Origin of the sequence: Kibdelosporangium persicum, from assembly GCF_013280595.1 — a bacterium.
GTDB lineage: Bacteria > Actinomycetota > Actinomycetes > Mycobacteriales > Pseudonocardiaceae > Kibdelosporangium > Kibdelosporangium persicum.
On sequence record NZ_JAAATY010000020.1, the window covers coordinates 114,254 to 171,924 of the forward strand.

The 57,671-nt window shown below is 69.0% G+C and carries 49 protein-coding genes (2 of these 49 running past the window's edge); 26 read left to right on the forward strand and 23 right to left on the reverse strand.

Annotation, left to right across the window (positions count from 1 at the left end; all coding sequences use genetic code 11):
- Window positions 1-1,395 carry the 3' portion of an alpha/beta fold hydrolase gene (locus tag GC106_RS30380; RefSeq protein WP_173137712.1) on the forward strand. It extends 159 nt beyond the left edge of the window, so only the last 1,395 of its 1,554 coding nucleotides appear in the window; its start codon lies beyond the left edge, outside the window; the stop codon is at window positions 1,393-1,395.
- Between the two features lie 8 nt (window positions 1,396-1,403).
- On the opposite strand, the gene GC106_RS30385 is transcribed toward GC106_RS30380, so the two are convergent.
- Genes GC106_RS30385 through GC106_RS30395 form a run of 3 tightly spaced genes read right to left on the reverse strand, consistent with a single transcriptional unit; the run spans window position 1,404 to window position 4,243 of the window.
- Window positions 1,404-2,384: an LLM class flavin-dependent oxidoreductase gene (locus tag GC106_RS30385; RefSeq protein WP_173137714.1), complete on the reverse strand. Its 981-nt coding sequence runs from the start codon at window positions 2,382-2,384 to the stop codon at window positions 1,404-1,406.
- Window positions 2,385-2,413: 29 nt separating this feature from the next.
- Window positions 2,414-3,466, reverse strand: a complete 1,053-nt coding sequence (locus tag GC106_RS30390) for an ATP-dependent DNA ligase (RefSeq protein ID WP_173137839.1) — start codon at window positions 3,464-3,466, stop codon at window positions 2,414-2,416.
- A 24-nt stretch (window positions 3,467-3,490) separates the two neighbouring features.
- Window positions 3,491-4,243, reverse strand: coding sequence for a pyrimidine reductase family protein (locus GC106_RS30395; protein ID WP_173137716.1), 753 nt, complete (start codon window positions 4,241-4,243; stop codon window positions 3,491-3,493).
- 24 nt (window positions 4,244-4,267) lie between these two features.
- Between GC106_RS30395 and zapE the strand changes: the two genes are divergently transcribed.
- Together zapE and GC106_RS30405 are read left to right on the forward strand one after the other, a co-directional pair.
- Window positions 4,268-5,308, forward strand: a complete 1,041-nt coding sequence (gene zapE / locus GC106_RS30400; protein WP_173137726.1) for a cell division protein ZapE — start codon at window positions 4,268-4,270, stop codon at window positions 5,306-5,308.
- 374 nt (window positions 5,309-5,682) lie between these two features.
- A complete protein-coding gene (locus GC106_RS30405; RefSeq protein WP_173137728.1) occupies window positions 5,683-6,672 on the forward strand; it encodes an ABC transporter substrate-binding protein in 990 nt (329 codons plus the stop codon).
- 14 nt (window positions 6,673-6,686) lie between these two features.
- On the opposite strand, the gene GC106_RS30410 is transcribed toward GC106_RS30405, so the two are convergent.
- A complete protein-coding gene (locus GC106_RS30410; protein WP_173137729.1) occupies window positions 6,687-6,887 on the reverse strand; it encodes a hypothetical protein in 201 nt (66 codons plus the stop codon).
- A gap of 59 nt (window positions 6,888-6,946) precedes the next feature.
- Entirely contained in the window at window positions 6,947-7,639 is a 693-nt protein-coding gene (locus GC106_RS49475) for a phosphatase PAP2 family protein (protein ID WP_173137731.1), read from the reverse strand.
- A gap of 102 nt (window positions 7,640-7,741) precedes the next feature.
- On the opposite strand from GC106_RS49475, the gene GC106_RS30420 reads away from it, so the two are divergent.
- The 3 genes from GC106_RS30420 to GC106_RS30430 are packed head-to-tail and all read left to right on the forward strand — an operon-like array spanning window position 7,742 to window position 11,570.
- On the forward strand, window positions 7,742-9,370 hold the full coding sequence (locus GC106_RS30420; RefSeq protein ID WP_217281191.1) for an ATP-binding cassette domain-containing protein: 1,629 nt from the start codon (window positions 7,742-7,744) through the stop codon (window positions 9,368-9,370).
- Complete coding sequence (locus GC106_RS30425; protein WP_173137735.1) at window positions 9,367-10,848, forward strand: phytoene desaturase family protein; 1,482 nt, start codon at window positions 9,367-9,369, stop codon at window positions 10,846-10,848. The genes GC106_RS30420 and GC106_RS30425 overlap by 4 nt, the downstream gene beginning before the upstream one ends.
- A 29-nt stretch (window positions 10,849-10,877) precedes the next feature.
- The gene (locus tag GC106_RS30430) at window positions 10,878-11,570 is read left to right on the forward strand and encodes a ceramidase domain-containing protein (RefSeq protein WP_173137737.1); all 693 of its coding nucleotides are present in this window, start codon (window positions 10,878-10,880) and stop codon (window positions 11,568-11,570) included.
- Here the strand turns inward: GC106_RS30430 and rocD are convergent.
- Complete coding sequence (gene rocD / locus GC106_RS30435) at window positions 11,542-12,747, reverse strand: ornithine--oxo-acid transaminase (protein ID WP_173137739.1); 1,206 nt, start codon at window positions 12,745-12,747, stop codon at window positions 11,542-11,544. The genes GC106_RS30430 and rocD overlap by 29 nt on opposite strands.
- Window positions 12,748-12,876: 129 nt before the next feature.
- Between rocD and GC106_RS30440 the strand changes: the two genes are divergently transcribed.
- Window positions 12,877-13,701, forward strand: coding sequence for a polyphosphate kinase 2 family protein (locus GC106_RS30440; protein ID WP_173137741.1), 825 nt, complete (start codon window positions 12,877-12,879; stop codon window positions 13,699-13,701).
- 32 nt (window positions 13,702-13,733) lie between these two features.
- Here GC106_RS30440 and GC106_RS30445 read toward each other — a convergent pair whose 3' ends face one another.
- The 4 genes from GC106_RS30445 to GC106_RS30460 are packed head-to-tail and all read right to left on the reverse strand — an operon-like array spanning window position 13,734 to window position 18,478.
- Window positions 13,734-14,726 (reverse strand): TIGR03842 family LLM class F420-dependent oxidoreductase, encoded by a 993-nt coding sequence (locus GC106_RS30445; RefSeq protein ID WP_173137743.1) that lies wholly within the window; start codon window positions 14,724-14,726, stop codon window positions 13,734-13,736.
- An 11-nt stretch (window positions 14,727-14,737) separates the two neighbouring features.
- Entirely contained in the window at window positions 14,738-16,123 is a 1,386-nt protein-coding gene (hydA, locus tag GC106_RS30450) for a dihydropyrimidinase (protein WP_173137745.1), read from the reverse strand.
- Window positions 16,123-16,965 carry a nitrilase-related carbon-nitrogen hydrolase gene (locus GC106_RS30455; protein WP_173137747.1) on the reverse strand — a complete coding sequence of 281 codons (843 nt, stop codon included), beginning with the start codon at window positions 16,963-16,965 and terminating at the stop codon, window positions 16,123-16,125. The genes hydA and GC106_RS30455 overlap by 1 nt, the downstream gene beginning before the upstream one ends.
- The gene (locus GC106_RS30460) at window positions 16,916-18,478 is read right to left on the reverse strand and encodes an NCS1 family nucleobase:cation symporter-1 (protein WP_173137749.1); all 1,563 of its coding nucleotides are present in this window, start codon (window positions 18,476-18,478) and stop codon (window positions 16,916-16,918) included. Before GC106_RS30460 ends, GC106_RS30455 begins: the two co-directional genes overlap by 50 nt.
- A gap of 273 nt (window positions 18,479-18,751) precedes the next feature.
- Here GC106_RS30460 and GC106_RS30465 point away from each other — a divergent pair, with 273 nt between their 5' ends.
- Window positions 18,752-20,224, forward strand: coding sequence for a S1 family peptidase (locus GC106_RS30465; protein ID WP_173137751.1), 1,473 nt, complete (start codon window positions 18,752-18,754; stop codon window positions 20,222-20,224).
- 71 nt (window positions 20,225-20,295) lie between these two features.
- On the opposite strand, the gene GC106_RS30470 is transcribed toward GC106_RS30465, so the two are convergent.
- Window positions 20,296-20,706, reverse strand: a complete 411-nt coding sequence (locus GC106_RS30470) for an SSI family serine proteinase inhibitor (RefSeq protein WP_173137753.1) — start codon at window positions 20,704-20,706, stop codon at window positions 20,296-20,298.
- A gap of 26 nt (window positions 20,707-20,732) precedes the next feature.
- Window positions 20,733-22,358 carry a PucR family transcriptional regulator gene (locus GC106_RS30475; RefSeq protein ID WP_173137755.1) on the reverse strand — a complete coding sequence of 542 codons (1,626 nt, stop codon included), beginning with the start codon at window positions 22,356-22,358 and terminating at the stop codon, window positions 20,733-20,735.
- A 111-nt stretch (window positions 22,359-22,469) separates the two neighbouring features.
- On the opposite strand from GC106_RS30475, the gene GC106_RS30480 reads away from it, so the two are divergent.
- Together GC106_RS30480 and GC106_RS30485 are read left to right on the forward strand one after the other, a co-directional pair.
- Complete coding sequence (locus tag GC106_RS30480) at window positions 22,470-23,780, forward strand: aspartate aminotransferase family protein (RefSeq protein WP_173137757.1); 1,311 nt, start codon at window positions 22,470-22,472, stop codon at window positions 23,778-23,780.
- A complete protein-coding gene (locus GC106_RS30485) occupies window positions 23,777-25,273 on the forward strand; it encodes a CoA-acylating methylmalonate-semialdehyde dehydrogenase (RefSeq protein WP_173137759.1) in 1,497 nt (498 codons plus the stop codon). The genes GC106_RS30480 and GC106_RS30485 overlap by 4 nt, the downstream gene beginning before the upstream one ends.
- Window positions 25,274-25,348: 75 nt before the next feature.
- On the opposite strand, the gene GC106_RS30490 is transcribed toward GC106_RS30485, so the two are convergent.
- Window positions 25,349-26,320, reverse strand: coding sequence for a S1C family serine protease (locus tag GC106_RS30490; RefSeq protein WP_173137761.1), 972 nt, complete (start codon window positions 26,318-26,320; stop codon window positions 25,349-25,351).
- 79 nt (window positions 26,321-26,399) lie between these two features.
- Between GC106_RS30490 and GC106_RS30495 the strand changes: the two genes are divergently transcribed.
- The 6 genes from GC106_RS30495 (at window position 26,400) to GC106_RS30515 (ending at window position 32,754) form a co-directional block, all read left to right on the forward strand.
- On the forward strand, window positions 26,400-28,490 hold the full coding sequence (locus GC106_RS30495) for a S9 family peptidase (RefSeq protein WP_312872978.1): 2,091 nt from the start codon (window positions 26,400-26,402) through the stop codon (window positions 28,488-28,490).
- A 21-nt stretch (window positions 28,491-28,511) separates the two neighbouring features.
- The gene (locus GC106_RS30500; protein ID WP_173137763.1) at window positions 28,512-29,462 is read left to right on the forward strand and encodes an LLM class F420-dependent oxidoreductase; all 951 of its coding nucleotides are present in this window, start codon (window positions 28,512-28,514) and stop codon (window positions 29,460-29,462) included.
- The gene (locus tag GC106_RS30505) at window positions 29,459-30,337 is read left to right on the forward strand and encodes a pyridoxal-dependent decarboxylase (RefSeq protein ID WP_173137765.1); all 879 of its coding nucleotides are present in this window, start codon (window positions 29,459-29,461) and stop codon (window positions 30,335-30,337) included. Before GC106_RS30500 ends, GC106_RS30505 begins: the two co-directional genes overlap by 4 nt.
- An 80-nt stretch (window positions 30,338-30,417) precedes the next feature.
- Window positions 30,418-30,543 carry a hypothetical protein gene (locus tag GC106_RS48960; RefSeq protein ID WP_255356715.1) on the forward strand — a complete coding sequence of 42 codons (126 nt, stop codon included), beginning with the start codon at window positions 30,418-30,420 and terminating at the stop codon, window positions 30,541-30,543.
- Between the two features lie 30 nt (window positions 30,544-30,573).
- Window positions 30,574-31,734 (forward strand): cupin domain-containing protein, encoded by a 1,161-nt coding sequence (locus GC106_RS30510; protein ID WP_312872980.1) that lies wholly within the window; start codon window positions 30,574-30,576, stop codon window positions 31,732-31,734.
- A 57-nt stretch (window positions 31,735-31,791) separates the two neighbouring features.
- On the forward strand, window positions 31,792-32,754 hold the full coding sequence (locus tag GC106_RS30515) for a ferredoxin family protein (protein ID WP_173137769.1): 963 nt from the start codon (window positions 31,792-31,794) through the stop codon (window positions 32,752-32,754).
- A gap of 32 nt (window positions 32,755-32,786) precedes the next feature.
- On the opposite strand, the gene GC106_RS30520 is transcribed toward GC106_RS30515, so the two are convergent.
- Window positions 32,787-36,980: a cation-translocating P-type ATPase gene (locus GC106_RS30520; protein ID WP_312872981.1), complete on the reverse strand. Its 4,194-nt coding sequence runs from the start codon at window positions 36,978-36,980 to the stop codon at window positions 32,787-32,789.
- A 105-nt stretch (window positions 36,981-37,085) separates the two neighbouring features.
- Here GC106_RS30520 and GC106_RS30525 point away from each other — a divergent pair, with 105 nt between their 5' ends.
- From GC106_RS30525 to GC106_RS30535, 3 genes are read left to right on the forward strand one after another with little or no spacing between them, the layout of a single operon-like run.
- A complete protein-coding gene (locus tag GC106_RS30525; RefSeq protein WP_173137773.1) occupies window positions 37,086-38,237 on the forward strand; it encodes an acyl-CoA dehydrogenase family protein in 1,152 nt (383 codons plus the stop codon).
- Window positions 38,234-39,391: an acyl-CoA dehydrogenase family protein gene (locus GC106_RS30530; RefSeq protein ID WP_173137775.1), complete on the forward strand. Its 1,158-nt coding sequence runs from the start codon at window positions 38,234-38,236 to the stop codon at window positions 39,389-39,391. Before GC106_RS30525 ends, GC106_RS30530 begins: the two co-directional genes overlap by 4 nt.
- A gap of 12 nt (window positions 39,392-39,403) precedes the next feature.
- On the forward strand, window positions 39,404-40,000 hold the full coding sequence (locus GC106_RS30535; protein ID WP_173137777.1) for a TetR/AcrR family transcriptional regulator: 597 nt from the start codon (window positions 39,404-39,406) through the stop codon (window positions 39,998-40,000).
- A 41-nt stretch (window positions 40,001-40,041) separates the two neighbouring features.
- Here the strand turns inward: GC106_RS30535 and GC106_RS30540 are convergent, their stop codons facing one another.
- The 3 genes from GC106_RS30540 to GC106_RS30550 form a co-directional block, all read right to left on the reverse strand.
- Window positions 40,042-40,260 carry a S1 RNA-binding domain-containing protein gene (locus GC106_RS30540; RefSeq protein ID WP_173137779.1) on the reverse strand — a complete coding sequence of 73 codons (219 nt, stop codon included), beginning with the start codon at window positions 40,258-40,260 and terminating at the stop codon, window positions 40,042-40,044.
- Window positions 40,261-40,476: 216 nt separating this feature from the next.
- Window positions 40,477-41,856, reverse strand: a complete 1,380-nt coding sequence (locus GC106_RS30545; protein WP_173137843.1) for a cytochrome P450 — start codon at window positions 41,854-41,856, stop codon at window positions 40,477-40,479.
- Window positions 41,750-43,054 carry a TetR/AcrR family transcriptional regulator gene (locus tag GC106_RS30550; protein WP_312872984.1) on the reverse strand — a complete coding sequence of 435 codons (1,305 nt, stop codon included), beginning with the start codon at window positions 43,052-43,054 and terminating at the stop codon, window positions 41,750-41,752. The genes GC106_RS30545 and GC106_RS30550 overlap by 107 nt, the downstream gene beginning before the upstream one ends.
- Window positions 43,055-43,186: 132 nt before the next feature.
- On the opposite strand from GC106_RS30550, the gene GC106_RS30555 reads away from it, so the two are divergent.
- Both GC106_RS30555 and GC106_RS30560 read left to right on the forward strand, forming a co-directional pair.
- Window positions 43,187-44,401, forward strand: coding sequence for an acetyl-CoA C-acetyltransferase (locus tag GC106_RS30555; protein ID WP_173137781.1), 1,215 nt, complete (start codon window positions 43,187-43,189; stop codon window positions 44,399-44,401).
- 8 nt (window positions 44,402-44,409) lie between these two features.
- Window positions 44,410-46,572 (forward strand): 3-hydroxyacyl-CoA dehydrogenase NAD-binding domain-containing protein, encoded by a 2,163-nt coding sequence (locus tag GC106_RS30560; protein ID WP_173137783.1) that lies wholly within the window; start codon window positions 44,410-44,412, stop codon window positions 46,570-46,572.
- A gap of 18 nt (window positions 46,573-46,590) precedes the next feature.
- On the opposite strand, the gene GC106_RS30565 is transcribed toward GC106_RS30560, so the two are convergent.
- From GC106_RS30565 to GC106_RS30575, 3 genes are read right to left on the reverse strand one after another with little or no spacing between them, the layout of a single operon-like run.
- Complete coding sequence (locus GC106_RS30565; RefSeq protein WP_173137785.1) at window positions 46,591-47,943, reverse strand: carboxyl transferase domain-containing protein; 1,353 nt, start codon at window positions 47,941-47,943, stop codon at window positions 46,591-46,593.
- A complete protein-coding gene (locus GC106_RS30570; RefSeq protein ID WP_173137787.1) occupies window positions 47,936-49,357 on the reverse strand; it encodes an acyl-CoA synthetase in 1,422 nt (473 codons plus the stop codon). The genes GC106_RS30565 and GC106_RS30570 overlap by 8 nt, the downstream gene beginning before the upstream one ends.
- An 18-nt stretch (window positions 49,358-49,375) precedes the next feature.
- Complete coding sequence (locus tag GC106_RS30575; RefSeq protein WP_173137789.1) at window positions 49,376-50,653, reverse strand: SLC13 family permease; 1,278 nt, start codon at window positions 50,651-50,653, stop codon at window positions 49,376-49,378.
- A 133-nt stretch (window positions 50,654-50,786) separates the two neighbouring features.
- Between GC106_RS30575 and GC106_RS30580 the strand changes: the two genes are divergently transcribed.
- On the forward strand, window positions 50,787-51,497 hold the full coding sequence (locus tag GC106_RS30580; RefSeq protein WP_312872986.1) for a FadR/GntR family transcriptional regulator: 711 nt from the start codon (window positions 50,787-50,789) through the stop codon (window positions 51,495-51,497).
- A gap of 328 nt (window positions 51,498-51,825) precedes the next feature.
- On the opposite strand, the gene GC106_RS30585 is transcribed toward GC106_RS30580, so the two are convergent.
- Window positions 51,826-53,073, reverse strand: coding sequence for a GDSL-type esterase/lipase family protein (locus GC106_RS30585; RefSeq protein WP_173137791.1), 1,248 nt, complete (start codon window positions 53,071-53,073; stop codon window positions 51,826-51,828).
- Window positions 53,074-53,333: 260 nt separating this feature from the next.
- On the opposite strand from GC106_RS30585, the gene GC106_RS30590 reads away from it, so the two are divergent.
- Window positions 53,334-53,636, forward strand: coding sequence for a WhiB family transcriptional regulator (locus tag GC106_RS30590; protein WP_173137793.1), 303 nt, complete (start codon window positions 53,334-53,336; stop codon window positions 53,634-53,636).
- A 425-nt stretch (window positions 53,637-54,061) separates the two neighbouring features.
- Here the strand turns inward: GC106_RS30590 and GC106_RS30595 are convergent, their stop codons facing one another.
- Together GC106_RS30595 and GC106_RS30600 are read right to left on the reverse strand one after the other, a co-directional pair.
- On the reverse strand, window positions 54,062-54,841 hold the full coding sequence (locus GC106_RS30595) for a SigB/SigF/SigG family RNA polymerase sigma factor (protein ID WP_173137794.1): 780 nt from the start codon (window positions 54,839-54,841) through the stop codon (window positions 54,062-54,064).
- Complete coding sequence (locus GC106_RS30600; RefSeq protein ID WP_173137849.1) at window positions 54,838-55,284, reverse strand: ATP-binding protein; 447 nt, start codon at window positions 55,282-55,284, stop codon at window positions 54,838-54,840. Before GC106_RS30600 ends, GC106_RS30595 begins: the two co-directional genes overlap by 4 nt.
- A 192-nt stretch (window positions 55,285-55,476) precedes the next feature.
- On the opposite strand from GC106_RS30600, the gene GC106_RS30605 reads away from it, so the two are divergent.
- The 3 genes in view from GC106_RS30605 to ligD (GC106_RS30615) are tightly spaced (at most 16 nt apart) and all read left to right on the forward strand, a layout consistent with a single transcriptional unit that may run on beyond the window.
- On the forward strand, window positions 55,477-55,977 hold the full coding sequence (locus GC106_RS30605; protein WP_173137796.1) for a hypothetical protein: 501 nt from the start codon (window positions 55,477-55,479) through the stop codon (window positions 55,975-55,977).
- Window positions 55,978-55,993: 16 nt separating this feature from the next.
- A complete protein-coding gene (ligD, locus tag GC106_RS30610; protein WP_312872987.1) occupies window positions 55,994-57,442 on the forward strand; it encodes a non-homologous end-joining DNA ligase in 1,449 nt (482 codons plus the stop codon).
- Window positions 57,435-57,671: the start of a non-homologous end-joining DNA ligase gene (ligD, locus tag GC106_RS30615; RefSeq protein WP_173137800.1), read on the forward strand. 627 nt of this gene lie beyond the right edge of the window; the window shows 237 of its 864 coding nt (coding positions 1-237); it begins with the start codon at window positions 57,435-57,437; its stop codon lies beyond the right edge, outside the window. Before ligD (GC106_RS30610) ends, ligD (GC106_RS30615) begins: the two co-directional genes overlap by 8 nt.

A 57,671-nucleotide genomic window follows, 5' to 3' on the forward strand; every position in this document is an offset into this window, starting at 1 on the left:
GTGCCGCCGTTGGAGGAACCGACACGCGCCAACGTCACCTGGACCGACTGCGACGAGGTCGTCAAGACCAGGATGACGATCTACAACGTGCCCGCACAGCCCGTGCAGTGCGCACGGGTGCAGACCATTCTGGACTCGCCCAGCCTGCCGGGCCGCAGCCCGCTGCGGCTGGCGATGCTCAAGGCAGGCACGGGCAAGGCACCCATCGTGGTGGTCAGCGACATCCAGGGCGAACCGGGCACGATCAAGGCCGCCCGGCTGGCCGCGACCCTGCCGCCGGAGTTCCTCACCAAGTTCTCGCTGATCGGCGTGGACCGCCGCGGCTCCGGCAGTTCCGAGCCGGTCCGCTGCATCCAGGACGACATCCGGCTGGACATCGTGAACTCCGACCCGGCCGCCGAGGACCTCGAGGATCTGCTCGACGTCGTCCGCCAGGCCGGTCAGCAGTGCATCATCGCGCTGGAGAACCGGCTGTACGCGATGGACACCTGGCGCACGGCCGCCGACCTGGAGAAGGTCCGTGAGGCTCTGGGCCTGCAACGGCTCAGCGCGATCGGGATCGGCGAGGGTTCACGGGTGCTGGGTGTGTACGGCGACCGGTTCCCCGACCGGGTCGGCCGGATGGTGTTCGACGGCCTGCCGGACCCGAGCGGCGATTCGCTCGTCACGATGGAAGGGGTGGCCACCGGCGCCGAAGCCGCCTTCGCGGAGTTCGCCAAGGACTGTGTCGCCCGCGGCTGCGCACTCGGCCCGGATCCCAGGCAGACGTTCCTCGATGTGATCCGCAAGCTGCGCGCCAGCCCGATCCCGTCGCCGGACGCCGGGCTCACGGCGGGCAGCGCGACCCGGGCGGTGCTGATCGGCCTGGCCAACCGGGCGGGCTGGCCCGCGTTGTCCGACGCGATCGCCAAAGCCAGGGACAACGACGGCACCGACCTGGTCAGGTACGTCAAGCCGCTCATCGACGACAGCCGCGAACAGCCGACCGCGCTCGACGTCGGGCTGGTGACCGGATGCAACGACACCAAGACGCGGCTCGCGCTCGAGCGGCTGAACTCGACCGGCCGGGAGTGGCAGGCCCGGTATCCCTTGTTCGGCGGCGTGATGGCGCAGAACCTGGTGCTGTGCAGCGCTTGGTCGGTCGCCGCGCAGCCGCCGCTCGCGCTCAACGGCCGCGGTCTGCCGCCGATCGTGGTGATCAGCACGGCAGGCGATCCGGTGACGCCGCAGGCCGGAACCGAGCGTGCGGCGCAGCAGTTGCCGAGCGCGGTGATGATCTCGTGGCAAGGCGCCGGGCATGGTGCCGTCGGACCGTCGTCTTGTGCCACGGACGCGGTGCGAGCGTTCCTCGGCGACGGCAAGGTTCCCGCCGCCGGGACAGCCTGCCCGCCGTAGGACCTGACTCAGCGCAGGTTCGCGACGAGCTCGTACGAGCGCAACCGGTCCGCGGGGGAGTGCACCATCGTGGTGATCATCAGCTCGTCGGCCTCGGTTTCGGCGAGCAGCTTCTCGATGCCGCGCTCGACCGTGGCCGGGCCGCCGATGATCTGGGTGGACAGGCGTTCCTCCATGAACAGGCGCTCCACGTCCGTGTACGGGTACGCGGCCGCTTCCTCGGGCGTGGCGATCAGCCCGGGTCGTCCGGACCGCAGCTTGAGGAACGACAGGGCGCCGGGACCGGCCAGGTACTGGGCCTGTTCGTCGGTTTCGGCGCAGATCACCGACGCGGCGACCATCGCGTACGGCTTGTCCAGGAACGCCGAAGGCCGGAAGTTCTGACGGTACAAGGCAAGCGCGGGCAACGTGTTCTGGGCGCTGAAGTGGTGGGCGAACGCGAACGGCATCCCCAGCATGCCGGAAAGCTGTGCGCTGTAACCACTCGAGCCCAGCAGCCAGACCGGCGGGCGGTTGCCCGCGGCCGGCACCGCGGTGATCCCCTCGGCCTCACCGGAGAAGTACGAGATCAGCTCGCCCAGTTGCTCGGGGAAGTCGTCGGCGGACAGCGGCGCGGGGGAGCGGCGCAGGGCATGGGCGGTCCGGGGATCGGTGCCGGGCGCGCGGCCGAGCCCGAGGTCGATCCGGCCGGGATGCAGGGCTTCGAGCATGCCGAACTGTTCGGCCACCACGAGCGGCGCGTGGTTGGGCAGCATCACGCCGCCGGAGCCGACCCGCATCCGGGACGTGGCCGAGGCCACGTGGGCGATCAGCACCGGCGGCGCCGAGCTGGCGACGCCGGGCATGTTGTGGTGCTCGGCCACCCAGAACCGGTGGTAACCCAGTTCTTCGGTCCGGCGGGCGAGCTCGATCGACGCCTGCAGGGCTTGGGCGGACGTGTATCCCTCGCCGACCGTGGCGAGGTCCAGAACCGAGTAAGGGATGGCCATGCCGGGATTAACCGGCGGCAGGCTCCGCTTTATTCCCGGCTGCGGACCTCGCCACGCAACACCGCGTCGAGGTCGTAGCGGGCGGGTTCCTCCAGCTGGGTGTAGTCGCACGACGAGGGCTCGCGGTCCGGCCGCCACCGCTTGAACTGCGCGGTGTGCCGGAACCGGCCGGGATAGCCGCCCTCGGTGTGCTCGTAACCGACCTCGACCACGCGCTCCAGCCGCAACGGGACCCACTCCGCCTGTGCGCTGCGCCACCGGTTGATCTCGCCAGGAACCCTGGTGCCCTCGGCGATCTCGCCGAGCCACGGGTGTCCTTCGGCACCGCCGGGGATGAGGTACGCCAGCTCCGCGGCCAGTTCACGGCGGCGTTCGGCCGGGAACGACCCGACCACGCCGACGCTGTGCAGCGTGCCCTTGTCGTCGTAGAGGCCCAGCAGCAGCGATCCGACGGACGTGCCGGGCTCCGTGTCCTTGTACCAGCGCAGACCGGCCACGACGCAGTCCGCCGTGCGGGAGTGCTTGAACTTCAGCATGGTCCGCTTGTCCGGTGTGTACGGACCCTGCGCCGGTTTGCCGATCACGCCGTCCAGCCCGGCGCCTTCGAACAGCGTGAACCACTCCCTGGCCAGGTCCGCGTCCTGGGTCGCCGGGGTGAGGCTGACCGCGTCGGTGCCCGACACGAGGTCGGTGAGGATGTCGCGGCGCTTGACGCCCGGCTCCTCGATCACCTCGCCCGTCGGCACCTGCAGCACGTCGAACGCCACGAACGTCGCCGGTGTGGTCTCGGCCAGCATGGTCACCCGGCTGGCCGCGGGATGGATGCGTTCGGACAGCGCGTCGAAGTCCAGCCGCCCGTCGCGGCCGACGACCAGTTCGCCGTCCAGCACGACACCGGACGGCAGCCCCGCCGTCAACCGGGCGACCATCTCGGGGAAGTACCTGTTCAGCGGCTTTGTGGACCGGGACTGCAGCACGACGTCGTCGCCGTCGCGGAACACCAGGCAACGAAACCCGTCCCACTTCGGTTCGAAGATCAGGCCGGCGTTGTCCGGGATGCTGCCCGCGGCCTTCGCGAGCATGGGTTTGACCGGTGGAGTCAGCACTCAGCGACGATAGGCCAGCATCAGGAAGTCGTCATCCCGCAACGCCGCCGCGAGCTTCATGCCGGTGGGTTCGGTGAGCACCGGCCCGCTGGCGATCCGGCCGGAGTCGCCCGCGGCCAGCAGCGGGGACAGGGTCAGGTTCAGCTGGTCGACCAGGCCTGCGGCGATCATGCCGCCGAACAGCCGCGGCCCGCCCTCGCAGTTGACCCGGTACATCCCGCGACGGCCGAGTTCGGCGAGCGCGAGAGTGAGGTCGACGTGTTCGTCGCCGACCACGACGACGTCGGCGCCCGCGTCGACGAGCGCGTTCCGGCCTGGTGCGGACTCGGTGGTCAGCACGATCGGCGGCACACGGGTGTCGGTGATCAACAGCGATTCGGGCGTGATCGAGCACTTCCCGGTGACGACCGCGATCGGCGGCAGCGGCGCGAGTCCGAGCCGGTCCCGGCGTTCCGCGCGCACCTCGTTGGCCTTCAGGCCGCGGTAGCCCTCGACCAGCGCGGTCGTCGCGCCGACCAGGATCACGTCGGCGAGGTCACGCTGCAGGTGGAAGACCTTCTGGTCGCCCGGCCCGGACAGCCCGGCCGACCGGCCCGCCACGGTGACCGCCCCGTCCAGACTGGACACGAAGTTCACCTGGACGAACGGCCGGTCCAGTCCTGACGGATAGTCGTAGAGCTCCTCGAGGGCCGTGTCGTCCAGTTGCGGGTGGCCCGGCTCACCGGTGCCGGGGTCCGGCCAGAGGGTCTGCACGGGTGCAATGAGACCATGCCGGGCATGCCCGCTCCACGCCTGGTAGACCGCAATCCGGAGATCGCGGCGGAGGAGTTGGTCGCCGCACTGGTCCCGCCGCCCCGGTTCGCCGGAGTCCGGTTCGGCACCTACATCCCGAACCCCGCGGAGCCGACGCAGGCGGCAGCGGTGACGTCCGCCGAGCAGTTCGCGCGGAGTGTCGGTGTCGTGCGCAGGCAGGGCCTGTTCAACCGGGTCTTCAGCAGACGGGTGCCCGAACCCGCGCCCGGCCTGTACCTGGACGGCGGTTTCGGCGTCGGCAAGACGCACCTGCTCGCGTCCATCTGGCATGCCGTGCCGTCCGAGGCGAAGTCGTACGGCACGTTTGTGGAGATCACGCACCTGGTCGGCGCGCTGGGCTTCGCGGAGGCGGTCCGCAGGCTGTCCACGCACCGGCTGCTGGCGATCGACGAGTTCGAACTGGACGATCCAGGCGACACCACACTGGTCACCCGGCTGCTGACCGAGCTGACCGACGCGGGCGTGCACGTGGCCGCCACCTCGAACACCCTGCCGGACAAGCTGGGCGAGGGCCGGTTCGCCGCCGACGACTTCGTCAGGGAGATCCGCGCGCTGTCCGCCCGGTTCACCGTGGTGCGTGTGGACGGTCCGGACTACCGGCACCGTGGCCTGCCGGACGCGCCGGATCCGTTGACCGACGAGCAGATCGACGCGCGGGCCGAAGCGATCCCGGGGTCCACTGTGGACGACTTCGGCGCGCTGTGCGCGCACTTGGCGAAGCTGCACCCGTCGCGGTACGGGAAGCTCGTCGCGGACGTGCCCGCCGTGCACATCAAGGGACTGCACGCGGTGCCGGACCAGGACGTGGCGCTGCGGATGGTCGCGTTGGCCGACCGGTTGTACGACCGGGCCATCCCGGTCGCGGTGTCCGGAGAGTCACTGTCCGCGTTGTACACCGACGAGATGCTGCGCGGCGGCTACCGCAAGAAGTATCTGCGTTCGATCAGCAGGCTGACCGCACTGGCCAGGGATGCGGGCGTGACCGGTTTTGACCGGCGCGGGTAGTTCTGCCCACAATTACTCGGCTGTCGGATTGTGTGTTTCTCGCACGGCAGGAATTGATCACGAATTGGACCGCAGTGTGTGTCCGATTGGTTACCCGATCGACCGTGCCAGTTGATTTGTTGCGGTCTGCCGGCTTGCGGGCGTGAGTTTCCCACGTAGATCAAGTCGCGTCGCTGACATGCGCGAACGGGATTCTGTTGCGCCACCTGATGTTGGTGTGTTAGTACTCACGGGCCACCATGAGTGGGCCGCATGGCTCCGTCCGATAGTGGGTTACCGACGGTTATCCTGTCGTTTAAGGTCCGGGCACGCCCGTTGGCAGGCGGTATTCGAGGGGGCAGTAGGAAATTGAGGAACGTGTGTTGAGACGGTCCATGAAAACCGTGCGCCAAACGAACACCCTGAGCCGCCGGACGCTGCTCGCGGGTATGGGCGCGTTCGCGGTGAGTGCTTGCACCGACTCGTCGCCGACCTCCGGGAACGCGACGCCGGAGGTCCGGGACATCCGGCTGGGTGTGCTGAAGGTGACCGACACCGCTCCGCTGTTCGTGGCTCAGCGTGAGGGCATCTTCGCCAAGTACGGCCTCGAGCCGAAGTTCGTCGAGATGGAGCTCACCGGTGACCAACGGCCCAACCTGGAGACCGGTGGCCAGGCCGACGTGACCTTCGACAGCTGGGTCACCATCTTCCTCAACATCGCTGATGGCGCCGACTGGGTCGTGCTCGGGGAGGCCTACCAGGCCGCGCCGCGGACCACCGGCCTCGTCACCGCACAGCGTTCCCGGCTGCGTTCGGTGACCGAACTGGTCAACCAGCCGATCGGCGTGAACAACAAGGCCGGCCTTGGCGTGTTGATGACCAACAGTTTGTTACGTACCAACGGGATGCAGCCCGCGCAGGTCAGGTACGTCGAGAAGTCCTTCGACAGCCTCGCTGACGCCGTGGCCGGCGGCGAGGTCTCCGCGGCGTGGATGGTCGAGCCGTACCTCACCCGCTCGCAGCTGGACAAGGGGTGTGTGCTGTTCGCGGACACGGCCGTCGGCCCGACCGCGGACTTCCCGCAGTCCGGCTACGCCTGTGCGCGCAGCTTCGCTCGCAAGAATCCGAACACGGTGCGCGCGTTCCAGCAGGCCCTCGCCGAGGCGCAGTTGCGTGCGCTGGACCGGTCGCTGGTCGAAAGCGTGCTGCCGGAGTACATCTCGGTGAGCAAGAACGTGGCCCAGTTGATGAACATGGGCTCGTACCCCAGCACCACGTTGCCGATCCGTCCGCAGCGCGTCGCCGACCTGATGCTCGAGCAGCAGTTCATGAGCTCGAGGATCGACGTGAACTCCCGCATGGCGTCGGTGAACCCGCCGTCCTGATCAGGCGCTCAAGATCACTTCTTGCGGTTGGCGTTGACGAGGGTCCACACCGAGACCGGTTGCCTCGTGTCGTCCGAAGCGGGCGCGGCCGGTGCCGGCCTGACGGCCGGCTGGGCCCGTTCGGACCGTGCCCGGGGTTGGGGCGGCGTGTCAGCCACGGCTCGTCGTGAGCTCAGTTCGAGGCGGAGTTGGTCGTAGATCGGTGTATCGGTCACCGCCGTCCTTCCGTCGCCGTGGTCGATGCCACAACATTACGCCCAGTGTGCAAGTCCCTTCACAGTGCCACCCCGGTTGTTACAGGATCTTGGCGTGCGGCGGTCAACCGCTTACGCCGGTCGGCGATGCGGTCGATCACGAGCGCGACGACGAGCACCGTCGCGATGGCCACACACGCGCCGCCGAAAGTATCGGTGATGTAGTGGAACTTCATGCCCACAAGGGCGATCGCGCCGATGGCGGCGACCACGAGGGCACCCACGATCGCCAACGTCGACACTGATTTGTGCCACGGCGACCGCGTCGTCATCACGGCGAGCACCAGCACGGTGAGCACCGAGACCATTCCGGTGGTGTGCCCGCTGGGGAACGCCAGCGAGCCGTTGTTGATGGTCCGGCCGAACACCGGCTTGAGCACGGCACTGCTCAGCATCACCGCGATCAGCGGCCCGGCGACCGCGAGGACGGCCAGCCGGGGCCGGTGCCGGGCGACCGCGACCATCACGATCAGGCCGACCACGATGACCAGCAGGACAGGCTCGGTGGGCACCAGCATGGTCTGCAGCAGGCCCCGCTGGCCGACGAACTGCTTGTACACCGACCAGTACACGTTCTCGTCGAAGGCGCTACCGGTGTGCTGACGCCAGAACAGCACGCCAAGCGTGCCCACGACCAGGCCGCACAACGAAGCTAAAACCACGACCACCTGGACGAACCCTGGTGGGACGAGACGGGTGATCGTTGGCTGCACCGTTCCACTATGCCGAATGCCGGCCGGGCCGGCCGCCGGTGGGGCCGGACGCGGGCGGGCCGGACGAAAACGGCTCGCGATCACGCCGTCGCTGTGGGCACCATGCGCCGGGTGGGATTCCTTGACGCGAGCGCGCTCGCATACCGGCTGCCTGACGGGCGGGAACTGTTCCGCGACGTGACGTTTCGCGTCAGCGCGGGCTCCGTGGTGGCGGTCGTCGGCGCCAACGGTGCCGGGAAGACCACACTGCTGAGAATTCTCGGCGGCGAACTCCCGCCCGCGCAAGGCGGGACGCGCGTCGAAGGCGGCCTGGCCGTGATGCCGCAGTTCGTCGGCTCGGTCCGGGACGACCGCACGGTCCGCGACCTTCTCCTCGCGGCCGCGCCCAGCGCGCTGCGGAAGGCCGCGGCCGAGCTGGACGACGTCGAGCTCGCGTTGATGGACGACGACAGCGAGCCGGTGCAGATGCGCTACGCCGAAGCACTCGCCGCGTGGGGCGAAGCGGGCGGCTACACCACGGAAGTCCTGTGGGACACGGTCACCGTCGCCGCGCTCGGCGTGCCGTACGACCGCGCCAAGTACCGGGGCGTGAAGACGTTGTCCGGCGGCGAGCAGAAGAGGCTCGTGCTCGAAGCACTGCTGCGTGGCCCGGAGCAGGTGTTGTTGCTCGACGAGCCGGACAACTACCTCGACGTGCCGGGCAAGCGCTGGCTGGAGGAACGCCTCACCGAGACGCCCAAGGCCGTGCTGCTCGTCAGCCACGACCGGGAGCTGCTGGCCGTCGCGGCGACGCACGTCGTCACGGTCGAAGGCGGCAGCGCGTGGGTGCACAGCGGTGGTTTCGGCACGTGGCACGAGGCCAGGGAGGCCCGCTGGGAGCGGATCGCCGAACAGCGCACCCGGTGGGACGAGAAGCACGCGCAGCTGCGTCAGCTCGTGATCACCTTGCGCCAGCAGGCGAGTTACAACGACGGCATGGCTTCCCGGTACCAGGCCGCGCAGACCCGGCTGCGCAAGTTCGAGGAGACCGGGCCGCCGCCGCTGCCGCCGAAACAGGAACGGCTCAAACCCCGGCTGCGTGGCGGCCGGACCGGAATCCGGGCGATCACCTGCGAGAACCTGGAGCTGACCGGCCTGATGAGGCCGTTCGGCCTCGAGGTCTTCTTCGCCGACCGGGTGTGCGTGCTGGGCTCCAACGGCTCGGGCAAGAGCCACTTCCTCCGGCTGCTCGCCGGCGATGACGTGGCCCACACCGGGGTGGCCAGGCTCGGGGCCCGCGTCGTGCCAGGGCTGTTCGCCCAGACGCACGAGCACCCGGAATGGGTCGGCCGCACGCTCGTGGACATCCTGTGGCACGGCGACGACTCCCGCCCCGGCATCGACCGGGACCAGGCGATCGCCGCGCTGTCGCGATACGGCCTGGCGGCGCAGAACGACCAACGGTTCGAGACGCTGTCCGGCGGGCAGCAGGCACGCCTGCAGGTGTTGCTGCTGGAGCTGTCCGGCGCGACGTTGCTGCTGCTCGACGAGCCGACCGACAACCTCGACCTGCACTCGGCCGAGGCGTTGCAGGCCGCGCTGGCCGAATTCACGGGTACCGTCGTCGCGGTGACGCACGACCGGTGGTTCGCGCGGTCCTTCGACCGGTTCGTGCTCTTCCGCTCGGACGGCGAAGTGTCCGAAGTGGATGAACCGGTCTGGGACGAGGAGAGGGTGCGGCGAGCGAGATGACCGAGGACGTTGTCATTGTCGGTGGCGGGCACAACGGGCTTGTCGCGGCGGCCTATCTGGCTCGCGCCGGGTTGTCCGTGCTGGTGCTGGAACGCAGGGCCGAGGCGGGTGGCGCGGCCGTGTCGTTCCGTGCCTTCGACTCGGTCGACGTGCGGTTGTCGCGGTACTCGTACCTGGTCAGCCTGCTGCCCAGGAAGATCATCGACGACCTGGGCCTTCGGATCGACCTGCGGCGCAGACGGATCTCCTCGTACACGCCGGTCGGCGACGGCGGCCTGCTCGCCGGCACCGGCAACCCGGCGTCGGTGGGGCGGGATGCCGAGGCGTGGCAACGGTTCTACGCGATGACCGGATCGGTCGCGCGAAGCGTCTTCCCGACGTTGACCGAACCGCTGCCCAGCAAGGAGGAACTGCGCAAGCGGATCGGCGACGACCATGCCTGGAGCGTCCTGTTCGAACAGCCGTTGAGCGAGGTGATCGAGTCGACGTTCACCGACGACACCGTCCGGGGTGTTGTGCTGACCGACGCGCTCATCGGCACGTTCGCGCCCGCCGACGACCCGTTGCTGCGGCAGAACAGGTGCTTCCTGTACCACGTGATCGGCAACGGTACGGGCGACTGGGACGTGCCCGTCGGCGGAATGGGCGCGGTCACCGGGGAACTGGCCAGAGTCGCGCAGGCCGCCGGCACACGGATTCTCACCGGCGCCGAGGTGACGTCGATCGACCCGGACGGCGAGGTGACCTACCGGATCGGCGACGAGGAACGCACTGTCGCGGGTGGACACATCCTCGCCAACGTCTCGCCGAGCAGCCTCGCGGCACTACTTGGTGAAGAGCCCGGCGCGCAACCCGAAGGCGCCCAACTCAAGGTGAACATGGTGTTGCGCAGGCTGCCGCGGCTCAGGGACGGCGACGTCGACCCGAGGGACGCCTTCGCCGGGACGTTCCACGTCAACGAGAGCTACCAGCAACTGGCGACGGCGTACGAGGAGGCGGCGAGCGGCCGGATTCCGAGCCTGCCGCCGTGCGAGATCTACTGCCACTCGCTGACCGACCCGTCGATCCTGGGGCCTGCCGAACAGGCCGCGGGCGCGCACACGCTGACCCTTTTCGGCCTGCACATGCCCGCCCGGCTTTTCCGGCACGACAACGAAGGAGCCAGGCAGGAGGCGTTGCGGGCGACGCTGAGGTCGTTGGACAGCGTGCTGGCCGAGTCCATTGAGGACTGCCTGATGCCCGGGTGCGTCGAGGCCAAGACACCGATCGACCTGGAGAACGAGCTGGGCCTGCCCGCCGGGCACATCTTCCACCGTGACCTGTCGTGGCCGTACGCCGAAGACGGCCAGGAAGGCACCTGGGGCGTGGAAACCGGCCATGACCGGGTGCTGCTCTGTGGCGCCGGTGCTCGGCGAGGAGGCGGTGTCAGCGGTATTCCTGGGCACAATGCGGCGATGAAAGTACTGAGAAGTCGCTGAGACCGTGGGTGACGTGGTAGTCGTGACGCATGCAGCGGGACTACGTGGACAACTACTGCGAGCGGACCGACGGTTCGTTCTGGAGTGAACCGCTCAACGCCGTCAGCAACCTGTCCTTCCTGATCGCTTCGATCGCCGCGTGGCTCTTCATCCGCCGTACCGCCCGTGCTGCGGGCAAACCGGCGGTGGAGCTGTACGCGCTGCCCGTGCTGATCTTCGTGATCTTCTTCGGCAGCAGTGCCTTCCACACCACCGCGACCCGCTGGGGCCTGGCCCTGGACAGCGGGTCGATCGGTGTGTTCATGCTGTACTTCATCGTGCTGTGGGCCCGGCTGTACTGGGACCTGCCGTGGTCGCGGGCCTGGATCGCGGCGCCGGCGTTCCTGGCGTGGACCGTCCTGATCAGCGTGCTGCCCCTCCGCATGCCCGGCACGTACCTCGCGGCCGTGCTCGGCCTGCTGGTGCTGGCAGGCATGCTGTTCTGGTCGCGCCAGCCCGAACGCCGGCAGCATTGGCGCTGGTACGCCGTCACCGCGCTGGTGTTCGCCGTCTCGCTGACATCACGCACGCTCGACCAACCGCTGTGCGCCGAGCTTCCGATCGGCACGCACTACGTCTGGCACACGCTCAACGGTGTCGTGCTCTACCTCGTCACGCACGCGGCGGTCGTCCGGTGGCGTCAGGTGCAGGGAGTCAGCCCAGAACCTCTTGCATCGCGTTGACGCCGAAGTCGATCTCCTCGCGGGTGATCACCAACGGCGGCGCCACGCGCAGCGTCATCTCCTGGGTTTCCTTGCACAGCACGCCACGCTGGGCGAGCGCCTCGGACGCCTGCCGTCCGGTGGGGCCGCCGTCGGCGATCTGGACACCGGCCCACAGGCCGCGGCCACGGACCTCGGCGACGCCTTCGAGCTCGCCGAGGCGGGAGTGCAGGTACGCGCCCAGCTCGCGGGAGCGGTCCTGGAACTCGCCGGTGGCCAGCAGCTTCACCACCGCACGGCCCACGGCGCAGGCGAGCGGGTTGCCGCCGAAGGTCGAACCGTGCTCGCCGGGCTTGAGCAGGCCGAGCACGTCACGGCGGCCGATGACCGCGGAGACCGGCATGATGCCGCCGCCCAGCGCCTTGCCCAGCGTGTACAGGTCCGCGCGGACGCCTTCGTGGTCCAGCGCCAGCAGGGCGCCGGTGCGGGCCAGGCCGGACTGGACCTCGTCGGCGATGAACAGCGTGCCGGTGTCGTCGCAGAGCTGGCGGACCTCGGTCAGGTAGCCCTTCGGCGGGACGACCACGCCTGCCTCACCCTGGATCGGCTCCAGCAGGACGGCGGCGGACCGGTCGGTGACCGCCGCCCGTAGCGCGTCGATGTCGCCGTACGGCACGACCTTGAAGCCGGGAGTGAACGGGCCGAAGTCGTTGCGTGCGTCCGGGTCGGTGGAGAAGGAGATGATCGTGGTGGTGCGGCCGTGGAAGTTCGCGCCCGCCACGACGATCTCGGCGGCGCCGTCCGGCACGCCCTTGACCTGGTACGCCCATTTGCGCGCGATCTTCACGGCGGACTCGACCGCCTCCGCGCCGGAGTTGGCGGGCAGCACCATCTCGGTCCCGGTCAGCTCGGCCAGCTCCTGGCAGAACAGCCCGAACTGGTCGTGGTGGAACGCCCGGCTGGTCAGCGTCAGCTTGTCGAGCTGGGCCTTGGCCGCGGCGATCAGGCCGGGGTGCCGGTGGCCGAAGTTGAGCGCCGAGTACCCGGCGAGGAAGTCGAGGTAGCGCCGGCCGTCCACATCGGTCATCCAGGCGCCCTCGCCTTCGGTGAGCACGACCGGCAGCGGGTGGTAGTTGTGCGTGCTCCAGCGTTCGTCCAGGGCGATGTAGTCACGGGTGGTGGCGGCGTCGGCAGTCATATCGACAGGTTAGGGGGTAGAAGCGGCGATATCAGCCGTTGGCCGTTGCTTGTAGCGATGGTTCGTTGCGTCGTTGGCGATTTTGATGTTCGATCATTGTTCACCGGTCCGGTCGGATATCCTCCCGGGATGGGTACAGGAAGTGTCCGGGACAAGCTGCGGGTGCGTGGCGGCAGGAAGTTCGGGGCCGGCCCCGGCGACTTCCCGGTCGGCCCGACGTCGAAGTCGAACGCGGCGAAACAGCTGGTCAGCACGGGGGAGAAGCTCGACCGGCTGCAGGAGGCGCTCTACGCGGGCGCGTCGCGCAGCGTCCTGCTGGTCCTGCAGGGCATGGACACCTCAGGCAAGGGCGGCACGATCCGGCACGCCTGCGGCCTGGTCAACCCGCAGGGCCTGCACATCAAGTCGTTCAAGAAGCCGACCAGGGCGGAGCTGCGGCACGACTTCCTCTGGCGCATCCGCCGGGCCCTGCCCGCACCCGGGATGATCGGCGTGTTCGACCGCTCGCACTACGAGGACGTGCTCATCGCCCGCGTCGACAACCTGGTGAAACCGGACGTCTGGGAGGCGAGGTACGACCGGATCAACGCCTTCGAGCGGGAACTGGCCGACAGCGGGGTCGTGATCGTCAAGTGCTTCCTGCACATCTCCAAGGAGGAGCAGCGCAAGCGGTTGATCGCCCGGCTGGAGCGGCCGGAGAAGCGCTGGAAGTACAACCCCGCCGACCTCGACGCCCGCGCCAGGTGGGACGACTACCAGGCGGTGTACGCCGACGTGCTGGCCCGGTGCGACACCGACGCCGCGCCGTGGTTCGTGGTGCCTGCCGACCACAAGTGGTACCGCAACTGGGCCGTCTCCCAGCTGCTGCTGGAAACGCTGGAGGAGATGGACCCGCAGCTCCCCCAGCCGTCCTTCGACGTCCAGGCCGAGCTCGACCGCGTCAAAGCCTCGTGAGTGTTTAGCAGGGTTCTAACCCTGCTAAACACTCACGAGGTTTTTTCGAGGATTGTGGCGTAGGCGTCGAGGGTCTCGTCGCGCTGGTCGTGCATCAGGTACAGCGAGAACTGGTCCACGCCCAGCTCCTTGAGCTCCTGGAGCCGCTCGACGTGCGCGGATTCCGGGCCCACCAGGCAGAAGCGGTCGACGATCTCGTCCGGTACGAAGTCGGCCGACGGGTTGCCCGCCTTGCCGTGGTGCGAGTAGTCGTACTCCTGGCGTCCCTTGATGTAGTCGGTCAGCTCGTGCGGCACCGGCCCGGAGTCCCCATAGCGGGCAACGAGATCCGCGACGTGGTTGCCGACCATCCCGCCGAACCACCGCAGCTGGTCACGCTGGTGCGGCACGTTGTCGCCGACGTACGCCGGAGCCGCGACGCACATCGTGATCGCGCCGGGATCCCGCCCGGCGGCCACGGCGGCGTCCCGGACCGCGCCGATCGTCCAGCGGGTGATCGCCGGGTCGGCCGTCTGCAGGATGAAGCCGTCGGCCTGCTCGCCGACGAGCCGTAACGCCTTCGGGCCGTACGCCGCCATCCACATCTCGAGCTTGCCGTCCCGTACCCACGGGATGCGCACCGGCGTGCCGTGATGCTCGACCTCGCGGCCCTCGGCGAGCCCCTTGATCACGTGCATCGCGTCCCGCAACGTCGCCAGTGAAGCCGGTTTCTGGCCGATCACGCGCCGGGCCGAGTCGCCTCGGCCGATCCCGCACACCGTCCTGTTGCCGAACATGTCGTTCAGCGTGGCGAACAACGACGCCGTCACCGACCAGTCCCGTGTGGACGGATTGGTCACCATCGGGCCGACGGTCAGGTGCTCGGTCGCCGCGAGGATCTGCGAGTAGATCACGAACGGCTCCTGCCAGAGCACCACGGAGTCGAACGTCCACCCGTAGGTGAAGCCCCGCTCGTCAGCGGCCTTCATCAGCCGCACGACCTCGGTCGCGGGCGGATCGGTCTGCAGTACGACGCCGATGTCCATCCAGGCCTCTCCTAGTTGAGGTACTGACACAGGTCACGGGACAGGAACTGGCCGTGCCCCGCCGATCCGTGGAACGCGTTGCCCTCCACGACAGCGCGGCCGCGGGACAACACGGTGTCCACCTTGCCGGTGATCTCCATGCCCTCGTACGCCGAGTAGTCCACGTTCATGTGGTGCGTCTCGGCCGAAAGGGTCTGCTTCGCAGCCGGGTCGTACACCACGATGTCCGCGTCGGACCCTGGTGAGATGGTGCCCTTGCGCGGGTACAGGCCGAACATCCGGGCCGGTGTGGTCGAGGTGATCTCGACCCATCGGGCCAGTGAGATCTCCCCGGCGACCACCCCTTGGTGCAGCAGGTCCATCCGGTGCTCCACGCCCGGGATGCCGTTGGGGATCTTGGAGAAGTCGCCGCGGCCCAGCTCCTTCTGCTCGTTGAAGCAGAACGGGCAGTGGTCGGTCGACACCACCGAGAGGTCGTTGGTGCGCAGGCCGTTCCACAGCGACGCCTGGTGCTCCTTGGGACGCAGCGGGGGAGACGCCACGTACTTCGAGCCTTCGAAGTCCGGCCTGGCCAGGTCCTCAATGGACAGGTACAGGTACTGCGGGCACGTCTCGGCGAACACGTTCTGGCCGGTGTCGCGCGCCGCGGCGACCGCGTTGAGGGCCTCGGCCGCCGAGAGGTGCACGATGTAGAGCGGCGAACCGGTCACCTTGGCCAGCGTGATCGCCCGGGACGTCGCCTCGCCCTCCAGCGCGGCGGGGCGCGTCAGCCCGTGCTGGACCGGGTCGGTCCGGCCCTCCTGCAACGCCTGCGCCACCAGTTCGTCGATCGCGATGCCGTTCTCCGCGTGCATCATGATCAGGCCGCCGATGCCGGCCGCGCGCTGCATGGCCCGCAGGATCTCGCCGTCGGTCGCGTAGAACACGCCCGGGTAGGCCATGAACATCTTGAAGCTGTTCACGCCCTGGTCGACGCAGGTGCGCATCTCCTTGAGCGACGTGTCGTTGACGTCCGAGACGATCATGTGGAAGGCGTAGTCGATCGCGCAGTTGCCGTCCGCCTTGCCGTGCCACTTGTCCAGAGTGGACTGCAACGTGGTTCCCTTGGCCTGTACGGCGAAGTCGATGATCGTGGTCGTGCCGCCCCATGCCGCGGCGGTCGTGCCGGTTTCGAACGTGTCGTTGGAGTGCGTGCCGCCGAACGGCATCTCCATGTGCGTGTGCGCGTCGATCCCGCCCGGCAGGACGTACTTGCCGGTCGCGTCGATCACCTTGTCGGCCTGCCACTCGATGCCCGGCGCCGACAGCGCGGCGATCGTCTCGCCGTCGACCAGCACGTCCGCGAGCACCGCGCCGGTCGAGCTGAGCACGGTCCCGCCTTTGATCAGTACGCGCATCAGGGCTTCACCAGGCCCTCGTAGGTGTCCGGCCTGCGGTCGCGGTAGAACTGCCACAGGTTGCGGACCTCGGCGAGCTTGTCCATGTCCAGGTCACGGACGACCACTTCCTCCTCGGTGTCCGACGCCGCGTCCCCGACGAGCTGCCCGCGCGGGTCGACGAAGTACGACTGTCCGTAGAAGTCGTTATCCCCCAACGGTTCCACGCCGACCCGGTTGATCGTGCCGACGTAGTACTCGTTGGCCACGGCGGCCGCGGGCTGTTCGAGCCGCCACAGGTACTCCGACAGGCCACGGCTGGTCGCCGACGGGTTGAACACGATCTGCGCGCCCGCCAGGCCCAACGCCCGCCAGCCCTCCGGGAAGTGGCGTTCGTAGCAGATGTAGACGCCGATCCGGCCGACCGCGGTGTCGAACACCGGGTACCCGAGGTTGCCCGGCCGGAAGTAGAACTTCTCCCAGAAGCCCTTCACCTGGGGGATGTGGTTCTTGCGATGCATGCCCAGATACGTGCCGTCGGCGTCGATCACCGCGGCCGTGTTGAAGTAGACGCCGGGCTGCTCCTCCTCGTACATCGGCACGACGAGCACGACGCCGTGGTTGCGGGCGACCTCCTGCATCAGTTTGGTCGTCGGCCCGTCCGGGATCCGCTCGGTGTAGGAGTAGTAGTCCGCGTCCTGCACCTGGCAGAAGTACGGGCCGTAGAACAGCTCCTGCAGGCAGACCACCTGGGCGCCCTGCGACGCCGCGGAAGCGATGTGCTCGACCGCGTTCGCGATCATCGACTCCTTGTCACCCGTCCACCGCTGCTGGATCAATCCGGCTCGAACGATCTGCGGCACTGGCTTCCTCCTCGGTGTGCTTGGTGTTGGCCGAAAAGACTGAAAGCAACAGGTACGCCAGGTAGCCGACGACGGCGCCGATGACCCAGCTGTAGTCGTAGAGCGGCTTCAGGAAGGGAATCAGGCCGTCGGCGGGGAACGGCCCGTCGTACGCGCCGCCCACCGCGAGCACGCCCGCGAGCACAGTCGCGACGACGGCCTTCCAGTTCCAGCCGGCGTTGAACCAGTACGCGCCTTCGCCGTCCTTGTACAGGTCGGCCAGCTTCAGGCGGGTCTTGTTGATGGTCCAGTAGCCCGCGACGAACACGCCCGCGACCGCCGCCAGCAGACCGCCGTAGAAGCCGAGCCACGCGAAGATGTAGATGCCCGGGTCCGAGATCAGCCGCCACGGCTGGATCAGGATGCCGATCACGCCGGTGATCAGGCCGCCCATCGCGAACGTGATCCGCCGGGGGAACGCGTTGGAGAAGTCGTACGACGGACTGACCACATTGGCCGCCAGGTTCGCCGACACGGTCGCCAGCACCAGCGCGATCAACGCGACGACGACCACGATCGGGCTGTCGAAACGGCTGGCGAGCTGTGCCGGGTCCCAGATCGCCTCGCCGTACAGCGACACCGCGCCAGAGGTGGTCAGGATCGCCACGATCGCGATGAACGACATGGTCGTCGGCAGGCCCAGGATCTGCCCGGTGACCTGCTTTTTCTGGCTGCCGCCGAACCGGGTGAAGTCGGGCATGTTCAGCGAGAGCGTCGACCAGAACGCGATCATGCCCATCAGCGCGGGCGCGAACACCTGCCAGAAGTCGCCACCCCAGCCGAGCTTCGACGGCTCGGACAGGATCGGGCCGAACCCGCCCGCCTTGATCACCACGTACGCCAGCAGGATCAGGAAGCCGACCGACACCAGCGGCGCGGTCCAGTTCTCGAACCGGCGGATCGCCTCCATGCCCCGCCAGATGATCAGCATCTGGACGACCCAGAACAACGCGAAGCACAGCCACAGCGTCCACGGCTGGCCGCCGAGCTCCGCGGCGTTGATCCAGCCGTCGCCCGCCAACTTGCCGACGATCACGTACAGCGCCTCGCCACCGACCCACGTCTGGATACCGAACCACGCGCAGGCGATGAACGCACGCAGTAATGCGGCCAGGTTCGCGCCACGCACGCCGTAGAAGGCGCGGGCGAAGACGGGGAACGGGATGCCGTACTTGGTGCCGGCGTGGCTGTTGAGCAGCATCGGGATCAGCACGATCAGGTTGCCCAGGGTGATCGTGAGGAACGCCTGCAGCCAGTCCATGCCCAGCGCGATCAGCGACGCGGCCAGGGTGTAGCTGGGGATGTTGTGGGCCATGCCCATCCACAGCGCGAAGTAGTTGTAGGTGGTCCATCGCCTGCCCTCGACCGGCACCGGGGCCAGTTCGGGGTTGTAGAAGCGGCTGCCGGCGATGGCCGATGAGTCGATCAGGTCGACGCGGCCGTCGGGATGGGTCAGGTGGGGCGATCCGGCCATAGGTCACTCCGCGTCGTCGATCATCTGGGTCGGTGGATCAGCTGGGCGGTCTTGGGTTGTCCGGGCATCTCATCGCGGCCCCGGAGCACACGGCAGAGTCACTGTGTTCACCGTTGAGCCACTCGATGAACAGTATGTCCGTTGCGGACTGATCTCTCGACTGTCGCGCCATCAGCCACCCTTATGGGCAAATCGGTATCGGACCGCGTGATTTCGCTGGTTACGGTGGCGCCTGCCGTATCCCGAACCCTGCATCGCAAAGGAGATCACGGCATGTCGCACTCCCCTCGTGCGTCCAGGACGGCAGCGGTAACAATCGCGTTTCTCGCGATTACCGCCCTGTCGCCGACCGCGGACGCCGCCCCGATCCCGGTGACCCCGGGCCCGGGCACCGCCCCTGAGATGTTCGCCCCGGAGATGGTGGCCGCCTTACAGCGGGACGTCGGGCTGACCCCCGACGCGGCCCGCGCCCGGCTCGCCGCCGACCGGCACGCGAGCGACACCGGGAACGTCCTGCGCAAGCGTCTGCCGTCGAGTTTCGGCGGCGCGTGGATCGACGCGGGCACCCTGGTCGTCGGCGTGACCGACGCCCGAGCCGCCGACGCCGTGCGCGCGGCAGGCGGACAGGCACGCCTGGTCTCCCGCACGGAAGGACACCTGGACGCCGTCAAGTCCACACTGGACGCCAACGCGGCCGCCGCGCCCCGGACCGTGCCCGGGTGGTTCGTCGACCCGACGAGCAACAGTGTCGTCGTCAAGTCCCGCCCGAGCGACTTCGCCGCGGCATACCGTTTCGCGGCGGCGAGCGGCGCGGACATGTCGGCGATCCGGGTCGAGGCGAGCGACGAATCGCCCCGCCCGCTGATCGACGTGATCGGCGGGAACGCGTACTACATCGGCAGCGGAACCCGCTGCTCGATCGGCTTCTCGGTGAACGGCGGCTTCGTGACGGCCGGGCACTGCGGCCGGACCGGCGCGACCACCACCCAGCCGAGCGGCACCTTCCGGGGGTCGAGCTTCCCGGGCAACGACTACGCCTGGGTGCAGGTCGCCGCGGGCAACACACCCCGCGGCCTGGTGAACAACTATCAGGGCGGAACGGTGTCCGTCGGGGGTTCGCAGGACGCGGCCGTCGGTGCGACTGTGTGCCGCTCCGGTTCGACCACCGGATGGCACTGCGGCACGATCCGTGCGCGCAACACCTCGGTCACCTACCCGCAGGGCACGGTGTCCGGCCTGATCCAGACGAACGTGTGCGCCGAACCCGGCGACTCCGGCGGCTCCTTGCTGGCCGGAACCCAGGCCCAGGGCGTCACCTCGGGCGGTTCGGGTAACTGCCGGTCCGGCGGGCAGACGTACTTCCAGCCGGTCAACGAGATCCTGCAGACCTACGGCCTGACGCTGATCACGGGCGGTGGCGGCCCTGGCCCCGGCACCTGCCAGAACCCGCAGAACACCTACAACGGGTCGCTGACCTCGAACCAAAGCGTGTACCAGCCCGACGGCGGCTCGTACACGTCGAACGCCCCGGGTGCCCACGTCGGCTGCTTGACCAGCCCGGCGGGCACGGACTTCGACCTGTACCTGGAGAAGCAGAGCGGGTCGACGTGGACGGTCGTGGCGAAGTCCGACAGCCCGCAGAACACGGAGACCGTCAACTACAACGGCACAGCGGGCACCTACAGGTACCGCGTGCACGCCTACAGCGGTTCCGGCACCTACACCCTGGGTGTTTCGAAGCCATAACCGAAGAGAGGAAAGGTCCCTCGCGCACCCTGCACGCGAGGGACCTTTCCTTGCTGACGCTCAGGACGACGTCACCAACGGAAAACGTCGCTGCTTTCCGCCGCCGCCACGCAGGCGTTCGGATAAACCGCCTTGAAATCGATCCGCTTGCCCCTGAAGCTGCCGTTGGCCCGTGCGGTCACCGGGTCGTAGATCATCGGGCAGTTCACGTCACTGACCATCTCGAGTTTCTTCAGGTCGCCGCCCGCCGACTCGATCGCCTTGCAGGCCTGTTCCCTGCGCGGGTGCGAACCGGTCACGTTGTCCGGGTCGTCGCAGCCCAGGGTGCGGAAGGCGGGGACGACAAGGGTGTGCTCGTCCTGGATGGACAGCAACAGGGTGGGCGGGGCCGCCGACGCCGGCGTGACCAGGAACGCGGCCGTCAGCGCCGACACGCAGGCGCCGACGGCTAGGGGCTTGAGGGAAGACTGCATGCCGGACATATCGGCATCGTCGCCACGACTCTGTGTTACTCGGTCGGGTGATGCGTCTGCACATCCAGGGACAACAACGCCACGTAGAGCGACAGCATCGATTCAGGGTCCTCCAGCGACACCCCCAGGACCTGTTCGATGCGGGAAAGCTGTTGGTAGTAAGCGGTTCTGGACATATGTGCCGCCGCCGCGGCCGCCGACTTGTTGCCGCCCTGCTCGCAGTAGTGCCGCAGCGTCTCCACCAGACGGCTGCCGTGTGTGGCGTCGCGGGTCAGCAGTGGACCGAGTTCACGGTCGGTGAAAGCCGTGACACGTTCGTCGTTGCCGAGCAGGTGCAGCAGGCCGCGTAGCCGTACGTCGTCGAGCCGGTGGTACAGACGGTCTGATGTGGACCGTAGCGCGGCGTCAGCGACGTGCGCCGCTTCGACCATGGTTCGGCGGGCGCCGGAGATCCGCTCGACCGTGGTACCGACGGCGATCACGACCGGCACGGCGCGTTGCGCGGCTCCGGCCGCGTGGTGGACTTCCTTGGCCAGTCTGCGCAGGACGTTCGCGACTTCCGCCTGGGGCGGCAGCGAAAGCAAAGCGCGCACGCTGGTGTCGTCCACCACGCCGACCAGCGCGGCTGTCTGCGTTCGTTTGGCGGCCAGCGCGGTGGCTTCGGCCAGGTCTCGCAGCACTTCTTGGGTCGCCATGGCGGGCGCGGGATTCACGCTGGTCCGTGGCCGTACCGCGACGCCGACGAGCCTACGGTGCTCCAGCGGGACGCCCAGTGCCGCGGCGCGCGCGTTGATGTCGGCGCCGGGCGTGGACAGCATCTCCGTGAGCAACGTCCGGTGGGCGTGCCGCTCAAGGCCCTCACGGTCACGGGCGACGAGCCGGTGTACGGCCAACGCGGAAGCCGCTCGTTCGGCGACCACGATGTGCCGGTGCGGCGGAGGTTCCGGGCACAACAGCACGAGCCTGCCCCAGTCGTTGCCCCGCGCGCCGACAACGGTCACCAGCCAGCCCGTCTCCGGGTCGTAGCTGGTCCGCTCCGTCACGTGCACCGCTCGCGAACGTCGTGCCCAGTCCCGCAGCAGCTCGCTGGGGTTGCCGCCCGCCGTGTCGTAGGCCAGTACTTCGTGCGACAGCGTCTCCAGCACCACCGGCCGCCCCGCCGTCCGGGCTACCTCGCGCAGCACCTCGGCGGGCTCGGCGCCGGCGACTGTCAGCGCGGTGAACGTCTCGTGCACCTGCTCGGCCGCACGCAACTCGGCGACCTGCGCGTCCACGATCAGTCCGACAACGGCCTCCGTCACGGTGACGAAGCGTGTCTCCTCGGACAACGTGACCAGCGGCACGCCTCGGCGCTCCGCAGCGGCCACGAAGGCCTGCGGGAGCTTGTCGCTCCAATGCCGGAGCAGCTCGACCACGATGCCCGCGACGCCGACGTCGGCCAGTTCGTCGACGTATCTGGTCAGGCCATCAGGCTCGTCCGGCAACGCGATTCCCGTGGTGAGCACGAGTTCGTCACCACGCAACAGGTGTGCGATGTCGGCGACCTCGGCCACGTGCACCCACCGCACACGCCTGTCCAACGCACCGTGGGCGGCCACGACCCGCGGCTTGCCCTCCCTGATCACAGGCAGGGCGAGCGCGTCGGCGACCGTCGGGTACACGAACACAATGTAAGGCCTGCGCCCGGTTTCGGGTACAGGTTGTCCGTAGTGGTCTCCGGCCGCCTGCCAGCACACTCGACGGCACAGGAACCCCCGGACCTGGAGGCGGTTGTGCCCGAACCCCAAGACGATCTGCTGCGACGCCACCGTGCCGTGCTGCCGGACTGGCTGGCGCTGTACTACTCGGAGCCGATCGAGATCGTCGGCGGGCGGGGGCGCCGGGTCACCGACTCGCGGGGCCGGGAGTACCTGGACTTCTTCGCGGGCATCCTGACCAACGCGATCGGCTACGACATCGCCGAGATCAGCGACGCGGTCCGGGCCCAGGTCGACTCCGGCGTGCTGCACACCTCCACGCTGTACCTGATCCGCAAGCAGGTCGAGCTGGCCGAGAGGATCGCCGAGCTGTCCGGCATCCCGGACGCCAAGGTGTTCTTCACCAACTCCGGCACCGAGGCCAACGAGGCCGCGCTGCTGCTGGCGACCCAGTACCGGCACTCGGACCAGGTCCTCGCGCTGCGGAACTCTTACCACGGCAGGAGTTTCGCCACGATGGGGATCACCGGGAACCGGGGCTGGTCGGCCAGTTCCCTGTCGCCGGTGAAGGTGAGTTACGTGCACGGCGGCTACCGGATGCGCGGCCCGTTCGCCTCGTACTCCGATGCCGAGTACGTCGCCGCGTGTGTCGACGATCTGCGTGAGGTTCTCGACGTCACCACCGCCGGAGATGTGGCGTGCATGATCGCCGAGCCGATCCAGGGTGTCGGCGGCTTCAACGTCCCACCGGACGGGTTGTTCGGCGCGATGAAGGAAGTGCTGGACGAGCGCGGGATCCTGTTCGTCTCCGACGAGGTGCAGACCGGATGGGGCCGGACCGGCGAGCACTTCTGGGGCATCCAGGCACACGGGATCGTGCCGGACATGATGACCTTCGCCAAGGGGCTGGGCAACGGGCTCGCGATCGGCGGCGTGGTCGCGCGCGGGGACGTGATGGACTGCCTGCGGGCCAACTCGATCTCCACGTTCGGCGGCAACCCGATCTCCACCGCGGGCGCCAAGGCCGCGCTGGACTACCTGCTGGACAAGGATTTGCAGGCCAACGCCGCGAAGCTGGGCAGCATGCTGATCAACGGCCTGCGGGACGTCTCGGCGGAGAGCCCGGTGGTGGCCGACGTGCGCGGCAAGGGCCTGATGATCGGCGTCGAACTGGTCGGCCCGGACGGCCGGTCGCCGAGCCCGGCCGCGGCCGGGCGGCTGCTGGAGGAGACCAAGGCACGGGGCCTGCTGGTGGGCAAGGGCGGGCTGCACAACAACGTCATCCGGCTGGCGCCGCCGTTGACGCTGACCGAGGCGGAGGCCGAGGAGGGCCTCGCCATCCTGACCGAGTCGATCACCGTGGTGGACAAGGAGAACAAGGCGTGACCGCGCGTATCACCCACTGGATCAACGGCAAGCCTTGGGACGGCGTCGCTTCGCGGACCGGCGAGGTCTACGACCCCGCGACCGGCAAGGTGAGCGGGCGGGTCGACTTCGCCGGGCAGTCCGAAGTGGATTCCGCTGTGGCGGCCGCCGCCGCTGCTTTCCCGGCGTGGCGCGATTCCTCGCTGGCGAAGCGGTCCAACGTGCTCTTCCGGTTCCGTGAACTGCTGGCGGCCCGCAAGGGCGAGCTGGCCGCGATCGTGACCGCGGAACACGGCAAGGTCCTCGACGACGCGGCCGGTGAGGTGCAGCGCGCGCTGGAGGCGGTGGAGTTCGCCTGCGGCATCCCGCACCTGCTGAAGGGCGGGTTCAGCGAGAACGTGTCCACGAAGGTGGACGTGTACTCGATCCAGCAGCCGCTCGGCGTGGTCGCGGTGATCTCGCCGTTCAACTTCCCCGCGATGGTGCCGTTGTGGTTCGTCCCCAACGCGATCGCGTGCGGCAACACGGTTGTGCTGAAGCCGTCGGAGAAGGACCCGTCGGCCGCGGTGTTCATCGCCGAACTGTGGGCCGAGGCGGGCCTGCCCGACGGTGTGCTGAACGTGGTGCACGGGGACAAGGTCGCGGTCGACGGTTTGCTGGAACACCGGGCCGTCAAGGCGGTGTCGTTCGTCGGCTCGACACCGATCGCCCGGTATGTCTACGAAACCGGCACCCGGCACGGCAAACGCGTGCAAGCCCTGGGCGGTGCGAAGAACCACATGGTCGTGCTGCCCGACGCGGACCTGGACCTGGCCGCGGACGCCGCCGTGTCGGCCGGGTTCGGTTCGGCGGGGGAGCGGTGCATGGCCATCTCGGTGGTCGTCGCGGTCGACCCGATCGGTGACGAGCTGGTCGGGAAGATCTCGTCCCGGATGGCCTCGCTGCACATCGGTGACGGCAGGCGGACCGGGTGTGAGATGGGACCGCTGGTGACCCGGGCACACCGGGACCGTGTCGAGTCCTATGTGGAGGCTGGGGTGGCGTCGGGGGCCACGCTGGCCGTGGATGGCCGTGGCCACCCGGTGGACGGGGAGGCGGAGGGCTTCTGGCTCGGCCCGACCCTGTTCGACCGGGTGAGCACGGACATGTCGATCTACACGGACGAGATCTTCGGCCCGGTGCTGTCGGTCGTGCGGTCACCGTCCTATGACGACGCTCTGGAGTTGGTGAACAGCAACCCATACGGCAACGGAACGGCCATCTTCACCAACGACGGCGGCGCGGCCCGGCGGTTCCAGAACGAGGTCGAGGTCGGCATGGTCGGCGTGAACGTGCCGATCCCCGTGCCGGTCGGCTACTACTCGTTCGGCGGCTGGAAGGACTCGCTGTTCGGCGACACGCACGCCTACGGCCCGCACGGGATCCACTTCTTCACGCGATCCAAAGTGGTCACCAACCGCTGGCTCGACCCGTCACACGGCGGCGTGAACCTGGGCTTCCCGCGTAACGTGTAGGCCTCGCGCACCGCGGAGCGCACGCCGACGCGCCCGCCGCACCGGCGGCGGACGCGTCGGCCGGTGATGCTCCGGTCATCCCCCAGTGATCCGGTCGATCACCGTCCTGGCGTCGTTGATCGGGATGGCGAACCCGATCCCGACGCTGCCCGCCCGGCCGTCCGCAGTGGACACCGGCGAGTAGATCGCCGAGTTGATCCCGATCACGTCGCCGTCGGCGTTCACCAACGGGCCGCCCGAGTTGCCCTGGTTGATCGAGGCGTCGGTCTGGATCGCCCGGTACGTGGTCTCACTGCCACCGCCGTTGCTCGCGAACGGATTGTCGCCCTGGTTCTCGTCGATGTTCACGTCGCGGTTGAGCGCGCTGACGATGCCCGTGGTCACGGTGCCCTGCAGGCCGCCGGGCGAACCGATCGCCACGACCTCGTCACCGACCTTGAGCGTGCTGGAGTCGCCGAGCGTCGCCGGGGTCAGCCCGCTGGCGCCACGCAGTTGCAGCACGGCCAGGTCGCTCGCGGCGTCCGTGCCCACCACTGTCGCGGGGAACTCGCGGCCGTCGTTCAGGGTCACGGTCACCTGGGACGCGCCGGACACGACGTGGTTGTTGGTCAGAATCCGGCCGTCGGACGTCAGGACCACGCCCGAACCGAGTCCCTGGGCCGTCGCGGTCCTGACGTTGACCTGTACCACGCTCGGCAGCACCTTGCCGGCGATCGCGCTGACGTCGGTTGGCGTGTTGCTGCCGACGTTCTGGGAGATCGGCGTCGAGGCCGCCGCGGCCGTGGCGTTGTCGTCCGCGCCCACGATGCCGCCGGTCACGCCGCCGACCAGGCCCGCGGCCACGACGGCCGCGATCGAGGCGGCCACGGCTCCGCGGCGCCACCGCCTCGGCTTGCCGGGGCCGGCCAGCGCGGGCGGCACGGGCCCGCCCGTGGGTGGTAACCCGCCGTTGTGGGCAGGCGGCGGGGTGGCGGCCGGGTACTGTGCCGGGCCGAAGTGCTGTTGGTGCTGCTGCGGGGGTTCGTGCGTCTGCGGCGTCACTGTCATGGCATTCACTTTGCGGCGCTCTGATGTGAAGAGCCTGAGGATCGCCAGTGCGGATTCGAAGAAAGGTTAGGGTTTGGCTGTGACTCGCGAGACGTCGTTCCTCCAGATGCAGGCCCGCACCCAGCGCTTCACGCTCGGGATTCCCAAGGAGATCAAGGTCGCGCCCGACGGCGAGCGGGTGTTGTTCCTGCGGTCACCGTCCGGCGAGGAGCGCAGGCACAGCCTCTGGCAGCTGGATCTGGCCACCGGCAAGGAGTCTGTGCTGGCAGACCCGGCCGTGCTGCTGGCCGACGGCGACGAGGAACTGTCCGCCGAGGAACGCGCCCGCCGTGAGCGCAGCCGCATGCAGGCCAGCGGGATCGTCGGCAACGCCACCGACGCCGAAGCCCGGATCGTCGCGTTCGCCCTGTCCGGGCGGCTCTACGTGACCGACGCCTTGACCGGTGAGACGAGGCTGCTGGACACCGCGAGCCCGGTCGTCGACCCGCGGCCGAACCCGACCGGCACCCACATCGCGTACGTGTCCGACAACGCGTTGCGTGTGGTGACTGTGGACGGTACGGACGATCGTGCGCTCGCGGAGCCGGAGGGCGAGGACCGGGCGTACGGTCTCGCGGAGTTCATCGCGGCCGAGGAGATGAACCGGTCTCGCGGGTACTGGTGGTCGCCGGACGGGCAGCGCCTGATCGTCAGCCACACCGACCGCTCGGCCGTGCACCGGTGGCACATCTCCGATCCCGCCAACCCGGCCGCCGGGCCGCACATCGTGCACTATCCGGCCGCGGGCACCCCGAACGTCAAGGTCGAGCTGCTGGTGATCGGTCTGGACGGTTCGCGCGTCAAGGTGGACTGGACCGGTACCGAGTACGTCGCGACCGTGCACTGGTCGGCGGGTGGCCCGCCGCTGATCGCCGTGCAGACTCGTGACCAGCGGACCATGCAGATCCGGACGGTCGACCCGGACACCGGCGAAACGGAGTTGCTGCACCAACAGGACGATCCGCACTGGGTGGACATCGTGACCGGTGTGCCCGCGTGGACGTCCGACGGCAGGCTTGTCCGGGTGGTCGCGGCGGAGAACGCGTACCGGCTTGTCGTGGACGGCAAGGAAGTCACCGACCTGCCGTTGCAGGTGCGTTCGGTGCTCGACACGGACGGTGACGTGCTCTTCACCGCGTCCGCGGAGGACTCGACCCGGGTGCACGTGTACCGCGCCGGAGCGGACGGTGTCACCAAGGTGTCCTCTGTGGACGGTGTGTCGTCGGCGACGAGGGCGGCCGACGTCACGGTGGTGACCTCGTGGCGGATGGACGCGGCCGGGCCGGAAGTCACGGTGCTGCGCGGGGCCGGACAGATCGGCAGGATCGAGTCCTTCGCGGTGACCCCGGCCCTGGAACCCAAGGTCATCGAGTTGACGCTCGGCGAGCGAAAACTCCGTGGCGCGTTGATGTTCCCGGCCGGGCACGAGCCGGGCAGCGGCAAACTGCCCGTGCTGCTGGACCCGTACGGCGGTCCGCACGCGCAACGGGTCCTGGCCTCCCGCAACGCTTACCTGACGTCACAGTGGCTGGCTGACCAGGGTTTCGCGGTGCTGGTGATCGACGGCCGCGGCACACCCGGGCGCGGACCGGCGTGGGAACGGGAAATCGCGTACGACTTCGCTGACGTCACGTTGATCGACCAGGTCGACGGGTTGCACGCGGCCGCCGAGCAGTACCCCGACCTGGACCTTTCCCGTGTCGGAATCCGGGGGTGGTCGTACGGCGGGTATCTGGCGGCCCTCGCCGTATTGCGCCGTCCTGATGTGTTCCACGCGGCCATCGCGGGCGCGCCCGTGACCGACTGGCGGTTGTACGACACCCACTACACCGAGCGTTACCTCGGCCATCCGGACACTCACCCGGAGGTGTACGAGCGGAACTCGCTGCCGGCCGACGCGCCGAACCTGGAACGACCGCTCATGATCATTCACGGGCTCGCCGATGACAACGTCGTCGTGGCCCACTCCCTGCGACTCTCCTCCGCGCTGGTGGCCGCCGGCCGGCCGCACACACTGTTGCCGTTGCCGAACGTGACCCACATGACGCCCCAGGACGAGTCCTCGGCGGAGAACTTCCTGCTGTTGCAGACGACCTGGCTACACGACTCACTGGGTAAGGTCCGGTCGTAGGTGAAAGAAGGGAATATGTGAATGGGCCGCTGGGGCATCACGCTGCCGTTGACCGCAGTTCCGCTCGCCGAGCACCGTGACCTGGTCAGGGAGCTGCCACAGCTCGGTTACACCGACGTGTGGACGGCGGAGACCGCGGGCACGGACGCGTTCACACCGCTCGCGCTGGCCGCCGAATGGGCGCCCGAACTGCGTCTGGGTACCGCGATCGCCCCGGTCTACACGCGTGGCCCCGGTCTGCTGGCGATGACCGCGGCCACCATCGCCGAGCTCGCGCCGGACCGGTTCGTGCTGGGCATCGGCACGTCGTCGCCGGTGATCGTGTCGGGCTGGAACGCGCAGGAGTTCACCGAACCGTACGCGCGTACTCGGGACACGTTGCGGTTCCTGCGTTCCGCGTTCGCCGGTGAGAAGATCAGCCACAAGTACCCGACGTTCGAGATCTCGAAGTTCCGGCTGGAACGCCCGCCGCAGCCGCCGCCCAAGGTCATGCTCGCCGCGCTGCGGCCGGGCATGCTCCGGCTGGCGCGCAAGGAGGCCGACGGCGCGATCACGAACTGGCTCGCCCCGTCCGACGTGCCGAAGGTCCGTGCCGAGGTGGGTGCCGACTTCGAACTGGTCGCCAGGGTGTTCGTCTGCCCGACCGAGGACGCCGACGCGGCCCGGGGCCTTGGCAGGCTGCTGATCAGCAGTTATCTGACTGTGCCGGTGTACGCGGCCTTCCACGACTGGCTGGGCCGGGGCGAGTCGCTCAAGCCGATGCACGACGCGTGGGCCGCGGGCGACCGGAAACGGGCCAACGAGGTGATTCCGGACGAAGTGGTCGACGACCTGATCGTGCACGGCAGCCCGGACCGCTGCCGTGAACTGCTCCGCCGGTACGTCGAGTCCGGACTGGACACTCCGGTGATCAGCGTGCTGCCGACCGGACAGGATCCGCGCGAGGTGGTCAGGGCGCTGGCTCCGGAATGATCGAGCCGTCCATTCAGACCGGCGTCGCGCGGCTGTGCTTTCCGCGAGGGGTCCCCGGCGCGGTGATCACCAACGGCGGCGCCGAATCCACCCTGCTGGGGATGTTGCTGGCCAAGAAGGACGTGGGCGGGGCGCCGATGCGGGTGATCTGCGCGCGCAGTGCCAGGCCGGCTGTCGCGCAGGCCGCCGAACAGCTGGAACTGCCACCGCCGGTGGTGCTCGACTCGATCACCCAGGTCCCCGACGCGTTGGCCGGGATACGGTCCGCGACCGTGGTCGTCGCCTCGGCGGGGACCGCCGACACCGGTTCGGTGGATCCGTTGCGGGACATCGGCCGCGCCTGCCGCATGCGGGGAAGCTGGTTACACGTCGACGCCACGGGCGGGGGAGCGGCACTGTTCAGCGACCGTCTGCGGCCGTTGCTCGACGGGCTCGACCTGGCCGACTCGGTGACCGTCGAACTGCCCGAACTCGGTGCGTCCACGGGATTGCTGGCGGTGCGAGACGTGGGATCGTTGACCGGCGTGCGGATGATGGGCCATCCGGAGGTCGCCGCGGTGTTCCGTGCGTGCCGTGCGGACATCGGGCCCGCCGCGGAACGGCGTTGCGACATGGCGTTCGCGATCGCCGAAGCGGTGCTGGCCCGGCCGGGACTGCGGCTGTGGAACCGGCCGACGCTGGCCACAGTGGTGTTCCGGCCGGACGGCGCCACTGACGAAATGGTCGCCGACCTGGCCACCGGCGGCCTGGAGCAGACCACAGTGGACGGTCAGGCGTGGTTGCGGATCACCGTGACGGATCAGCCGCTGCGTGATTACCTGGCGCTGCTTGAGATGGACCATGTCCGCGTGGTGGGAAGAACTCCGAATGACTGATGAAACGGCCGCGTTGATCACGTAATCTGACTGGTGTTTCACGCAGTGTCCAGACCGATCTAACTCTCTGTGAGGTACGGATGGCTCAGGAACAAGCGAACACACCCCCGGCCAGCGGCCTGCTGATCGGCGTCGAGCCGCTCACCACCGCCGTGGACCGCGGCAAGGCCAACGGTGCCGTGACCGACAACGACGGCAACGACTGAGTGGCCGGATCGTTCACCCTGGCTGACCTCGTGGCACCGCTCGAGGTCAGCCAGTTCCTTGGTTCGGTGCAGGGCCAGACCCACCACCGGTTCCCCGGAACCGCCGGCCGTTTCGCCTCCTTGATGCCGTGGCCGACGTTGAACACGGTGCTGCGCCAGCACCGGCTCGACTTCCCGCGGCTGCGTCTCGCCATGGACGGCGATGTCGTCCCCACTCATACGTACACCGAGATGGTGACGCCCAAGCGCGGCCCGCAGATCCCGCGGCTGCTGTCCGCGCCGCTGACCGAGCACCTGCGCAACGGCGCCACCTTGGTGCTGGACGCCGTGCAGGAGCTGGTCGACCCGGTCGCCGACCTGGCCGCCCGGCTCGAGCACGACCTGCGCGAGCGCGTCCAGGTGAACCTGTACGCGGGCTGGGGCAAGACCCACGGCTTCGACGTGCACTGGGACGACCACGACGCGTTCATCCTGCAGATCTCCGGCCGCAAACGCTGGCGGATCCACGGCCCGACCAGGCCGGCGCCGCTGCACCGCGACGTCGAGCCGCCCGAGCAGCCGCCGGCGCAGCCCCTTGAGGACTTCATCCTCGAAGACGGCGACGCCCTGTACGTGCCGCGTGGCCACTGGCACGACGTGTCGGCCATCGGCGAGGAGTCGCTGCATCTGACGATCGGGTTCAACCCGGCGACCGGGGTGGACCTGGTGAACTGGCTGGCCGACCAGCTGCGGGTGGAAGAGCTGTTCCGCCGTGATCTGCCGAGGTTCGCGCCGGAAGCGGAGCGGCACGCCCACGCGGAGCGCCTGAAGGCGGGGATCGAGGCGTTGCTGACCCCGGACGTGGTCGACCGGTTCCTGACCGACCGCGACGCGCACGGTCCGGCGCACACCCGGATCGGCCTGCCGTGGTCGGCCACTTCGGATCTGCTGCCGGCCCAGGACACCGCGATCGTCCGGCTGCTGACGCCCCGGGCGGTGCTGCGGCACCAGGAATCGACCGTGACGTTGCTCGCATCCGGTCGCCGCTTCACTTTCGGCGCCGCGGCGGGGCCGGTGCTGTCCTTCCTGCTCAGCGGGACACCGGTGGCCATCGAAACGCTGGTGGAGATGGCCGGGCCGACCCTGGACCGGGCGACGGTGCGGGCACTGCTCGGCGAGTTGATCACCCAAGGGCTGCTAGCCGTGTCCTAGGCATGTAAGATTAGGTATGCCTAAGATAAGTTGGCGCGTCAGGGGGTATCCGGTCCTATGACCGCGCAACTCTCTGACGCCGCAGCTTCCGCCGCGAAACTGCCGGGCTGTGCCGTGGTGGCACGCATGCTCGGCGGTTCACCTGCGGGGACAGCCGCCCACATGCGGGCCTGGTTGTTGATCGAATACCCGGGGCCGTGGCCGTCCGACGCCCTGGAACTGGCCCTGGCAGAGGCATTCCCGGCGGACAAGCGGGAACGGCTGGCAGAGCTGCGCGACGAAGGCCTGCGCCCCCTGCTGATCCGGCAGCCCGGACGGCACACCCGCGAACCCCACCTGGCCGGTCGGCGGGTGTTCGTCGGCGGAACCTCCGGCCCGCACGGGCCCTGGATGGAATCGTTCCGGATCAACGACCTGAGCGACCTGGCAGACCTGGACCTGGACGCGATCCTCGAAGGCAAGGGCGGCATAGGCAAGCCGTACCAAGGCCCGATGTTCCTGGTCTGCACCCACGGTACGAAGGACATGTGCTGCGCACTGCTCGGCAGGCCGCTGGCGAGCTCGCTGGGTGCGACGTACCCCGGCCGCGCCTGGGAGGTAAGCCACGTCGGTGGAGACCGGTGGGCCGGAAACCTGATGGTCGTCCCGGACGGCTTCCTGCACGGACAGTTGGACCCGGACGAAGCCCACGCGGTGGTAAGGGCGGCGCTGGCGGGCCAAGTGGACCCCGAACACCTCCGCGGCCGGACAGCGGCGGAAACCCAATGGGCCCAGTACGCGGAGATCGTGATCCGCAAGCAGGCCGGCCTGCGCGGCCTGGACGACGTGGTGGCCGTCGCCGAAAAGCCGGTGCGAACGGACCTCGAATCCGAAGCCCGCGCGGTAACCGTCCGTGCAGGCAAGCAAACCTACGAGGTCACCATCTCCCGCAGGGCGGTGATCGGCCGTGGCCCAAGCCGTTGCAACGCGATGGTGGCGCCGGGCGGTTACATCACCGAGAACGTAACCCTCTCCTCGTGAGTGTTTGTCAGGGTTAGAACCCGGCTAAACACTCACGAGGTTGAGCTGCCTGCGGGCAGCAGCCGGGTGACGATGGGACTGGCCAGGTTGGCGGCGGTGGCGCTGGAGAGCGCGATCCCCCACCCCACGGGGCCCAGCGGAGTACAGCCGAAGAACTGGCTGATCCCGGGCGTCTGAACGATCCCGCCCAGAATCGCGGCAGATCCCAATCCGGCAGCCAGAACCGTACGATCCGTACCTCCGGTGACCATGGTCTGGCCAAGCTGAGTAGCCACGAGGGCGGCCAGAGCGACCGTACTGGCCCGCCGGGCACGCCCAGTGAACCGGGCCGCCGTCCAAGCCGCGGTGGCCCCGAGGGTCGTGGTCACCGCCCGAGAGGAAATATCCCGGCCCAGCGCGGCTCCCAACGAGGCACTCGGCCCTTCCCGCAACAGATCCGGAACGGCCTCGCTGTGCGGTCGCGACAGTGCGATGGCCAGGGCGGGAGCCAGGTCCGTCAACAGGTTCACCAACAGCAACTGCCGGGCGTTCAACGGCGACCGGCCGGTCAGCACGGACCCCAGCACGCTGAAGGCGATCTCGCCCGCGTTCCCGCCGAGCAGAATCCCGAGCGCCTCCCGGACGGACGCCCACATCGCGCGCCCCTCGATCAACGCCGCGATGATCGTCTCCAGCCGGTCGTCGGTGACCACGAGATCGGCCGCCGCCCGAGCGGCCGGAGTCCCTCGCTGTCCCAGCGCGATCCCCACGTCGGCGAGCCGGATCGCCGGCGCGTCGTTGGCGCCGTCGCCGGTCATCGCGACAACCCGGCCCATTCTGCGGTACGCCTGGATGATCCGGACCTTCTGGGCCGGGCTGCACCGGGCGATCACGTCCACTGTGGGCAACAGCTCGGCGAGCTCGTCCTCGCCGAGGGCCTCGATGTCCGCCCCGGTGACCACAGTGGAATCCCCGGACCCGGAGCCGTTGACCTGGCTGGCGATGGCCTCCCCGGTCGCCGGGTGGTCGCCCGTGATCATGACGATCTGCACGCCCGCCTCGCGCAACGCGGCGGCGGCAGGGGGAGCGCTGTCCCGCACCGGATCGCTCAGAGCGACGAAACCCAGCAACTTCAGGCGTTGCACGGCCTCGTCGCTCACTTCGGCGGAATCCACCACCCGTTCCGCCACGGCGAGCACGCGATGTCCCTGGGAGGCCAGCTTCTCCGCCCGCTTGAGCATTCCCCGTTTGTTGCCGCACCGCGGCAGAATGACCTCGGGCGCACCCTTGACGCTCAACACAAGCTTGGCGCCGGACTCGCCCACGGTGGCGTGGTAGCCCCGGGAAGGCTCGAACGGCAGCGCGGAGACCTTCTTCCACCCGTTGATCTCCACCTGAGCCGCCCGTGCGCCTTCCAGCACCGCGCGGTCGGTCTGGTGCGCCAGATCCTTGGGGTTGTCCGCGTGCGGAGTGGCCCGCAGGGCAGCCGTCAGCACATCGTCCGAAGAACCGGTCACCGCATCGACCCGGCTGACGCTGAGCTTGCCTTCGGTGAGCGTGCCCGTCTTGTCGAAGCACAGCACGTTCACGCGCCCCAGCGCCTCGATCGTCCGCGGGTTACGCACCAACGCGCCCTTGTCGGCCAAGCGCCGGGCAGCCGCCAGCTGAGCCGCGTTGACCAGGAACGGCAGTCCTTCCGGGACGGAAGCGACAGCCAGATTGACCGCCGCGCCAAGGCTTTGCCGCATCGGCACGCCATGCAACAGCCCCGCGCCGGACACCGCGGCCGCGGACCCGATGGCCACGGGCAAAGCGTGCTTCGTCAGTTCGGCCAACCGAGCCTCGACGCCGGTGACCGGTGTGTCCTTGTGGGCGGCGGCCATGCTGCGGCCGACCTCGGTCGCGTCACCCACCGCCACGACCACGGCCTTCGCGCGACCTGCGGCGATCGTCGTGCCTTCGTACAGCATGGACGTCCGCTCGGCCAGCTCCGCGACCACGGGAGCCGGGTCCTTGGCCACCGGCAAGGACTCTCCGGTCAGCGAGGACTCGTCGACCTCCAGCCCGGGACCTTCCAGCAGACGGCAGTCCGCGGGCACGACGTCCCCGGCCTTCACCGTGACCACGTCGCCCATGACGAGCTCGTCGGCGTTGATCCGCTTGCTTTGACCGTCGCGCAGAACCGTTGTGCGGACCGCGGACCGCGAGAGCAACTCCGCCAACGATCGTTCGGTACTGACCTGCTGCACAGCGCCGAGCAACGCCGAAACACCGGTGATCCCGGCGACCAGTGCCGCGTCGGCGGGCGACCCGACCGCGGCCGACAGCGCGGCGCCACCGGCGAGCACGGGTGTCAGCGGGTTGGCCAGCTCGGCCAGGAAAGCGCTGCCGAGCGAGGTCTCCGGCAGTCCATCCCGGACGGACGTGCCCCGGCGCCTGCGCTTGACGTCGTCCGACCGCAGTCCGTCCGATCCGGACCGGACCATCTTCGTCACCATGTCCACCGGCATCAGGTGCCACGGTTGCGAGGAATCCGGTGTTTCGCTCCTGCCACGCAACTGCCGAGCCCGCCAGACACCGTCCGCGAAGGCCAGCGCGGCGCCGCCGTTCACCGCCCGCAGGCTGCTCTCCGCCGGGACGGCCCGCCGTGAGTTCAAGGCACCGACGGCGCCGATGCCGCTCGCCGCCTGCGCGAACCGGATGCCGTCCCGGTTGACCAGCCGCGCCGCCTGAATCGCCTCGATCAGCAGGACGGTCGTGTCCGAGTCCGTGCCCACCAGCACGTGTGCGCCCCAAGGCGGGGCAGTGCCGTCCTTGTGCACGCCGACGCCGAAGTCCGCTGTGCCAAGGGCCTGGCGGTCGCCCGACACCACCATCACGACGTGGTCCTCGCCCTGGAGCTGACGAATCGTGCTGACCAGGTTCTCCGTGGCCGTGATCAGGCGCAGGCCGGTTTCGCCGGCCGCCGTGGTGATCGCGTGCACAGCAGGCGAAGGTTCCTTGTCCACGGCCAGAACCGCTTCCAGGTTCTGCCCTCGGGACAGGCCCAGCACCACTTCGTGGTCTTCCAGCTTCGTGAGCTGCCGGACTCCCTTGCGCCCGTCGAGGCCGAGATCGTCCACCGGTCCCAGCGACCATTCGCCGTCGTGGCGAACGACCTCCGGTCGCGTCGGATCGAACAGCTCGAAGGCTTTCTCGACCAGATCCGGGGTCTCGTTGCCCGGCAACGGAACCAGGTCGCTGAGCAGCCAACGGCCTGAGCTCAGCGAGGGCGCGTCGAGCACGAGGACGTCGACGCTGTCGAGCAGACGCAACGCGGAACGGTCCATCACGAGCGCGCCTCGCCTGGCGAGCACCCGTCCGAGTTGTGCCGCGAACGACGCCCGGCCGACGCCCACCGCCTTGGGCAGCGACGCCAACGCCAGCCCAGCGGCTCGCCGTGGTCCGGCGAACGGCAGCGCGACGGCACCGGCCACCGCCCCCGTGACCAGGGCGCGGTGGGCGTAGCGTTCGGCCGGGCCGTCCGGAAGCGGTCGTGGGCGCTCGGTGATCACGGGTTCGGCGCCCGCGTCACCGGGACCTTTGATCAGTTCCGCCTCGGCGTCGCACCAGGCGTCCTTGTGCGCTTTGGCTTCTTGCCACTGCTGCACTCGCTGCGCCGCGTCGAGCACCGTGCTCTCGCTGCGCGCCGCCAGGCCGTGAGCCACGGCCGCGATCATGGACGTCGCCGTGTCCGCACGTTCGTGGCTGTGCATGTACTGGCCGAGCCTGGCCTTGAGCTTGGGGTGCATGTCGATGGCCGACAGCAGGCCGGCCACCTCGGCGGGCAGCGGCGCCCACGGGGAGATCCTGCTGAGGACCGAGAGCATCAGGCCGACGGCGTCCACGGCGAGCGTTGGCAGCAGCCGGGTGCCCTTGGCGCCGTCAGCGGGGTGGTGCAGCTGGTCCTCGGCGATCCGTTCTTCCTCGGTGTCCGGCTCCGCCTCGGCCTGCTCGACGACCTTGATCAGGTGGGCCTGCCGGGCCTGGCCGTCCACCGCGATGATCACCCGGGACGACGGTGCGTTCACTTTGGCCCACAACACCCCGGGCTGCTCCGCGAGCCTTTTTTCCACTCGCTGGGCCACCCGTGCGCCCCGGGGCCCGTGCACGCCGTGCACCTCGATATGCAGGCGTCCGGGGCACGACCACACATTGCGCCGGTCGCGGTCGAGCAGTGCCCTGGCGACGTCGAACGGTGTTGGCACGGGTATACCCAGCAGTTTCACCCTCTGGGTTTTCCCAGTTCGTCAACGGCACAAAACAAGCACGCGTGCTTGCTTTTGGGTCTGGGTCGTGCCACGGTGTGGGGTGTGAGCGGCGACCCCTTCCGCACGCCCGAGCGTGATGCGCTGAGGCAGACCGTGCGGCGGTTCATGACCACCGACGTCCTGCCGCACCAGGACGAGTGGGAACGGGCCGGTGAGCTGCCGAGGCACCTGCACCGCAAAGCCGGCGACATCGGCCTGCTCGGTGTCGCCTTCCCCGAGGAGGCGGGCGGCGGTGGCGGGGACTACCTCGACGCCCTGACCGTCGCCGAGGAGATGCTGTACGCGGGCGCGGCGGGCGGGCTGATCGCCTCCCTGTTCACCTGCGGAATCGCCGTTCCGCACATCGTCTCGGCCGGTGACCCCGCGCAGATCGGCCGGTGGGTCCGGCCGACGCTGGCGGGGGAGCTGATCGGTTCGCTGGCGGTGACCGAACCGGACGGCGGTTCCGACGTCGCCAACATCTCCACGACCGCCAAACGGGACGGTGACGACTACATCGTCAACGGCGCCAAGACCTTCATCACGTCCGGCTGCCGCGCCGACTTCGTCACCACGGTCGTGCGGACCGGCGGACCCGGCGCGCACGGGATCTCGTTGCTGGTGGTCGAGCGCGGCACCCCTGGCTTCACGGTGTCCCGCAAGCTCGACAAGATGGGCTGGCTCTGTTCGGACACCGCCGAGCTGTCCTTTATGGATTGCCGGGTTCCGGCGAGCAACCTCGTCGGCGCCGAGAACTCCGGGTTCATCCAGGTGGCGCAGCACTTCGTCACCGAGCGCCTGTCGCTGGCGGTCCAGGCCTACGCCGCCGCGCAGCGCGCGTTGGACCTGACGCTGGCCTGGGCACGGACCCGGCAGACCTTCGGCCGTCCGCTGATCTCCCGGCAGCTCGTGCAGCACACCCTGACCGACATGGCCCGCAAGATCGACGTCGCCCGCACGTACACGCGCGGCGTCGCCGTGCGGTACCTGGCGGGCGAGGACGTGATCGCCGAGGCCTGCTTCGCCAAGAACACGGCGGTGGAAGCCGGCGAATGGGTGGTGGACAAGGCCGTGCAGCTGCACGGCGGCCTCGGCTACATGCGGGAGGCCGAAGTCGAACGTCAGTACCGGGACATGCGGATCCTCGGGATCGGCGGCGGTACCTCGGAGATCCTCACCGGCTTGGCCGCGAAACGATTGGGATACACGGGATGAACTTCGTTGAGTCCGACGAGCGGCTGGCGCTCCGCAAGGCCGTGTCCGACCTGGGCAGGCGGTACGGCCACGACTACTACATCACCAAGGCCCGGGAGGGCGCGCACACCACCGAGCTGTGGCAGGAAGCCGGCAAGCTCGGCTACCTGGGCGTCAACGTGCCGGAGGAGTACGGCGGTGGTGGCGGCGGGATCGGCGACCTCGCCGCGGTGTGCGAGGAGCTGTCCGCGGCCGGGTGCCCGCTGCTGATGATGGTCGTGTCCCCGGCCATCTGCGCGACGATCATCGCCCGGTTCGGCACGGACGCGCAGAAGCGGGAGTGGCTGCCGCGCTTCGCCGACGGGTCGGTCGTGATGGCGTTCGGCATCACCGAGCCGGACGCCGGCTCCAACTCGCACAAGATCGTCACCACCGGGCGGCGGGACGGCGGCGACTGGGTGCTGAGCGGCCAGAAGGTGTTCATCTCCGGTGTGGACGGTGCCGACGCGGTGCTGATCGTCGGCCGGACCGAGGACGCCAGGACCGGCAGGCTCAAGCCCGCGCTGTACATCGTGCCGACCGATGCCAAGGGCTTCACCTGGCAGAAGATCGACATGGACATGATCTCGCCGGACCGCCAGTACACGCTGTTCCTCGACGACGTGCGGCTGCCCGCCGACGCGCTCGTCGGCTCCGAGGACGCCGCGTTGGCGCAGCTGTTCGCGGGCCTCAACCCGGAGCGGATCATGGCGGCGTCGTTCGCCACGGGCATCGGGCGGCTGGCGATGAACAAGGCGACCGAGTACGCCAAGACCCGCACTGTGTGGGGCACGCCGATCGGGGCGCACCAAGGCCTCGCGCATCCGTTGGCGGACGCGCACATCAACATCGAACTCGCCCGCCTGATGACCCAGAAGGCCGCGGCGCTGTACGACGCGGGCAACGACATGGCGGCAGGCGAAGCAGCCAACATGGCCAAGTACGCCGCAGGCGAGGCAGCGGCCAAGGCGGCCGATCAGGCACTGCAGACCCACGGTGGCAACGGTATGGCGAGCGAGTACGGCCTCGGTGCGCTCGTGCTGGCCGCGCGGGTCGGCCGGATCGCGCCGGTCAGCCGTGAGATGATCCTGAACTTCGTGGCCCAGCACTCGCTCGGGTTGCCGAAGTCCTATTAGGAGCGTCCGGACGTGCGTCAACCGCAGCAGGACCGCAGCCGCGCCACCCGGCAGCGGCTGCTGGAGTCCGCCATCGAGGCACTGGCCGAACTCGGCTGGGCAGGCAGCACGGTCGCGGTAGTGGCGGAGCGGGCAGGCGTGTCCAGAGGTGCGGCACAGCACCACTTTCCCACCCGCGAGGACCTGTTCGCCGCGGCGGTGGAATACGTCGGCGACGCCCGCCGCAGCTGGACCCGTGAGCACAGCGCGGACCTGCCCAGCGGCCCGGAACGGACACGCGCGGTCGTCGACCTGATCGTGCGCCTCTACACCGGCCCGCTTTTCCGTGCGGCACTGCACTTGTGGGTGGCGGCGACCTCCGACGAGCAACTGCGCGCGTCGGTGGTGACCCTGGAGGCACACCTCGGCCGCGAGCAGCACAAGCTCGCACTCGAACTGCTCGGCGTGGACGAATCCGTGCCGGGCGTGCGGGAAACCGTGCAGGCGACCCTGGACATGGCCCGTGGCCTGGGTCTGGCGAACCTGCTGACCGACGACGGCAAACGGCGAGCGGGAATCATCGACCGCTGGGCGGAGATCCTGGACGCCACCCTGAACGTGCGCACGTGAGTGATCGAGGCAAGGCGCCTTGCCTCGAGCATGCCCGTGCTTTACGCCTGTGCCAGGCTCATCCGGCTCTTCTCGGCGTCGACGTCGAGCACCTTGACCCGGACCTCAGTGCCCTCGGGCAGCTTGGCCCCGACGAGGAGACCATGGATCTCCGGTGCCATCTCCACGAAGACACCGAACGGCATCTCACTGACAACCCGTCCAGTGAGGACGGTGCCATCCCGCTGCGCGGCGACGAACGGTGCGAAGGAATCTGTCATGCTTCACCTCCTCTCCTCCACTCGTCCGGAAGCGAACGAGGAGGAGCAGGCGGGCCCCGAGCCCGCCGGGTGATCACGACAAGACCGGGAACCCCGTCTGTGCATGGCCTGTGGCCGACCCGGTAGTCACGGCAGACACCTTAACACAGGGACATCCCCTCGTGAGTGTTTATCAGGGTTAGAACCCCGATAAACACTCACGAGGACACGAGGGGGTCAGAGGCGTTCGAGGGTGATCGGGAGGCCGTCCGCGGGGGCGGGCAGAGCTGTGGAGTCCCAACGGACCCGGTAATCCGACGGCACCGACCACCGGTACCGCGTCAGCATCTGGTGCAGCAGGGTCTTCACCTCGAGCATCCCGAAATGCATCCCGATGCACTTGTGCGCCCCACCGCCGAAAGGCATCCAGGCGTACCGGTGAGCCTTGTCCTCCCGCCGATCCTCGCCGAACCGCTCAGGATCGAACCGGTCCGGCTCCGACCAGTACTCGGGAAGCATCTGGTTCACCCAGGGACCCAGCGCGATCATCGTGTTCGCGGGCACGTAGTGCCCGAGGATCTCCGTCTCCCGCACGGTCTTGCGGGCCAGCGAGGGCACGGGGGCGACCAGCCGCAGCGACTCCTTGATCACCAGCTCCAGCTCGCGCAACCCCTCCAGGGCCTCGACATCCAGGGACCCGGCCGCGAAGCACTCGGCCCGCACCCGGTCCTGCCACTCGGGATGCTTGCCCAGGTAGTACATCGCGGCGGTGGTGGTGATCGTGGACGTGTCGTGCGCGGCCATCATCAGGAAGATCATGTGGCTGACGACGTCCTCGTCGCTGAACGCCTCACCGTTGTCGTCCCGCGCGTGGCACAGCCCGGAGAACAGGTCGTTCGAGTCGCTGGCCCGCTTGGCGGGGACGTTGCGGCTGAAGAAGTCCTCCAGCACCTTCCGGCCCTGCAGCCCGGCGTTCCACCGTCCACCCGGCACGGAGAAGCGGACCATCGACGTCCCCGCGCGAACCGTGGCCACGAAGGCCTTGTTCAACGCGTCCTTCTCGGATCCCAGCGCCGACGCCATGAACACCCGCCCGGCGATGTCCAGGGTCAGCTGCTTCATCGCCGGATACACCGGGAACGTCCCGGTCTCCCACCGGGAAACGCCGTCGGCGGCGACCGAGGCCACGTGTTCCAGGTAGCCCGTGATCCGCGGCCGGGTGAAGGCCTGCTGCATCAGGCGCCGGTGGAACATGTGCTCGTCGAAGTCCAGCAGCATCAGCCCGCGCCGGAAGAACGGGCCGATGAAGTACGTCCAGCCCTGCTGGGAGAACGTCTTGTCCTTGTTGGTCAGCACCACCTGCGTCGCGTCACCGCCCGCGGCGGCCACGATGTTCACGCCGAACGCCCGCATCCACGACACCGGGCCGTAGGTCTCGTAGCGCTTCAGCCCGAAGTCCAGGCCCAGCCGCAACGCCTCGAGCGAGTGCCCGATCAGCGGCAGGCCGCTGTCACCGGGCACCGGCTTCAGGCTGGACCCGGCCGGGACCGCGCCGAAGTCCTTTCTGCGCCAGGTGTTCTCCAGCAGCCATTCGTCGAACCTGGTCGCGCCGGGCATGTGCGTCGTTGCCACTGCCTGCCTCCGCCGATGTGATCAGTACAGCTTCGTCCAGTACCGCTACCGCGAGTCCGGTCAGCTCGGCCACCAGCCCGGGTCTGCCGGTGATCCGGGGTGTCCGGGTCAGGTCGTTGACGATGGTCAGTGCCGCGTGCACAGCGATTCGAGCTTCCGGTTCCGGCAGCCGCGGCGCAACCGTCCTGAGCAATGTCACCCATTCGGCCACGTACGCACGTTGCACCCGGACCAGTTCCTTGCGGTCACGGTCGGGCACGTTACCCAGCTCACTGGCGAACACCGAGAGCAGGTCGTCGGACCGCCAGACGATGTCCACATAGGAGCCGACCAGGCCGGTCAGCGCCTCGCGCGGCGACGAGGCGTTCTCGATCACCCTGCGGGCGTCCATCGTCAGCCGGTCGGCCATCCGGTACCCGGCCGCCATCAGCAGTTCGGCCTTGCCGTCGAAGTGCCGGTAGACGCTCGGACCGGCGATCCCGGCCGCGGCCCCGATGTCCTCCATGCTCACGTCGCGGTACCCGCGTTCACGGAACAGCCTGGTCGCGACGGTCAGCAGTTCCTCGCGCCGGGACGGCTGGGTGGCCGGGCGCTGCCATTCGGGCCTGGGCGCAGGCGGGGAGTCCGGGACCGGGCTGCGGAACACCGCGCACGCGAGCCGTCCGAGCAGTTGCTCGAAGCGGCGCTTGGGAATGGTCACGTGGTGGTCGGCGACACTGCCGAACACGCTCAGCGCCGCCCAGCTGAGCAGTTCCGCGTCGGCCAAGGACAGCTCGGGCCGGCTGTCGCGCAGTGCGGACACCCAGTCGCCCATCAGCTCCATGCCGCGCTTGCGGATCTTGATCTGGTCGGCTTTGGCCAGGTGACGGCCCTGCCAGCGCCACAGCGCGGTGACGTCGCGGCGTTCCACCGCCATCGCGGACACGGCTTCGACCAGCGCGTGCAGCGGCTCGTCCTGGGCCAGCGCCTGGTCGGTGACCAGGCCGAACTTGTCGAGCCCGGACAGCAGCACGTGGGCGAGCACGTCCTGCTTGCCGCGGAAGTGCCGGTAGACGGCCGGACCGGTCACGCCCGCCGCCGCGGCGATGTCGTTGACGCTGACGCCGTGGTAGCCATGCCGCCGGAACAGCTCGGCGGCAGCTTCGGTGAGCTGCTCCTTGCGGTTGCGCGGCCGGCTGTTCACGGTCTTGCGTGACCTCCGTCTCGTAATCGGTCCATAGCAAAGCTAGATCAGCTGGTTCTGCTTGACAAGCAGCGGATCCGTTCCATTATGTGAATGAGCATTAGCACCAGCGCGGGTGAGAGGAACTTCGGCGTGAGCACAGAAGCGTTCATCTACGAGGCGATCCGAACGCCTCGCGGCCGGGGCAAGAAGACCGGCTCACTGCACGGGGTCAAGCCGATCTCGCTGGTGACCGGGCTGATCGACGAGATGCGCACCCGGCACCCGAACCTGGACACCGACCGGGTCAGCGACCTGATCCTCGGTGTCGTGTCGCCCGTCGGCGACCAGGGCGCGGTGATCGCCCGGACTGCCGCGATCGCCGCGGGCCTGCCGGACACGGTGGCAGGCGTGCAGGTCAACCGGTTCTGCGCCTCGGGCCTGGAAGCGGTCAACCAGGCCGCGCAGAAGGTCCGCTCGGGCTGGGACGAGCTGGTCATCGCCGGTGGCGTCGAGTCGATGTCCCGCGTGCCGATGGGCTCGGACGGCGGCGCGTGGGCGATGGACCCGGAGACCAACTACCAGACGTACTTCGTGCCGCAGGGTGTCGGCGCGGACCTGATCGCCACGATGGAGGGCTTCTCCCGTGACGACGTCGACGCGTACGCGTTGCGTTCGCAGGAGCGGGCCGCCAAGGCATGGGCGGGCGGGTACTTCGCCAAGTCCGTGGTGCCGGTCAAGGACCGCAACGGCGTGGTGATCCTGGACCACGACGAGCACATGCGCCCGGACACCACGGCCGAAGGTCTCGCCAAGCTCAGCCCGTCGTTCGCCGGGATCGGCGAGATGGGCGGCTTCGACGCGGTGGCGCTGCAGAAGTACCACTGGGTCGAGAAGATCGACCATGTGCACCACGCCGGCAACTCGTCGGGCATCGTCGACGGCGCCGCGCTGCTGCTGGTCGGCAACGAGCAGGTCGGCAAGGACCTCGGGCTGACCCCGCGGGCCCGGATCGTGGCCACCGCGGTCACCGGCTCCGACCCGACGATCATGCTCACCGGCCCCACCCCGGCGACCAGGAAGCTGCTGAAGACCGCCGGGCTGACCACCGACGACATCGACCTGTTCGAGCTGAACGAGGCGTTCGCCTCGGTCGTGCTGAAGTACCAGAAGGACCTGGGCATCCCGGACGAGAAGCTGAACGTCAACGGTGGTGCCATCGCCATGGGCCACCCGCTCGGCGCGACCGGCGCGATGATCACCGGCACCATGGTCGACGAGCTGGAACGCCGCGAAGCCCGCCGGGCCGTGGTCACCCTCTGCATCGGTGGCGGCATGGGCCTGGCCACCCTGATCGAGCGCGTCTGAGGAACTTCATGACTGAGAACATGATCCGCTGGGAGCAGGACGCGGACGGCATCGTCACGCTGACGATGGACGACCCGGACCAGTCGGCGAACACGATGAACGAGACGTACCAGCGCTCGATGCACGAGACGGTCGAGCGCCTGTACGCCGAGCAGGACGGCATCAGCGGCGTGATCATCACGTCGGCCAAGAAGACGTTCTTCGCGGGCGGCGACCTGAAGCTGATGAGCAAGTCCGGCAAGGCCGACGCCGCCGCGATCACCGAGCGTGTCAACGGCATGAAGGCCGACCTGCGCAAGCTGGAACTGCTGGGAAAGCCGGTGGTGGCCGCGATCAACGGCGCCGCGCTCGGCGGCGGCCTGGAGATCGCGCTGGCGTGCAAGCACCGGATCGCGCTGGACGCCAAGGGAAGCCAGATCGGCCTGCCCGAGGTCACGCTCGGCCTGCTGCCCGGCGGCGGCGGTGTCGTGCGGACCGTACGCCTGCTCGGCATCCAGAACGCGTTGCTGAACGTGCTGTTGCAGGGCCAGCGGCACAAGCCCGCCAAGGCCAAGGAAGTCGGCCTGGTGCACGAGGTCGTGGCCACGCCGGAGGAGATGATCGAGAACGCCAAGGCGTGGATCAAGGCCAACCCCGAGGCGGTGCAGCCGTGGGAGGTCAAGGGCTACAAGATCCCCGGCGGCACCCCGGCCAACCCGTCGTTCGCCGCGAACCTGCCCGCGTTCCCGTCGAACCTGCGCAAGCAGCTCAAGGGCGCCAACATGCCCGCGCCGCGCAACATCATGGCGGCCGCGGTCGAGGGCTCCCAGGTGGACTTCGACACCGCGTCGCTGATCGAGACGCGGTACTTCGTCGACCTGCTGACCGGCCAGGTCGCCAAGAACATGATCAAGGCGTTCTTCTTCGACCTGCAGCACATCAACTCCGGTGGTTCCCGTCCGGAGGGGTACGAGAAGTACACGGCCAGGAAGGTGCTGGTGCTGGGCGCGGGCATGATGGGCGCCGGTATCGCGTACTCCTGTGCCCGCTCGGGGATCGACGTCGTGCTCAAGGACGTGTCCCTCGCGGCGGCGGAGAAGGGCAAGGACTACTCGGTCAAGCTGCTGGAGAAGGCCGTGTCCCGGGGCAAGATCACCCGCGAGAAGGCCGACGAGGTGCTCGCCCGGATCCACCCCACCGAGAAGGCCGAGGACGCCAAGGGCTGCGACCTGGTCATCGAGGCGGTCTTCGAGGACCCGGCGTTGAAGCACAAGGTGTTCCAGGAGATCGAGGGCTTCGTCAACCCGGACGCGCTGCTCGGCTCGAACACCTCGACGCTGCCGATCACCGGGCTGGCCGAAGGCGTGCAGCGCCAGGAGGACTTCATCGGCCTGCACTTCTTCTCGCCGGTGGACAAGATGCCGCTGCTGGAGATCATCCGCGGCGCGCGGACCAGCGACGCGGCCCTGGCCAAGGCCGTCGACGTCGCGCAGCAGATCAAGAAGACCCCGATCGTGGTCAACGACAGCCGCGGCTTCTTCACCAGCCGGGTGATCGGCACGTTCCTCAACGAGGCCGTGGCCATGGTCGGCGAAGGCATCGCCGTGCCGTCGATCGAGCAGGCGGGCAGCCAGGCCGGGTACCCCGCGCCGCCGCTGCAGCTGATGGACGAGCTGACGCTGACCCTGCCGCGCAAGATCCGCGAGGAGACCAAGGCGGGCGTCGAGGCCGCGGGCGGCACGTGGAATCCGCACCCGTCCGAGGCCGTCATCGACAAGCTCGTGCTGGAGTACGACCGCAAGGGCCGCTCGTCCGGCGCCGGTTTCTACGAGTACACCGACGGCAAGCGGACCGGTCTGTGGCCGGGGCTCACCGAGGCCTTCGGCTCGGGCTCGAAGGAGATCCCCTTCGAGGACATGAAGGAGCGGATGCTCTTCGCCGAGGCGCTGGAGACGGTGAAGTGCTTCGACGAAGGCGTGCTGACCTCCATCCCGGACGCCAACATCGGCTCGATCATGGGCATCGGCTTCCCGCCGTGGACCGGTGGCGTGATCCAGTACATCAACGGCTACCCCGGCGGCCTGAAGGGCTTCGTGGCCAGGGCGCGTGAACTGGCCGAGCGCTACGGCTCCCACTTCGAGCCGCCCGCCTCGCTGGTGGCGAAGGCCGAGAAGGGCGAGATCTTCGAGTAGGACCGGCCGCCCCGGGTGTCACCGCGGTGATCCCGGGGCGGTCGCGTGTGGACAGACGATTCCGGCGGCGACGCCCAGGTCCACCAGGTCCTGTGGCCGCAACCGCAGCCGGTTGGCGATGCCGGGCACCTGGCCGGGGCCGTGTTTGAGGATCGCGGCGGCGGCTTCCGGTGCTGTCACGGAGAAGTAGCTGTCGGACGTGCACCAGGTGCGGCCGGGGGCGGCGAACGCCAGGGCACCGCCCGAGCCGCCTTCGCCGATGAGCAGTGTGGTGATCTCGACCCGGGCCGCGGCGATGGCGTCGAACAGCGAGGCGATCGCGGGGCCGAGCCCGGCGCGCTCGGCCGCGGAGTCGTTCGCCGCTCCCGGTGTGTCCACTAAGGTCAGTACGGGTATGCCGAGCCGGTCGGCCAGCAGGACCAACCGTGCCGCTGTGCGAAACCCGGAGGGCAGCGTAGCGGTCCCGCATTGGGCCGCGAACGCGATGGTCCGGCCCGCACGTGAGCCGAACCCGCACAGCACGCCCGGGTCGCGTCCGCCGTGACGATCACCGCTCAGCTCCTGCCACCAGTCGAAATAGGAATCCAGGTAGGCCGCGGCGTGCGGACGGGCTGCCGCGCGGGCCCGCTGGACCGCGTCCCATCCCGTTGCGGGAAGCGCGAAGCCGCCGAGCGCGGCGGGCACCGGGGCCGAATCGGACGGTGAGGTCAGCAGCGTCAGCCATCGGCCCAGCGCGGCCGGCAGCTCCGTGAGCGTCACCAGTTGGTCGACCTGTCCGGTGTCGAACTGGCTCTCCGCGGTGTAGGCGTCGGCGGGGCCTTCCGGCCGGACCCGTGACCCGGCGAAACCGACCTGAGCACCGCGCAGCGCGAGCGTGACGTCCGCGCCTGCGCCCAGCGTGGCCCAGCCGCCGCCAGTTGTGGGGTCGCGTAGGACCGCTATGTGCGGCAGTCCCGCGGCGCGTAGGCCGTGCATCGCGTTGGCGATGCGCTGGAGCTGTGTCAGCGCCCGCATGCCCTCCTGCATCCGGCTTCCGCCGGTCGCGGTGAGCGAGACGACGGGCAACCGCAGCCGCACGGCTTCGGCGAACGCGGCCTCGACCAAAGCTCCGGTGCGGCCGCCGATGGAGCCGCCGAGGAAGCCGAACTCGAAGGCGACCAGCACCGCCCGGACACCGCCGACGGTGCCGACGCCGCACAGCACCGACTCCAGTTCGCCGGTGTTCTCCTCGGCTTTGGTCACGGCCGCCGCATAGCCCCACCACTCGATGGGGCCGTCGGGCTCGTGTGGATCGGCCGCAGGCGTGGGCATCGGCTGGAAGTCGTCGGTGAGTGCCGCGAGCACGGCGCGGGCGCTGTGCCGGTCAGGCATGGAGCGCTCGCTTGAGGACCTTGCCCATGTCGTTGCGCGGCAGGCTGTCCAGGAACCGGATCTCCCGGGGCCGCTTGTGCGGGGACAACAACCGGGCGACGTGGTCGGTCAGTTCGGTCGCGCCGGGTGGCGGACCGGCGGGCACGATCCACGCCACGATGCGTTCACCGAGATCGTCGTCCGGCTCCCCGGTCACCGCCGCCTCGGCCACCGCGGGGTGCTCCAGCAGTGCGTTCTCGATCTCGCCCGCGCCGATCTTGTAACCGCCACTCTTGATCAGGTCGGTCGCCTTGCGGCCGACCAGCCGCAGCCGGCCGTGACTGTCCACAGTGGCCATATCGCCGGTGGCGAACCAGTCGCCGTCGAACGCCGCCGCGGTCGCGTCGGGACGGTTGAGGTACTCGGTGAACAAATTCGGGCCACGGACCTGCACCTCGCCCGGTGTCACACCGTCGATGGGCTGACCGGCTTCGTCGACCAGCCGCAGTTCGACCCCACGCAGGGGCACGCCCACGGTTCCCGGTTCACGGATGTCGTCCACCCGCACGCTCGTGTTCATCAGCGTCTCGGTCATGCCGTAACGCTCCACGACGCGTTGTCCTGTGGCAGCGGTGATGCGCGAGTGGTCGCGGAGGGGCAACGCCGCGGAGCCCGACACCAGCAGCCGGGCTCCGGCGAGAGCGTCGGCGAGTGCGGGATCGTCCGCCAGTTCGTCGGCGATGCGGTGGTACATAGTCGGAACGCCGAAAACCATGGTGGCGCCTTCGGTGAGGGCGTTCGTCAGCCGCGCTGTGTCGAAGCGGCCGAGGTGCACCAGAGTGCCGCCGCGCCGCAGCGGTCCCAGCACACCCAGGATCAGGCCGTGCACGTGGAACAGCGGCAACGCGTGCACCAGCACGTCGTCGGAGGTCCAGTGCCAGGCGTCCTCGAGGGCGTCGAGCGTGGCGACGACGGCCCGGCGGGACAGGACCACGCCCTTGGGCGGGCCGGTGGTCCCTGAGGTGTAGATGACAAAGGCAGGGGCGTCCTCGTCGGGTTCGTCGGGCACATCGGCGTCGCCTGGTTCCAGCGTGACGTCCTCGCGCGGCAGTTGGGCAAGCGCCTCGGGCAGTTCCTGGCCGGGAGCCGTGAGCAGCACATCCGGCGTGCTGTCCGCCAGGATGTGCTGCAGTTCCCGCACGCCGGTCTTCGGATTGACGGGCACCACCGGTATGCCCGCGAGCACCGCGGCCACGACAGCGACGCTCGTCTCCAGCGTCGGGCTCGCCCACACCGCGACGCGCGCCGGTGCGCTGGCACGCAGTCGTCGCGCCAACGCTCCCGCGATCGACGCCAGCTCCGCGTGGGTCACTGAGCGGTCGCCGAAGCGAAGGGCGGTCCTGGGCGAACCCGTTCGCAGCGAAGGGAACAACACAAGCTCCTATCAGGTGTCTCAGCCCAGCGTGGGCACAACGACGAGCACCAGCCAGACCGCGAGCGGAGCCGCGGCGACGATGACGCCGCCGTAGGCCATCAACTGACGGAAGAACCGATCACGGTCGGCGGTGTCGGCATTGGCGAGCACGAGGGCGCCATTGGTGCTGAACGGACTGACGTCGACGACTGTCGCGGCGATGGACAGCGCCGTGATCATGCCGACGGCGCTGACCGTGCCTTGGGCGAGGAACGGCACCGCCAGCGGGATGAGCGCTCCCATGATCCCGACCGACGACGCGAACGCGGACACGATCGCGCCGATGTAGCAGATCAACAGGGCTCCCAGCAGGGGAACGCCCACCTTGCTCACCGCGGACCCGGCGTAGTCGATAGTGCCCATCTCCTGGAGCACACCGACATACGTGAGCACGCCGCAGATCAGCAGCACGGTGGGCCAGGTGATCTCGCCGACCGCCTTCTTGCTGATGTCGGGCCAGACGATGGCGAGCAGCACAGCCAGTGTGATCGCGGTCAGACCGACGTCCAGGTCGAACACGAGCGCGCCGACGACCAGAGCGGCCAGGCAGACCAGCGTCGCGCCGATCGCGACGGTCAACTGGGGCTTGGTCTGCGCCGCCGTGGCCGTGCCGGGCCCACCGGAACCGACGACGACAGTGCCAGTGTTGGCACGGTCGAGCTTCAGCCCGCCGAACACCACGAAGACGATGGCCGCGATCACCAGGTTGACCGCGAAGCTGGCCAGGAACAGCACGACCTCGTTGCCGGGCAGGTTCTCCCGCGCCACGATGCCGTTGACGATCGTGCCGTAGATGCTGATCGGCGAGAAACCGCCCGCCTGTGCGCCGTGCACCACCATCGCGCCCATGAGCAGCGGACTGATCCCGTACTGCGCGGCGAAGCCGAGTGCGATGGGGGCGACGATCGCGACCGCGGCCGGACTGACCGCCCCGATGGCGGTGAGCGCGGCCGTGACGGCGAACATGACCCACGGGATCAGGGCGACGCGCCCGCCGACGAGCCGGACCGCCGCGCGCACCAGCCAGTCCGTGGTGCCGTTGGCCCTGGCGATCGCGAACAGGAACGTCACGCCGACCAGGACGACGAACAGGTCGCCGGGGAAACCGGCGAAGATCTTCTTGGCGTCCATCCCCGCCGCGAGAGTGCCCACGCCGAACGCCGCGGCGAAGGACAGCACGCCCATGTTGATCGAACGGGTGGTCGCGATCACGAAAACCACAGCCAGGACGAGGATGGAGATCAGCTCAGCGGACATGCGTACTCCCGTCGTTGGGTCACCCGCTAGGTGGCTGAGTGGCTGAACCACTTTGCGGTCCGGTGTCGGACGGTGTCAAGACCACGACCGCAAATTGGCTCAGCCACTCAGCCTGTGCTGCTAGCCTGGCCCAGTGACAGACCCGCTGCGGCCGATGGGCCGCACTCGTCTTTACGAACAAGTGCTCGACCGTCTGCGCGAGTACGTCGCCCAGGAGAACCTCGCCGCGGGGGACCGGCTGCCGGCCGAACGGGACCTCGCGCAGCGGCTCGGGGTCAGCCGGGCCTCGGTGAAGCAGGCCATCGTGGTTCTTGAGGTCCAGGGTTACGTCGAGGCGCGGCACGGCGGCGGCACGTACCTGGTGCGCGACACGCTCGACTCCGAGCCCGTCGAGCGGCTGGTCGAACGCCGCCGCAGGCTGCCGGACGTGCTGGACGCCAGGGAAGCACTGGAGACCAAACTGGCCGAGCTGGCCGCACGGCGCCGCGACGACGCAGACATCGACGCCATGGAGTCGGCCCTGCGCCTGATGGCCGAGGAGATCTCGGCGGGCGAGAAGGGCGCGGAGGGCGACCGGCGGTTCCACGCCGCGGTCACCGCGGCCGCCCGCAGCCCGCTGCTCGCCGAGTTCATGGCGGTCATCGCCGACCAGATCACCGAGAGCAGGCACGAGTCGCTCCGGCAGCCGGGCCGGCCCCGCAGCTCGCTGCGGCAGCACCAGCGCATCCTCGACGCCATCAGGAAAGAGGACCCCAGGGCAGCGGCGGCCGCCATGCGCAGGCACGTGCGGACGGTGGCGGAGGTCCGCCTGCTGTCCTGGAGTCCCGAGGATCTTCCCGGCTAGGTCGTGTTTTGAATGTCCCGGTCGATGAGAGTCGGGATCGGGGCGGTTCCTGGCGTCGCCGCGGGATCGCCGCGAATACTGGTTGTCTTTGGGCGGTCCCGCGGTGGCGTCAGGGGCCGCATCCGGCCCGGCTATCGCGATCGGACGGGTCTGGCAGCGCTCGACCAGACGGCGGCGGCCTTCTACCGACAGCGGGGCGTTACGGTGGAGCATGGACGGGTCTTTCTGCTCGGCGGACGAGTTGGTGGTACTTCTCATCCTGCCGCCGAAAGACCCGTCCCCATCCTCAGGCCCTGCCCGGCGTCAACAACCTCATGACCCGCAACACCTAGCCCACCAGCATGGGCAGCGAGATGTAGTCGGCGATCGCCTGCTGCCCGGCGATGTTGGCGTGGACGCCGTCACCGGTGTCGTAGGCGGGGTAAATGCTGTTCGGCTTGAGCGGGTCCTTGAGCACCTGGTCGAAGTCGGTGACGCCGGTGCAGGTGCCGGCGCAGTTGTTCCACTTCTTCACGAACGTGCCGACGGCGTGGCGGTCGAGGTTGTTCTGGTCGCTGTAGCCGGGACGAGGCGTGATCGGGGTGACGTAGACGGCGATCCCCTTGTCGCGCAGGCGTTCGAAGACCTGGCGGTAGCTCGTGACGATGGGCTCGGCGGTGCAGCCGTAGGCGAGGTCGTTCGTTCCGTAGTAGTAGATCACCGCGGTGACACCGTGCAGCGCGAGAACGTCACGTTCCAGCCGGGACATCGCGTCCAGGCCCGCGACCTGCGGCGGCATTCCCGGGCAGGCGGCCGCGCTGGTGGTGCCGCCGATGCCCGCGTTGGCCACGGCCAGCTGGGCGGACCGGGGCAGCTCGGCCACGATCCGCCGGGCCAGGTCGTCCGTCCAGCGCCGGTTGGTCCCGGTCTCGGTGCAGCCGGGACCGCAGTTGGTGCTGCCGGTGCCGTCGACGACCGAACTGCCGAACGGCACGACCGTTCCCTTCAGCGCACGGTTGTGCACGTCGACCGCGCTGACCAGGTAGGTGGAGGTCACCGTCCGTGTGTACGCGGAGCCGGAGCTGTCGGACGTGTGCTCGCCGGATCCGGGCGGTGTGAGGTAATTGTCCCGGAACGCGGAGTTGTGTTGCCCGGGAACGACCGTGCCCGCGACGTACATGCTGACCGCGACGTCCTGGTCAGGACGCGTCAGCAGGTTTGTCTCGTCGCTCCAGATCTCGCCGCCCGCCGGGACGGTGACGGCGGCGCGGCCCGAGAAGGTGACCGCGCGCGGGGCGAGCACCGACGCGCCGCCCGTACTGACTCCTACGGTGGTCCGGTCAATGGTCAGCGGGGTCTTGCCGAACGTGTTCTGCACCCGGATCCGGACCGCGTCGCCGCCCTGGCTGACGTGCGTGATCATGCGCATCGACTGGTTGTCCAGCGTCACCGCGGCTAAGCCCTGCTGGGACTGGGCCCAGGCGGTGAACCAGCCCCGCGCCGGCCGTTCGGCCGCGGGTGCGGAACCGATGAGCGCCGCACTCACCAGTGCGGACACTGTTGTCAGGACGGTAAGCCGACCGAACCAGCTCGCCATGTTGTCACCCTTCGTTCCACCGAACCGTCAACCAATCGCACACTACGGCTTCGTCCTGCCGGAAGTCCTCATCCCCGGCTCGGGAAAAGATCAGGCCGGAGGGGACAGCACGCCGTTCGGCGATCTGCGGCCGGAGCCACTAGCGTGGGAGCCGTCACACCACCCGGGCCGGTTTTTCGGTGATTTTCGGTGGTTAGGGCGCGCATGCGCTTGGGTACCCGGGCCTCACGACGGAGATGACCGGGTGGGGAGACAACACCATGACTTACACCAAGCGACTGCCCAAGCCTGTGGTCGAGCAGTGGGACTGGCAGCTTCGGGGGGCCTGCCGTGGTCAGGAGTCGGCGGTCTTCTTCCATCCCGACAACGAGCGTGGCCCCGCCCGGCGAACCAGGCAGGCAAGGGCGAAACAGGTGTGCCAGAGCTGCCCGGTGATCGTGCAGTGCCGCCAGCACGCCCTGCGCACACGGGAGCCGTTCGGAGTCTGGGGTGGACTCGACGAGGACGAACGCCGTGCCATCTTCTCGAAGCGGACCCGCGAGCAGCACCAGCCCGCCGCTTGACGACCTACCCCACGCGACGGACGCGAACCGGACAGACCGGGTCGCGTCCGTCGCTCGTTTTCGCGCTGTGAACGAGCTGATCTCACGCTTTTCAAGCGCCCCAACACTTTCAGTGCAACTGTTAAGTCCGGAGTGGACGAACGGGGGAGTGTGCGGCGGCGACAGGTTCACCGCCGCGGTGACGATCCCGGTACCGATTCCAGGCAGACGATTCCCCATGGACGGGTTCCGAGTGGACGCGGTCGCCCGGATCGCGGTGGGACCGGCGGAATGGTCACCGCGGGGTGAACCTGATCAAGCAGTGGTCCGGCCGCAGGGCGGGCACTGCTTGGCGCACAGCACATCGGCGGCACGATCGCGCTCGCCGGATCATTCGCCCGCTTACCACGACGCGGGACGTGAACCTGTGGCCGGACGGCCACAGGTCACTGTTCCTCCAGCAGACCGTCCCGCAGCTTCTGCAGGGTGCGGGCGAGCAGCCGGGAGACGTGCATCTGCGAGATGCCGATCTTCTCCGCGATCTGGGTCTGGGTGAGGTTTCCGAAGAACCGCAACAACAGGATGGTGCGTTCCCGCTCGGGCAGCTCCCGCACCAACGGCAGCAGGGACTCGTGGTTCTCCACGCCCTCCAGCGCCGAATCCGGCTCGCCCAGCATCTCGCCGAGCGAGGTGTTGTCCGAATCCTGCGTGAGCATGTCGTCCAGCGACACCGAGTGGTACGCGTTACCCGCTTCGAGGCCTTCGTAAACCTCGTCCTTGCTCAGGCCGAGCCGGGTGGCGATCTCACTCGGCGTCGGCGCCCGGCCCAGCTGCTGGGACAGTTCGTTGCCGGCCGCCGTGATCGACAGGTGCAGCTCCTTCAGCCGCCGCGGCACCCGCACCGACCAGCTGGAGTCCCGGAAGTACCGGCGGATCTCGCCCATCACGGTCGGCACGGCGAACGACAGGAAGTCCGTGCCCCGGGTGGGATCGAAGCGGTCGACGGCGTTGATCAGGCCGACGGTCGCCACCTGGACGAGGTCCTCGCCGGACTCGCCACGGTGGGCGAACCGCCGCGCGATGTGCTCGGCCACGGGCAGGTGCCCGGTGACGAGTTCGTCGCGCAGCACGGTACGGCGGGGGTCGTCCTGGGGCAGCGCCGCGAGCTCGTGGAACAAGGGCGCCAGGTGCTCGTAGCCGTTCTTGGTTCTGGCTCTTGTCGTCACGCCCCACCCATCCTCGGATCAGCCGGGTGCGGACCGCGTTTGGTCATCTCGATCAGCACCCGGTAACCGCCGGGAACCTGCTCGACGCGGGTGCTGGCGCTGTCGGCGAGGGTGGTGAGCACCCGCCAGCCGAACGACGCCGTGTCCAACAGAGCGTCTACTGTGGACAGAGCGGAGGCCTGCATGCCGATGCCGTTGTCGGTGACCCGGAACCGGCACCGCAGCTCGGTGCCCGGCCACGCCGCGCCCGCCAGCATCGAGCACGCCTCGTCGACGGCCAGCTTCAGGTCCGCGACGAAGTCGAGATCGAAGTCCTCCCGCATCGCGATGGTGGCCGCGAGCGACCTGATGATCGGAAGGTACCGCGCCTCGGCCGGGACTCTCAGCTCGATGTCACCCACGTCCACCGAACTGTCCACGAAGGACTTGTTGGCCGCAGTCATGATCACCGCCCCTCGTTTCGTGTGTGACGACTGATGGCCTGGTTAACCCGGCAGGCCAGGCGGCAAACGCGTGTCACGGTCGGTAGCTGTGATCCAGGCGAATGGTTGAAACGGGTCCCGCGTGGGTAACTGCCGGGCGCCTCGGACCGATCATCCAGGTGAACCGCACGCCTGGGGAGGTGGACGAACGAGATGAGCGACGAATGTCCGCTGGTGCAGATTCGGGCCAGAGCACGCGCCCTCGTGGCGATGGCCCGGGACGGCGACACGGCCGGCCTGGTGGACGCCCTCGACCGGCTGCTGGCCGAACAGGCCGAAGGCGGCCCGGGGCCGCACCGGATCGTCGGCGAACTCATCTCCGCCGCCGTGCAGATGGTCGCGGTGCGTGCCGGTGAGATGCCGCCGCACACCCTCTTCGCCGTCGACATCCGGGACGACGCCGACCACGCGGTGGCCATCGACCACCTGGAACCGCCACTGCGCGCGACCATCCGTGCCCTGCTGGCCGAACTCAACGGCCATCCGGAGGACGCCTGCTTCCAGCTCGAACTCGCGCTCAGTGACATCGACCTCGAGTCCACCCTCGAAGTGGTCGTGCACGCTCTACTGTGGACGATCGGGATGTTGGAGTGGTGCGAGGAGCAGGGAGTGGACGCCCCGGACTGGCTGAGGGGCGCGGGGCTGGCGGCTTGACCGATACCGTATGACCGTGCCGGGTGACCAGCCCCGAGGGGACCTGACGGAGTACCGACGGAAGCGCGATGCCGCGCGCACGCCGGAACCGGTACCCGACGAGGCCGTGCTGCCGCACGGCGACGACGACACCTTTGTCATCCAGGAGCACCACGCCCGGCAGTTGCACTGGGACGTCCGGCTGGAACGCGGCGGTGTGCTGGTGTCGTGGGCCGTGCCGAAGGGGCTGCCGACGGACCCGAAGACGGTTCGGCTGGCCGTGCACACCGAGGACCATCCCATGGAGTACGCCACCTTCGAAGGCGTGATCCCCAAGGGCGAGTACGGCGCGGGCAAGATGACCATCTGGGACCGCGGTACGTACGAAACGCTCAAATGGGAGGACTACGAGGTCGACGTGGTCCTGCACGGTGAACGGGTCGACGGCCACTTCACCTTCCTCAGACGCAGCGAGGGCTGGATCGTGCGCCGCCGTGGCGCGCCCCAGGACCCGAACTGGCAGCCGCTGCCCGACGAGATGCAGCCGATGCTCGCCACGGTCGGCCCGATGCCGCCCGCGGGTGAGGACGACAAGTGGGCGTACGAGTTCAAATGGGACGGCGTCCGGGCGCTGGTGCGGGTCGAGGGCGGCCGGCTGGAGATCTTCAGCCGGGCGGGCAACAACGTCACGGCGAGTTATCCGGAGCTCGCTGACCTGGGGAAACAGTTGAGCAGCGCGCAGGCATGGCTGGACGGCGAGATCGTCGCGTTCGCCGCGGGCAAGCCGAGCTTCGCCGAACTGCAGAAGCGGATGCACGTGGCCAACGCGGCCCAGGCGCGCAGGCTGGCCGGCCAGGTTCCGGTCAGCCTGCTGCTGTTCGATCTGCTGCACTTCGAAGGACGCTCACTGCTGAAACTGCCGTTCGCCGACCGCCGCGCGCTGTTGGAGAAACTGGGGCTGCGCGGCAGCCATTGGTACACGTCGCCGTCGTATCCAGGCGCCGGTGCGGCGGTGCTCGCCGCCAGCCGGGAACAGGGCCTGGAAGGCGTGATCGCCAAACGGCTGGACTCCCGCTACACGCCCGGCCGGTCCCCGGCGTGGATCAAGGTCGCCGACGTGCGGCCGCAGGAGGTCGTGATCGGCGGCTGGCGGCCGGGCGAGGGCCGCAGGCAAGGCGTGCTCGGCGCGTTGCTGCTCGGGATTCCCGAGGACGGCGGCCTGCGGTTCGTCGGTTCGGTCGGCACCGGGTTCTCCGACGCGGAACTGGAGTCGTTGACCGAGCGGCTGCGTCCCCTGGCACGCAGGACGTCGCCGTTCACCGGCAAGCTGCCGCCGGAGCGGGCGCGGGGCGCGAAGTGGGTTGAGCCGGAGCTGGTCGGGGAAGTCGTCTTCCGGATCTGGACGCCCGACGGCCGGATGCGCGCGCCGGTCTGGCGTGGCCTGCGGCCGGACAAGTCGCCCGACGAGGTGGAGCTGAATGCCTGATCAGCTGGTCAAGGTCGGTGAGCAGACGCTGAAGCTGACCAACATGGAGAAGGTGCTCTACCCGGAGGCCGGGTTCACCAAGGCGCAGGTGATCGACTACTACGCCCGGATCGCGCCGGTCCTGCTGCCGCACCTGGCCGGCCGGCCGGTGACGCTGCGTCGCTACCCCAACGGCGTCGACGGCCAGTCGTTCTTCGAGAAGAACGTCGCCAGGCACGCGCCGGAGTGG

What these genes read in the sequence shown, in the direction of transcription:
- GC106_RS30385 (WP_173137714.1), bottom strand. Translation starts at nt 2,384, where the DNA reads ATGGCCATCCCTTACTCGGTTCTGGACCTCGCCACGGTCGGCGAGGGA.
- GC106_RS30390 (WP_173137839.1), bottom strand. Translation starts at nt 3,466, where the DNA reads ATGCTCGCGAAGGCCGCGGGCAGCATCCCGGACAACGCCGGCCTGATC.
- zapE (WP_173137726.1), top strand. Translation starts at nt 4,268, where the DNA reads ATGCCCGCTCCACGCCTGGTAGACCGCAATCCGGAGATCGCGGCGGAG.
- GC106_RS30405 (WP_173137728.1), top strand. Translation starts at nt 5,683, where the DNA reads ATGAAAACCGTGCGCCAAACGAACACCCTGAGCCGCCGGACGCTGCTC.
- GC106_RS30420 (WP_217281191.1), top strand. Translation starts at nt 7,742, where the DNA reads ATGCGCCGGGTGGGATTCCTTGACGCGAGCGCGCTCGCATACCGGCTG.
- GC106_RS30425 (WP_173137735.1), top strand. Translation starts at nt 9,367, where the DNA reads ATGACCGAGGACGTTGTCATTGTCGGTGGCGGGCACAACGGGCTTGTC.
- GC106_RS30430 (WP_173137737.1), top strand. Translation starts at nt 10,878, where the DNA reads ATGCAGCGGGACTACGTGGACAACTACTGCGAGCGGACCGACGGTTCG.
- rocD (WP_173137739.1), bottom strand. Translation starts at nt 12,747, where the DNA reads ATGACTGCCGACGCCGCCACCACCCGTGACTACATCGCCCTGGACGAA.
- GC106_RS30440 (WP_173137741.1), top strand. Translation starts at nt 12,877, where the DNA reads ATGGGTACAGGAAGTGTCCGGGACAAGCTGCGGGTGCGTGGCGGCAGG.
- GC106_RS30445 (WP_173137743.1), bottom strand. Translation starts at nt 14,726, where the DNA reads ATGGACATCGGCGTCGTACTGCAGACCGATCCGCCCGCGACCGAGGTC.
- hydA (WP_173137745.1), bottom strand. Translation starts at nt 16,123, where the DNA reads ATGCGCGTACTGATCAAAGGCGGGACCGTGCTCAGCTCGACCGGCGCG.
- GC106_RS30460 (WP_173137749.1), bottom strand. Translation starts at nt 18,478, where the DNA reads ATGGCCGGATCGCCCCACCTGACCCATCCCGACGGCCGCGTCGACCTG.
- GC106_RS30465 (WP_173137751.1), top strand. Translation starts at nt 18,752, where the DNA reads ATGTCGCACTCCCCTCGTGCGTCCAGGACGGCAGCGGTAACAATCGCG.
- GC106_RS30470 (WP_173137753.1), bottom strand. Translation starts at nt 20,706, where the DNA reads ATGTCCGGCATGCAGTCTTCCCTCAAGCCCCTAGCCGTCGGCGCCTGC.
- GC106_RS30490 (WP_173137761.1), bottom strand. Translation starts at nt 26,320, where the DNA reads ATGACAGTGACGCCGCAGACGCACGAACCCCCGCAGCAGCACCAACAG.
- GC106_RS30500 (WP_173137763.1), top strand. Translation starts at nt 28,512, where the DNA reads ATGGGCCGCTGGGGCATCACGCTGCCGTTGACCGCAGTTCCGCTCGCC.
- GC106_RS30505 (WP_173137765.1), top strand. Translation starts at nt 29,459, where the DNA reads ATGATCGAGCCGTCCATTCAGACCGGCGTCGCGCGGCTGTGCTTTCCG.
- GC106_RS48960 (WP_255356715.1), top strand. Translation starts at nt 30,418, where the DNA reads ATGGCTCAGGAACAAGCGAACACACCCCCGGCCAGCGGCCTGCTGATC.
- GC106_RS30515 (WP_173137769.1), top strand. Translation starts at nt 31,792, where the DNA reads ATGACCGCGCAACTCTCTGACGCCGCAGCTTCCGCCGCGAAACTGCCG.
- GC106_RS30530 (WP_173137775.1), top strand. Translation starts at nt 38,234, where the DNA reads ATGAACTTCGTTGAGTCCGACGAGCGGCTGGCGCTCCGCAAGGCCGTG.
- GC106_RS30540 (WP_173137779.1), bottom strand. Translation starts at nt 40,260, where the DNA reads ATGACAGATTCCTTCGCACCGTTCGTCGCCGCGCAGCGGGATGGCACC.
- GC106_RS30545 (WP_173137843.1), bottom strand. Translation starts at nt 41,856, where the DNA reads ATGCCCGGCGCGACCAGGTTCGACGAATGGCTGCTGGAGAACACCTGG.
- GC106_RS30560 (WP_173137783.1), top strand. Translation starts at nt 44,410, where the DNA reads ATGACTGAGAACATGATCCGCTGGGAGCAGGACGCGGACGGCATCGTC.
- GC106_RS30565 (WP_173137785.1), bottom strand. Translation starts at nt 47,943, where the DNA reads ATGCCTGACCGGCACAGCGCCCGCGCCGTGCTCGCGGCACTCACCGAC.
- GC106_RS30575 (WP_173137789.1), bottom strand. Translation starts at nt 50,653, where the DNA reads ATGTCCGCTGAGCTGATCTCCATCCTCGTCCTGGCTGTGGTTTTCGTG.
- GC106_RS30585 (WP_173137791.1), bottom strand. Translation starts at nt 53,073, where the DNA reads ATGGCGAGCTGGTTCGGTCGGCTTACCGTCCTGACAACAGTGTCCGCA.
- GC106_RS30590 (WP_173137793.1), top strand. Translation starts at nt 53,334, where the DNA reads ATGACTTACACCAAGCGACTGCCCAAGCCTGTGGTCGAGCAGTGGGAC.
- GC106_RS30600 (WP_173137849.1), bottom strand. Translation starts at nt 55,284, where the DNA reads ATGACTGCGGCCAACAAGTCCTTCGTGGACAGTTCGGTGGACGTGGGT.
- GC106_RS30605 (WP_173137796.1), top strand. Translation starts at nt 55,477, where the DNA reads ATGAGCGACGAATGTCCGCTGGTGCAGATTCGGGCCAGAGCACGCGCC.